This window comes from Pseudomonas sp. AK-TSAG1-1 (assembly GCF_056821665.1).
Genome location: NZ_CM165965.1, coordinates 4,543,411 through 4,600,399 on the forward strand (window position 1 = coordinate 4,543,411; position 56,989 = coordinate 4,600,399).

The 56,989-nt window shown below is 61.0% G+C and carries 51 protein-coding genes, 6 tRNA genes and 1 pseudogene (2 of these 58 running past the window's edge); 24 read left to right on the top strand and 34 right to left on the bottom strand.

Annotated features, from left to right (window positions below):
- Window positions 1-484, bottom strand: partial view of a glutathione S-transferase family protein gene (locus AC1UK9_RS20450; RefSeq protein WP_482578379.1) — the 5' portion only. Its footprint begins 140 nt before the window's first position; only the first 484 of its 624 coding nucleotides appear in the window; its start codon is at window positions 482-484; its stop codon lies beyond the left edge, outside the window.
- A 43-nt stretch (window positions 485-527) separates the two neighbouring features.
- Entirely contained in the window at window positions 528-1,187 is a 660-nt protein-coding gene (locus AC1UK9_RS20455) for a transglutaminase-like domain-containing protein (RefSeq protein WP_025112991.1), read from the bottom strand.
- Between the two features lie 248 nt (window positions 1,188-1,435).
- On the opposite strand from AC1UK9_RS20455, the gene AC1UK9_RS20460 reads away from it, so the two are divergent.
- Together AC1UK9_RS20460 and AC1UK9_RS20465 are read left to right on the top strand one after the other, a co-directional pair.
- Complete coding sequence (locus AC1UK9_RS20460) at window positions 1,436-3,883, top strand: acyl-CoA dehydrogenase (RefSeq protein ID WP_482578380.1); 2,448 nt, start codon at window positions 1,436-1,438, stop codon at window positions 3,881-3,883.
- A 74-nt stretch (window positions 3,884-3,957) separates the two neighbouring features.
- The gene (locus tag AC1UK9_RS20465; RefSeq protein ID WP_008087850.1) at window positions 3,958-4,365 is read left to right on the top strand and encodes a PA2817 family protein; all 408 of its coding nucleotides are present in this window, start codon (window positions 3,958-3,960) and stop codon (window positions 4,363-4,365) included.
- 64 nt (window positions 4,366-4,429) lie between these two features.
- On the opposite strand, the gene AC1UK9_RS20470 is transcribed toward AC1UK9_RS20465, so the two are convergent.
- Window positions 4,430-5,428, bottom strand: coding sequence for a LysR family transcriptional regulator (locus AC1UK9_RS20470; protein WP_482578381.1), 999 nt, complete (start codon window positions 5,426-5,428; stop codon window positions 4,430-4,432).
- Between the two features lie 90 nt (window positions 5,429-5,518).
- On the opposite strand from AC1UK9_RS20470, the gene AC1UK9_RS20475 reads away from it, so the two are divergent.
- From AC1UK9_RS20475 to AC1UK9_RS20490, 4 genes are all read left to right on the top strand, one after another.
- A complete protein-coding gene (locus AC1UK9_RS20475) occupies window positions 5,519-6,145 on the top strand; it encodes an alanyl-tRNA editing protein (protein WP_482578382.1) in 627 nt (208 codons plus the stop codon).
- A 90-nt stretch (window positions 6,146-6,235) separates the two neighbouring features.
- Complete coding sequence (locus AC1UK9_RS20480) at window positions 6,236-7,006, top strand: 2OG-Fe(II) oxygenase (RefSeq protein WP_025112987.1); 771 nt, start codon at window positions 6,236-6,238, stop codon at window positions 7,004-7,006.
- A gap of 1 nt (window position 7,007) precedes the next feature.
- Window positions 7,008-7,646 carry a LysE family translocator gene (locus AC1UK9_RS20485; RefSeq protein ID WP_482578383.1) on the top strand — a complete coding sequence of 213 codons (639 nt, stop codon included), beginning with the start codon at window positions 7,008-7,010 and terminating at the stop codon, window positions 7,644-7,646.
- Between the two features lie 200 nt (window positions 7,647-7,846).
- Window positions 7,847-9,586 carry a dipeptidase gene (locus tag AC1UK9_RS20490; protein WP_482578384.1) on the top strand — a complete coding sequence of 580 codons (1,740 nt, stop codon included), beginning with the start codon at window positions 7,847-7,849 and terminating at the stop codon, window positions 9,584-9,586.
- Between the two features lie 116 nt (window positions 9,587-9,702).
- Here the strand turns inward: AC1UK9_RS20490 and AC1UK9_RS20495 are convergent, their stop codons facing one another.
- The 7 genes from AC1UK9_RS20495 to AC1UK9_RS20525 form a co-directional block, all read right to left on the bottom strand.
- Entirely contained in the window at window positions 9,703-10,452 is a 750-nt protein-coding gene (locus tag AC1UK9_RS20495) for a hypothetical protein (protein ID WP_482578385.1), read from the bottom strand.
- A gap of 280 nt (window positions 10,453-10,732) precedes the next feature.
- Window positions 10,733-10,808 (bottom strand) — tRNA-Gly (locus AC1UK9_RS20500).
- Window positions 10,809-10,811: 3 nt separating this feature from the next.
- A tRNA-Glu gene (locus tag AC1UK9_RS20505) sits at window positions 10,812-10,887 on the bottom strand.
- Between the two features lie 148 nt (window positions 10,888-11,035).
- Window positions 11,036-11,111: transfer RNA gene (locus AC1UK9_RS20510), tRNA-Gly, on the bottom strand.
- A 3-nt stretch (window positions 11,112-11,114) separates the two neighbouring features.
- Window positions 11,115-11,190: transfer RNA gene (locus tag AC1UK9_RS20515), tRNA-Glu, on the bottom strand.
- Between the two features lie 104 nt (window positions 11,191-11,294).
- Window positions 11,295-11,370 (bottom strand) — tRNA-Gly (locus AC1UK9_RS20520).
- A 2-nt stretch (window positions 11,371-11,372) separates the two neighbouring features.
- Window positions 11,373-11,448: transfer RNA gene (locus AC1UK9_RS20525), tRNA-Glu, on the bottom strand.
- 385 nt (window positions 11,449-11,833) lie between these two features.
- On the opposite strand from AC1UK9_RS20525, the gene AC1UK9_RS20530 reads away from it, so the two are divergent.
- On the top strand, window positions 11,834-12,592 hold the full coding sequence (locus tag AC1UK9_RS20530) for a hypothetical protein (RefSeq protein WP_029977851.1): 759 nt from the start codon (window positions 11,834-11,836) through the stop codon (window positions 12,590-12,592).
- Between the two features lie 1,103 nt (window positions 12,593-13,695).
- Here AC1UK9_RS20530 and AC1UK9_RS20535 read toward each other — a convergent pair.
- From AC1UK9_RS20535 to AC1UK9_RS20550, 4 genes and pseudogenes are all read right to left on the bottom strand, one after another.
- Window positions 13,696-14,577 carry a methyl-accepting chemotaxis protein gene (locus tag AC1UK9_RS20535; protein WP_482580506.1) on the bottom strand — a complete coding sequence of 294 codons (882 nt, stop codon included), beginning with the start codon at window positions 14,575-14,577 and terminating at the stop codon, window positions 13,696-13,698.
- Window positions 14,557-15,663: pseudogene (locus AC1UK9_RS20540) on the bottom strand (HAMP domain-containing protein); the annotation flags it as partial. The pseudogene AC1UK9_RS20540 and the gene AC1UK9_RS20535, both read right to left, overlap by 21 nt.
- A 108-nt stretch (window positions 15,664-15,771) precedes the next feature.
- Window positions 15,772-17,142, bottom strand: a complete 1,371-nt coding sequence (locus AC1UK9_RS20545) for an aminotransferase-like domain-containing protein (protein ID WP_482578386.1) — start codon at window positions 17,140-17,142, stop codon at window positions 15,772-15,774.
- Window positions 17,143-17,334: 192 nt separating this feature from the next.
- On the bottom strand, window positions 17,335-18,096 hold the full coding sequence (locus AC1UK9_RS20550) for an SDR family oxidoreductase (RefSeq protein ID WP_482578387.1): 762 nt from the start codon (window positions 18,094-18,096) through the stop codon (window positions 17,335-17,337).
- Between the two features lie 238 nt (window positions 18,097-18,334).
- Between AC1UK9_RS20550 and AC1UK9_RS20555 the strand changes: the two genes are divergently transcribed.
- Window positions 18,335-19,339: an NADP-dependent oxidoreductase gene (locus tag AC1UK9_RS20555; protein WP_482578388.1), complete on the top strand. Its 1,005-nt coding sequence runs from the start codon at window positions 18,335-18,337 to the stop codon at window positions 19,337-19,339.
- 126 nt (window positions 19,340-19,465) lie between these two features.
- On the opposite strand, the gene pyrF is transcribed toward AC1UK9_RS20555, so the two are convergent.
- Window positions 19,466-20,164: an orotidine-5'-phosphate decarboxylase gene (pyrF, locus tag AC1UK9_RS20560; RefSeq protein ID WP_007968913.1), complete on the bottom strand. Its 699-nt coding sequence runs from the start codon at window positions 20,162-20,164 to the stop codon at window positions 19,466-19,468.
- A gap of 296 nt (window positions 20,165-20,460) precedes the next feature.
- Here pyrF and AC1UK9_RS20565 point away from each other — a divergent pair, with 296 nt between their 5' ends.
- From AC1UK9_RS20565 to xopAW, 3 genes are all read left to right on the top strand, one after another.
- Window positions 20,461-21,210, top strand: coding sequence for a response regulator (locus tag AC1UK9_RS20565; RefSeq protein ID WP_025112978.1), 750 nt, complete (start codon window positions 20,461-20,463; stop codon window positions 21,208-21,210).
- Window positions 21,210-22,259, top strand: coding sequence for a sensor histidine kinase (locus AC1UK9_RS20570; RefSeq protein WP_482578389.1), 1,050 nt, complete (start codon window positions 21,210-21,212; stop codon window positions 22,257-22,259). The genes AC1UK9_RS20565 and AC1UK9_RS20570 overlap by 1 nt, the downstream gene beginning before the upstream one ends.
- A gap of 233 nt (window positions 22,260-22,492) precedes the next feature.
- The gene (gene xopAW, locus AC1UK9_RS20575; protein ID WP_482578390.1) at window positions 22,493-23,344 is read left to right on the top strand and encodes a XopAW family type III secretion system calcium-binding effector; all 852 of its coding nucleotides are present in this window, start codon (window positions 22,493-22,495) and stop codon (window positions 23,342-23,344) included.
- A gap of 1,244 nt (window positions 23,345-24,588) precedes the next feature.
- Here xopAW and AC1UK9_RS20580 read toward each other — a convergent pair.
- The 9 genes from AC1UK9_RS20580 to AC1UK9_RS20620 form a co-directional block, all read right to left on the bottom strand.
- Complete coding sequence (locus tag AC1UK9_RS20580; protein WP_025112975.1) at window positions 24,589-25,629, bottom strand: AI-2E family transporter; 1,041 nt, start codon at window positions 25,627-25,629, stop codon at window positions 24,589-24,591.
- 69 nt (window positions 25,630-25,698) lie between these two features.
- Window positions 25,699-26,505, bottom strand: coding sequence for a DUF4892 domain-containing protein (locus AC1UK9_RS20585; RefSeq protein WP_025112974.1), 807 nt, complete (start codon window positions 26,503-26,505; stop codon window positions 25,699-25,701).
- A gap of 115 nt (window positions 26,506-26,620) precedes the next feature.
- Window positions 26,621-27,475 (bottom strand): alpha/beta hydrolase, encoded by an 855-nt coding sequence (locus AC1UK9_RS20590; RefSeq protein ID WP_025112973.1) that lies wholly within the window; start codon window positions 27,473-27,475, stop codon window positions 26,621-26,623.
- Window positions 27,472-28,278: an alpha/beta fold hydrolase gene (locus AC1UK9_RS20595; protein ID WP_025112972.1), complete on the bottom strand. Its 807-nt coding sequence runs from the start codon at window positions 28,276-28,278 to the stop codon at window positions 27,472-27,474. The genes AC1UK9_RS20590 and AC1UK9_RS20595 overlap by 4 nt, the downstream gene beginning before the upstream one ends.
- Window positions 28,279-28,397: 119 nt before the next feature.
- On the bottom strand, window positions 28,398-28,841 hold the full coding sequence (locus AC1UK9_RS20600; protein WP_025112971.1) for a hotdog fold thioesterase: 444 nt from the start codon (window positions 28,839-28,841) through the stop codon (window positions 28,398-28,400).
- A gap of 31 nt (window positions 28,842-28,872) precedes the next feature.
- Window positions 28,873-30,528, bottom strand: coding sequence for an AMP-binding protein (locus AC1UK9_RS20605; RefSeq protein WP_482578391.1), 1,656 nt, complete (start codon window positions 30,526-30,528; stop codon window positions 28,873-28,875).
- A gap of 202 nt (window positions 30,529-30,730) precedes the next feature.
- The gene (gene sixA, locus AC1UK9_RS20610) at window positions 30,731-31,183 is read right to left on the bottom strand and encodes a phosphohistidine phosphatase SixA (RefSeq protein ID WP_025112969.1); all 453 of its coding nucleotides are present in this window, start codon (window positions 31,181-31,183) and stop codon (window positions 30,731-30,733) included.
- The gene (locus AC1UK9_RS20615) at window positions 31,180-31,527 is read right to left on the bottom strand and encodes a DUF4389 domain-containing protein (protein WP_025112968.1); all 348 of its coding nucleotides are present in this window, start codon (window positions 31,525-31,527) and stop codon (window positions 31,180-31,182) included. Before AC1UK9_RS20615 ends, sixA begins: the two co-directional genes overlap by 4 nt.
- Window positions 31,528-31,545: 18 nt before the next feature.
- Window positions 31,546-32,571: an NAD(P)H-dependent glycerol-3-phosphate dehydrogenase gene (locus AC1UK9_RS20620; RefSeq protein WP_007968955.1), complete on the bottom strand. Its 1,026-nt coding sequence runs from the start codon at window positions 32,569-32,571 to the stop codon at window positions 31,546-31,548.
- A 196-nt stretch (window positions 32,572-32,767) separates the two neighbouring features.
- Here AC1UK9_RS20620 and AC1UK9_RS20625 point away from each other — a divergent pair, with 196 nt between their 5' ends.
- The 6 genes from AC1UK9_RS20625 to AC1UK9_RS20650 all read left to right on the top strand — a co-directional run bounded on the left by AC1UK9_RS20625 (window position 32,768) and on the right by AC1UK9_RS20650 (window position 40,302).
- Complete coding sequence (locus AC1UK9_RS20625; RefSeq protein WP_482578392.1) at window positions 32,768-34,891, top strand: TonB-dependent receptor plug domain-containing protein; 2,124 nt, start codon at window positions 32,768-32,770, stop codon at window positions 34,889-34,891.
- A 1-nt stretch (window position 34,892) separates the two neighbouring features.
- A complete protein-coding gene (locus AC1UK9_RS20630) occupies window positions 34,893-35,825 on the top strand; it encodes an ABC transporter substrate-binding protein (RefSeq protein ID WP_473013275.1) in 933 nt (310 codons plus the stop codon).
- Window positions 35,822-37,726: an ATP-binding protein gene (locus AC1UK9_RS20635; RefSeq protein WP_025112965.1), complete on the top strand. Its 1,905-nt coding sequence runs from the start codon at window positions 35,822-35,824 to the stop codon at window positions 37,724-37,726. The genes AC1UK9_RS20630 and AC1UK9_RS20635 overlap by 4 nt, the downstream gene beginning before the upstream one ends.
- A 247-nt stretch (window positions 37,727-37,973) precedes the next feature.
- Window positions 37,974-38,489 (top strand): 3-hydroxyacyl-[acyl-carrier-protein] dehydratase FabA, encoded by a 516-nt coding sequence (fabA, locus tag AC1UK9_RS20640; protein WP_003227150.1) that lies wholly within the window; start codon window positions 37,974-37,976, stop codon window positions 38,487-38,489.
- An 11-nt stretch (window positions 38,490-38,500) separates the two neighbouring features.
- Window positions 38,501-39,721, top strand: a complete 1,221-nt coding sequence (fabB, locus tag AC1UK9_RS20645; RefSeq protein ID WP_025112964.1) for a beta-ketoacyl-ACP synthase I — start codon at window positions 38,501-38,503, stop codon at window positions 39,719-39,721.
- A 392-nt stretch (window positions 39,722-40,113) separates the two neighbouring features.
- Window positions 40,114-40,302 (top strand): hypothetical protein, encoded by a 189-nt coding sequence (locus tag AC1UK9_RS20650; RefSeq protein WP_025112963.1) that lies wholly within the window; start codon window positions 40,114-40,116, stop codon window positions 40,300-40,302.
- A gap of 70 nt (window positions 40,303-40,372) precedes the next feature.
- Here AC1UK9_RS20650 and AC1UK9_RS20655 read toward each other — a convergent pair whose 3' ends face one another.
- The 7 genes from AC1UK9_RS20655 to AC1UK9_RS20685 all read right to left on the bottom strand — a co-directional run bounded on the left by AC1UK9_RS20655 (window position 40,373) and on the right by AC1UK9_RS20685 (window position 48,933).
- Window positions 40,373-40,915 carry a DUF2058 domain-containing protein gene (locus tag AC1UK9_RS20655; protein ID WP_025112962.1) on the bottom strand — a complete coding sequence of 181 codons (543 nt, stop codon included), beginning with the start codon at window positions 40,913-40,915 and terminating at the stop codon, window positions 40,373-40,375.
- Window positions 40,916-40,939: 24 nt separating this feature from the next.
- The gene (gene mazG, locus AC1UK9_RS20660) at window positions 40,940-41,773 is read right to left on the bottom strand and encodes a nucleoside triphosphate pyrophosphohydrolase (RefSeq protein ID WP_482580507.1); all 834 of its coding nucleotides are present in this window, start codon (window positions 41,771-41,773) and stop codon (window positions 40,940-40,942) included.
- 134 nt (window positions 41,774-41,907) lie between these two features.
- Entirely contained in the window at window positions 41,908-44,151 is a 2,244-nt protein-coding gene (gene relA / locus AC1UK9_RS20665) for a GTP diphosphokinase (RefSeq protein WP_025112960.1), read from the bottom strand.
- Between the two features lie 101 nt (window positions 44,152-44,252).
- Window positions 44,253-45,629 carry a 23S rRNA (uracil(1939)-C(5))-methyltransferase RlmD gene (rlmD, locus tag AC1UK9_RS20670; RefSeq protein ID WP_482578393.1) on the bottom strand — a complete coding sequence of 459 codons (1,377 nt, stop codon included), beginning with the start codon at window positions 45,627-45,629 and terminating at the stop codon, window positions 44,253-44,255.
- Entirely contained in the window at window positions 45,629-46,531 is a 903-nt protein-coding gene (gene cysM, locus AC1UK9_RS20675; protein WP_482580509.1) for a cysteine synthase CysM, read from the bottom strand. Before cysM ends, rlmD begins: the two co-directional genes overlap by 1 nt.
- Before the next feature lie 268 nt (window positions 46,532-46,799).
- Window positions 46,800-48,224: a histidine kinase sensor domain-containing protein gene (locus AC1UK9_RS20680; RefSeq protein ID WP_473013278.1), complete on the bottom strand. Its 1,425-nt coding sequence runs from the start codon at window positions 48,222-48,224 to the stop codon at window positions 46,800-46,802.
- A complete protein-coding gene (locus AC1UK9_RS20685; protein ID WP_025112956.1) occupies window positions 48,211-48,933 on the bottom strand; it encodes a response regulator transcription factor in 723 nt (240 codons plus the stop codon). Before AC1UK9_RS20685 ends, AC1UK9_RS20680 begins: the two co-directional genes overlap by 14 nt.
- 220 nt (window positions 48,934-49,153) lie before the next feature.
- Between AC1UK9_RS20685 and AC1UK9_RS20690 the strand changes: the two genes are divergently transcribed.
- Both AC1UK9_RS20690 and AC1UK9_RS20695 read left to right on the top strand, forming a co-directional pair.
- Entirely contained in the window at window positions 49,154-51,907 is a 2,754-nt protein-coding gene (locus tag AC1UK9_RS20690; RefSeq protein ID WP_473016021.1) for a response regulator, read from the top strand.
- 84 nt (window positions 51,908-51,991) lie between these two features.
- Complete coding sequence (locus tag AC1UK9_RS20695) at window positions 51,992-52,981, top strand: 2-hydroxyacid dehydrogenase (RefSeq protein WP_482578394.1); 990 nt, start codon at window positions 51,992-51,994, stop codon at window positions 52,979-52,981.
- An 11-nt stretch (window positions 52,982-52,992) separates the two neighbouring features.
- Here the strand turns inward: AC1UK9_RS20695 and AC1UK9_RS20700 are convergent, their stop codons facing one another.
- Window positions 52,993-53,451 (bottom strand): hypothetical protein, encoded by a 459-nt coding sequence (locus AC1UK9_RS20700; RefSeq protein ID WP_025112953.1) that lies wholly within the window; start codon window positions 53,449-53,451, stop codon window positions 52,993-52,995.
- A gap of 133 nt (window positions 53,452-53,584) precedes the next feature.
- Here AC1UK9_RS20700 and AC1UK9_RS20705 point away from each other — a divergent pair, with 133 nt between their 5' ends.
- Both AC1UK9_RS20705 and AC1UK9_RS20710 read left to right on the top strand, forming a co-directional pair.
- The gene (locus tag AC1UK9_RS20705) at window positions 53,585-54,019 is read left to right on the top strand and encodes a hypothetical protein (protein ID WP_025112952.1); all 435 of its coding nucleotides are present in this window, start codon (window positions 53,585-53,587) and stop codon (window positions 54,017-54,019) included.
- The gene (locus AC1UK9_RS20710) at window positions 54,019-54,423 is read left to right on the top strand and encodes an META domain-containing protein (RefSeq protein WP_007968709.1); all 405 of its coding nucleotides are present in this window, start codon (window positions 54,019-54,021) and stop codon (window positions 54,421-54,423) included. Before AC1UK9_RS20705 ends, AC1UK9_RS20710 begins: the two co-directional genes overlap by 1 nt.
- Before the next feature lie 66 nt (window positions 54,424-54,489).
- Here AC1UK9_RS20710 and AC1UK9_RS20715 read toward each other — a convergent pair whose 3' ends face one another.
- Window positions 54,490-54,957 (bottom strand): TlpA disulfide reductase family protein, encoded by a 468-nt coding sequence (locus AC1UK9_RS20715; RefSeq protein ID WP_025112951.1) that lies wholly within the window; start codon window positions 54,955-54,957, stop codon window positions 54,490-54,492.
- A 114-nt stretch (window positions 54,958-55,071) separates the two neighbouring features.
- Between AC1UK9_RS20715 and arsC the strand changes: the two genes are divergently transcribed.
- Genes arsC through AC1UK9_RS20730 form a run of 3 tightly spaced genes read left to right on the top strand, consistent with a single transcriptional unit; the run spans window position 55,072 to window position 56,447 of the window.
- Window positions 55,072-55,425 (top strand): arsenate reductase (glutaredoxin), encoded by a 354-nt coding sequence (arsC, locus tag AC1UK9_RS20720; RefSeq protein ID WP_025112950.1) that lies wholly within the window; start codon window positions 55,072-55,074, stop codon window positions 55,423-55,425.
- On the top strand, window positions 55,422-56,018 hold the full coding sequence (gene wrbA / locus AC1UK9_RS20725; protein ID WP_025112949.1) for an NAD(P)H:quinone oxidoreductase: 597 nt from the start codon (window positions 55,422-55,424) through the stop codon (window positions 56,016-56,018). Before arsC ends, wrbA begins: the two co-directional genes overlap by 4 nt.
- Before the next feature lie 3 nt (window positions 56,019-56,021).
- Complete coding sequence (locus AC1UK9_RS20730) at window positions 56,022-56,447, top strand: DUF2069 domain-containing protein (RefSeq protein ID WP_482578395.1); 426 nt, start codon at window positions 56,022-56,024, stop codon at window positions 56,445-56,447.
- Between the two features lie 90 nt (window positions 56,448-56,537).
- Here AC1UK9_RS20730 and AC1UK9_RS20735 read toward each other — a convergent pair whose 3' ends face one another.
- Window positions 56,538-56,989, bottom strand: partial view of a DNA-3-methyladenine glycosylase I gene (locus tag AC1UK9_RS20735; protein WP_473013282.1) — the 3' portion only. Its footprint extends 223 nt past the window's final position; the window shows 452 of its 675 coding nt (coding positions 224-675); its start codon lies beyond the right edge, outside the window — the gene reads right to left on this strand; the stop codon is at window positions 56,538-56,540.

A 56,989-nucleotide genomic window follows, 5' to 3' on the forward strand; every position in this document is an offset into this window, starting at 1 on the left:
CGCCCATGCCGATTTCGTTTCCGGACAAATACGGCTGGCCGGCAAGGGCTTGATCGGCCATGGCCAACAGCGCCGTGCACTCCTTGATCGCAGCGTTGATTGCCGGCCAGTCCTGCTGGTCTGCCGGCGTACGCAGCACACCCCAGAACACGGTGCGGAACGGCCCGGCGAAACTCGAGGTGGTCCAGTCCATCCATTTGTCAGCGATCGCCCGGGCTTGTGGATCTGCCGGGTACCACGCGCTGTTCGGCGCATGCCTGGCCAGCAGGTAACGCACGATGGCGTTGGATTCCCACAGCACGAAACCGTCATCTTCGATCACCGGCACTCGGCCGTTCGGATTCATCGCCCGATATTCAGGCGTATCAACCACCCCGAAGGCGCCACCGGCATCAATCGCCTCGTAGGCCAGGCCAAGTTCCTCGGCGGCCCACAGTGGCTTCCTGACATTCGATGAATTTTTCCGTCCCCAGATCTTCAGCATGACCGCCTCTTTTCAAATGCGTGGGCGAGCAGCATACGCCGGATCAGACACGGCTCAAATCACTCTGCATATCGCCCAGGGTCTTGGCCTGTTGTTCGCCGAACAGATGCGGGTAGCACTTTTCCAGGTGTTCGAAGAAGAAGGTTTCCGGCACATCGCTGAACTGCCCGTGATCAACCAGATACTCCATCAAATGCGCGCCATCGCGGTTGTACGGGTGGAAAACGCTGTCGTTGATCCCATCGAACTCCAGCGGCGCGACGTTGAACAATTCGCACAGTTGCTGGTTGAAGGCCGGCGTGGCCTTGACCCAGCGATCGTTAAGGAACAGCTCGGTGTAGCCGTGCATGGCGAACACGTCACTGCGCAGCAATTGCAGCAGACGCGGGGTCGACAGGTGATTCCTGACATCAGCCAGACCGATTCGCGCGGGAATGCCGCAATGCCGCGCGCACCCGGCCAGCAACGTGGCCTTGGGCACGCAATAGCTCTCCCCGGTTGCCAAGGCGTAGCTGCCACACAGGGTTTGCGGGTCGAGGCTGAAGGTATACGGGTTGTAGCGCACCGCTTCGCGCACGGCGTAATAAAGACTGATCGCCTGCGCGAGCGGGTCGCGGCTGACCCCACGGTGCTGTTCGGCGAACTCCACCACCGCCGGGTGGTCACTATCGATGAAGCGGCCGGGACTCAGATACTCGCGCATGACGATTTTCTCCTGGGTGAGCCCCGAGTCTAGCGACAGCTCAAGCACAGCGATAACGACGTTTCGGCCAAACATGCACGCAAAGACGCGGGAATAGCGAACGATTTCCCACGGGTGTTGCCCACCGAACCTACAAAAGTCATCCAGGGTTTCCCACGAGTTCAATCACCTTGTTCTGACCACCCCGTTTTACAGATGCCGTCTAAGCTCTGGAGGGTCGGTTTGCCTTGGTTCACGGAGGATTACATATGCTGTTGTTGTGGATACTGGTTCTGATCGTCGGTGTGGCGTACCTCGCCCATCGCCGCATCGCCCCGCTGCCCGCGTTGGGTATCGTCGCCATTTACCTTCTGGCGATGGGCATTTTCAGCCGCGCCCCGGGCTGGTTGCTGCTGGTGTTCTGGGTCGTGCTTGCGCTGGTTGCGGCGCCGTTGCTGCTGCCTGACCTGCGCCGCAAACACTTCACTGCGCCGCTGTTCAACTGGTTCCAGAAAACCCTGCCGCCGATGTCGCAGACCGAACGCGACGCCATCGATGCCGGCACGGTGTGGTGGGACGGTGAACTGTTCAGCGGCCGTCCGGACTGGGACAAGCTGCTGTCTTATCCCAAGGCGCAGTTGAGCGAGGAAGAACAGGCGTTCATCGACGGCCCGACCGAAGAGCTCTGCGCGATGGTCACTGACTGGCAGATCGGTCAGTCGATGGACCTGCCGCCCGAAGCCTGGAGCCACATCAAGGAGCACGGCTTCTTCGCCCTGATCATTCCCAAGGAATTCGGCGGCAAGGGCTTTTCCGCCTATGCCCACTCGCAAGTGGCGATGAAGCTCGCCACCCGCAGCGGCGACCTCGCCTCGACGGTGATGGTACCGAACTCACTCGGCCCCGCCGAACTGCTGCTGCATTACGGCACCGATGAACAACGCAATCACTACCTGCCGCGACTGGCCCGTGGCGACGACATTCCGTGCTTCGCCCTCACCGGCCCGCTGGCCGGCTCCGACGCCGGCGCGATGCCCGACACCGGGATCATCTGCAAGGGCGAATGGGAAGGTCAGGAAGTCCTCGGCCTGCGCCTGAACTGGGAAAAACGCTATATCACCCTGGGTCCGGTGGCCACCCTGCTCGGACTCGCCTTCAAGGCCTACGATCCGGATCACCTGCTGGGCGACAAGGACGACCTGGGGATCAGTCTGGCGCTGATCCCCACCGACACGCCGGGCGTGGAGATCGGCCGCCGTCACCTGCCGCTGGGCGCCGCGTTCATGAACGGCCCGAACTCGGGTAAAGACGTATTCATCCCGCTGGACTTCCTCATCGGCGGCCAGGAAATGCTCGGCAAGGGCTGGATGATGCTGATGAATTGCCTGTCGGTCGGGCGCTCGATTTCGCTGCCGGCCGTCGGCACCGGCGCGGCCAAGTTCACCAGTCTGGTGACCGGTCAGTACGCGCAGATTCGTGAACAGTTCAACGTACCGCTGTCGGCCTTCGAAGGCATTCAGGAGGCCATGGCGCGCATCGGCGGCAACGCCTGGATGATGGACGCGGCGCGCATGCTCACTGCTAACGCCGTGGATCTGGGCGAAAAACCGTCAGTACTGTCGGCGATCCTCAAGTACCACCTGACCGAACGCGGCCGCGAATGCATCAGCCACGCCATGGACGTGCACGGCGGCAAGGCCATCATCATGGGCCCGAACAACTATCTGGGGCGTAGCTGGAACGGTGCACCGATCTTCATCACCGTGGAAGGCGCGAACATCCTCTCGCGCAACCTGATGATCTTCGGTCAGGGTGCCATTCGCTGCCATCCGTTCGTCCTCAAGGAAATGGCCCTCGCCGGGCGCGAGGACAAGGAACAGGCACTGAAAGAGTTCGACGGCCTGCTGCTCAAGCACATCGGTTTCGCCGTGGGCAACGCCGCCAGCACCCTGGTGCTGAACCTGGGTTTCGGCCACTTCGAGCATGCACCCGGGGACAAGATCAGTCAGGGCTACTTCCGCGCGCTCAACCGCCAGGCGGCGGCATTCGCCATGCTGGCCGACTTCAGCATGATGTTGCTGGGCGGCGAGCTGAAACGCCGTGAACGCTTGTCGGCGCGTCTGGGCGATGTGTTGAGCAACCTGTATCTGGCCTCCGCCGCGCTCAAGCGTTATCACGATCTGGATTCGCCGGCGCACATGGAGCCGCTGTTCCGCTGGGCCATGGAAGAAAGCCTCGGCCAGTCGGAGCGAGCGCTGGACGAGTTGCTGAGCAACTTCCCGAACCGGGTGTTCGGCGGTCTGTTGCGAGTGATCGTGTTCCCGTTCGGTCGCCGCCACAAAGGGCCGTCGGACAAGCTCGGCGCCGAAGTGGCCGCGGTGATCGGCCGGGCCAAAGGCGATCCGACCCTCGAAGAGCTGCTCGCCGGCTGCTATCGCCCGCAGTCCGCCGACGATGCCGTCGGTGCCCTGCAACATGCCAGCGATCTGCTGAACGCCGCCCAACCGCTGCACAAGAAACTGCACACTTCGCTCAAGAGTGGTCAGGTCAAACCGGTGGCGGGCGAACACGCGATCGATGCCGCGCTGGAGGCCGGGGTGTTGCAAGCGGTGGAAGCGCAGACCCTGCGCGATGCCGAAGCGGCACGACGCAAGGTGATCGACGTCGATGACTTCGACAAGGAGGAGCTGAAACAGGCAGAGGGCAAAGTCCGCTGATCCTGACAACCATGTCCAAGCGAGCGCAGGAGCTTTATACTCCCGCGCCCGTTTTGCTCTTGAGGACTTATCTCGTGTCCAACGTCGTTGCCGATCATCTTGTGTTACTCGACCACCTGCGCAGTATTCTGGTCGCCGTAGGTGAGGCCGAACAGGTTCCCGAAGAAAGCCATGCCTTGTTTCTGGAGCGCTTCGATGAATTGCTGGCGTCCCTGCCGATCGATCCGATCGAAAGCCAGTATCTGGGCCAGGACATCCTGACCCAGGTGATTACCCGTTATCCGCAAATCGCCCATCTGATCCCACGGGACCTGCTGTGGTTCTTCGCGGGTGACTGCCTGCACTACCTGTCCGATGAAGAAATCGACATGTATCAGGCACTGGAAGAACGTCGCTACGAAGCCGAACAGAATGACGAACCGTTCGACTGGAACCAGGAAAAACAGCTGCTGGCGATGTCTGCACAAGACAGCAAGCACTGATTTTCTCCCGGCAATAAAAAGGCCCGCATGGAGATCCATGCGGGCCTTTTTTATTGTGCGGCGATTACAACAATCCTTCACTTTCAGGCAGCTCGTATGCCATCGCCAGGTTGTTCGGCGCGCCCGCCTTGCCCGGCTTGCTCAACGTCGGTTCCTTCTCCAGGCACTCCACCAGATAGTCGATGAACACCCGCAATTTCGGTGGCAGATAGCGCGTGGGTGAGTGCAGCAACCACAGTCCACCGTGGTACGAAGCCAGGAACGTCCACTCCGGCAACACCTGCACAATCAATTTCTGCTCGAGCGCGTAACGCGCGGTGAAGTACGGCAGGCTGCCGATACCGATGTGCTGCAACACCGCGCCCAATCGCACGCCGGTATGGTTGGCGGCATAGCGGCCACGCACGCCGACGGTCACTGCCTTGCTGCCCTTCTTGAATTTCCAGCGCGCATCGCTGGGAGTTTCCCCCAGATAGATGCAGCTGTGATTGAGCAGGTCATGCGGGTGCGTCGGCGTGCCATGTTCGGCCAGGTATTGCGGGGTGGCGCAGAGCAAATGGTCGATGGTCAGCAACTGACGCCCGACCAGTCCGGCAGGCGGACGGTCAGTGATACGAATCGCCAGATCCACATGATCGTCGATCAGATCAACCTGGCGATCCTCCAACAGCAACTCGACATCGACCTTGGGATAACGCCGCAAAAACTCGGGCATGTGCGGATGAATCACGAAACGCCCGACCGCTTTCGGCACGCTGACCCGCACCAGCCCTTCCGCCTCATGGGTGAACTGACCGCTGATCTCCATCACTGACTTGGCGGCGCTGACCATTTCCTGACAGCGTTTGAACACCTCTTCGCCACCGTCACTCAAGCGCAGTTTACGCGTGGTGCGCTGCAGCAAACGCGTGGCCAAGGCCTTTTCCAGGCGGGAAATGCTGCGACTGACGGCCGAGGGCGAAGAACCCAGTTGGCGAGCAGCCTCGGAGAAGCTGCCGGTCTCCACGACCTTGACGAAGATCGCCATTTCACCGAGCAGTGGCAGCGGGAGATTGATGCTCACAGCGCACAAGTCCTTTGATGTTTGAACGGATTATCACGTTATTGCACGATTCATATAATAAAAAAAGAAACTTTAATAAGGGCATGGAATATGACGCTTCGCCTCTTTTTCCATAGTGATGACCTCAAGGCTAATGTGGAAGTCCTCGACTGCACGCCCCACGAGAACGAATTTGCCGTGGTGCTGCGCGCCACCTTGTTTCATCCGCAGGGCGGTGGTCAGCCATGCGATACCGGCATGATCGGCGAAAGCCAGGTGTTACGCGTGGTGCAGGAACCGGATCGGATCGTCCATTACGTCGATCGCCCGGTAAAACTCGGCATGACCTGCATCCACGTCGATGAACAACGTCGCCGCTACAACACCCGCATGCATTCGGCCGGGCACTTGATCGGGCACTTCGTTCAGGCCATGGGCTGGACGCCGATCAAGGCGCACCACTGGCCAGACGAGGGCCGGGTGCAGTTCAAACCGGGCGATGCCGCACAGGACGTCGACGCACCCACCGTTCAATACGGTATCAGTCAGTGGATAGAGCACGATCTGCCACGCCTGACTTCGCTGCGTGAAGGCGCGCGGGAAATCGGCTTTGGCGAACTGCCCGCCTATGGCTGCGGTGGCACCCATGTACGAAGCCTGAAGGATTTGGGCACAGTCACGATCGCCTCCCTTTCGCAGAAGAAAGGCACGTTATCCGTCCACTACAGCGTGGATTGAGCATTTCGGACGCTGCATCGCGCAGCGTCCGACGCCGGGGGAACCGCACTCGCAGGTTCCGTTGACTATCGATAGATGGACCTAAAAACAATGATGCTAGACGTCGAGCGTCTCGATGAGACGTGCATAAAAAAACTGGCCAACGAAGAAGTCCTCGCTATCCGCGTCAAAGGCTTTTTGCCCGAGCCGCTGGCGATCCAGATTGGCGACAAGATTCTTGCTCCGGGATTCGAGGGCTACATCAACGCGCCAAGCATCGGTCGAATCGGCATGGCGTTCTACGAAGCGGAAAACCAGCCGTTGCTGATCGAGGATTACTTCGAGCGTGCTACCAGCAACATCGCCGAACTGCGCGAGCGTTGTGCGCCTTACTCCTCGCCGGTCGACACCCTGCGCTGCATGCTCGACGAATCATGGCCGGCCGGTGCGCATCTGGAAAACCTCTATGGCCGCAAGATGTATGTCGGCCTGTCGCGCGTGGTCAAGCCCGGCGTGTGCTTCCTCGCCCATCACGACATTTTCGCCAAGGATGCCCCGGACAGCTTTCAGGCCCGCAGCCTGGAGGCGCAGTTCGCCTGCAACGTGTACCTGAACATGCCGACCGAGGGTGGTGCGCTGCAGATGTGGGACGACGACATCACCCCGGATCAGTTCGACGAGATGCGTGGCGACAGCTACGGCATCGACCCGGCGTTGCTCGGCCCGCCAACCCTTGAAGTACGACCCGAGCCGGGCGATTTCATCATGTTCAATTCGCGCTGCATGCACTCGGTGACCCCGGGCGTGGCGGATCCGCGACTGAGCCTTTCCTTCTTTGTCGGCTATCGCGGCAATGCTTCACCCCTGACCTTCTGGAGCTGAGATGTTATCGAACTACCTGGGCGAGTTTCTGGCGCTGGCCACCATTCACTTTCTGGCCGTGGTTGCTCCCGGCCCGGATTTCTCCGTGACCATTCGCCAGAGCGTACGCTTCGGCCGACTGGTGGGCATCTGCACGGCACTGGGCATCGGTGCGGGCATTTCCGTGCATGTTCTCTACACATTGCTCGGCGTTGGCGCCCTGATGCACACCACGCCCTGGTTGCTGACGGTGGCCAAGGTCGTCGGCGGTGCCTACATCTTCTACCTCGGCATCAGCCTGATTCGCAGCAAGCCGAAAACCACGCTTGAGGGCGAGAAAAACACCGACCAACCGCTGGGCGAGCAGTCGCTGTTCAAGGCGTTCAGCACCGGGTTTCTGACCAATGCCACGAACCCCAAGGCCACGCTGTTTTTCCTGGCGATCTTCACCACGATCATCAGTGCCAGCACGCCGCTGAACATCCAGGCGCTGTACGGGGTGTGGATGTGCTTCGTCAACGCGCTGTGGTTCGTGATCGTCGCGCTGTTTTTCTCCAGCAGCCGGGTGCGCAACCTGTTCATGCGCATGGGCCACTGGTTCGAACGCAGCATGGGCGTGATCCTGATTCTGTTCGCTGGCAGGCTCGTGCTGTCGATGTAAACGCTGCGCTCAAACAAAAGACCCGATCAGTTGAACACCGGTCGGGCCTTTTTCGTTTGTGCGCCGCTTTTGCATTTCTGTGCGACGGATCCCACTTTCAGGACTCCCCTTCAACACCTTCGTGGTGTTAGTTTGGAAAAGATTTGTTTCAACTTTCAAACACTTCCCTTTCAACTGCCTGCAAAGGAATGCCCTTCACAATGAATTTTTCTCTCAAGCGCCTGGCCGCTACCAGCCTGATTCTGGCCAGCTTTTCTGCGTTCGCCCTGCCCGCACAAGCCAATATCACCCCGCAACAGAGTGCGGCCATTCTCAAGAGCTTCGATGATGCCAGCGTCACCGACTTCCGCCAGTTCCTGGGCGCCGTCGGCAAGAGCGACCTGGGTAAAACCGACAACCTCGGCCCGGCGATCAATGCCTTTCTCGACAACAAGACGCCGAGCGCTGAACAGCAGAACGAGATCTACCGCCTGCTGGGCATCTACACCCGCGTGAAGTACGGCAAGGCTGCGCTGGAAACCCTGCGTGAACTGGTGGAAATCCCGACCTTCCAGAAAGAAGGCGTGGCCCAGCACGACAATCCCGAGTTCATCAAGATCGCCGAAAAGATCAAGAACCTGGCCGACTCGTTCAACCTGAAGTTCCGCAACGTCGACAACCGCGTCTATGAAATCTCCCTCGACGGCAGCGGCGACGAAGTCGTGGGTATTCACGCGCATGCCGACGTGGTGCCGGTCACTCCGGAAAACTGGGTACTGAAAGACGGCACCAAACTCGATCCATTCAAAGTCACGCTGATCGGCGACCGCATGTACGGTCGCGGCACCGAAGACGACAAGAACGGTATCGTCGTTGCCATGTACGCGATGAAAGTCATCAAGGAAGAGAAGCTGCCACTGGCGCGCAACTTCAAACTGCTGGTGGACACCACCGAAGAAACCACCGGCGATGCGATCCCGTACTACTTCGAACACAACCCGACGCCGAACTACAACATGGCGCTGGATGGCGGCTACCCGGTGGTCATCGCCGAAAAAGGCTACGGCACGGTCATGGCCAACTTCCCGATGCGCAAGGCTGAAGGCAGTGGCGCAGAAATCATCTCGATGACTGGCGGCCTGGCCACCAACCAGATTCCATCGGTGTCGGTTGCCACCCTCGTCACCGACAAGCCTGAGCAACTGGCCGCGAGCCTGCAGAAAGCCGGCAGCGAATACGCGAAAAAACACGGCGGCGACTTCGAAGTGGCGGCCAAAGTTGACGGTAAAGACGTCAAACTGACCGTCACCGGTGTGTCTGCGCACTCCTCCGAGCCCGAGTCCGGCGTCAACCCGGTCGCACGGATGCTCGACTTCATCAACAGCCTCGACGGCAAGGTGGCGTTCAAGCACAACCAGATCACCGATGCTGCTCGCTATGCGTCCACCAACTGGGGCCTGGATTACCTGGGCAAAAAACTCGGTGTCGGCTTCTCCGATTCGTTCATGGGCCCGTTGACCACTTCGCTGACTTACGTGGGCGTAGACGACAAGGCCTTCAAACTGGCGGTCAACCTGCGCGTGCCGAAGGGTAAGTCCCCGGAAGTGCTGAAGAAGGAAATCGCTGACAAGCTCGCGGCCTGGAGCAAGAAATCCCACGTTGCCGTGAACTTCACCTACTCGATCGCCGAACCGATGTACCGCAATCCGGAAGGCGAATGGGTGAAAGCATTACTGGCGGTGGCCAGTGAGAACCTGGGCATGAAGCACGAATTCGGCACCTCGGCCGGCGCGACCTCGGTGCACGAACTGCCGAACGGCGTGCAATTCGGCCTGGCCCGACCTGAAGTCAAATACACCGGTCACACCGACGGCGAGTTCAAGACGGTTGACCAGTTTTTGCTGGACCTGCAGATCGTCACTGAAATGATGGGGCGTGTCGGGCAACTGCCGAAACTCTGAAGCGGCATGTGCCCGCTGATCCAGCGGGCCTGTCACTCAATGGCGCGAAAACAGAAAAGGACCCGAGGGTCCTTTTTTTGCATCTAACGTTGCGATACGCAAGTCTTCAACTGACCTCAACTAGCCGCTGTGTCCGTCTGACTCCTGCCATCGGATACAACCATAAAGAGTACAACGACCGCAAAAATCAGGAGCATCGCCAGTAAAATCAGAAGAGTTAACAACTCAGCGCTGTATTTCGCCACCTCAGCCTCAAGACCCGAGAACTCCTCAAATACCTCAATTTTTGCCACGCCATCGCTGTAGCCAATTCGCACTCCCTCTTTCTTGAGCGCCTTGAGGTCTCCATCAAAATAGACCCAGACCCTGTAGATGCCGTTCTGAACAAGCGATGGGATGATCACGCGACTGGTCGGCTCTTCCATTACCGTTTCGTTGCCTGAGTCATCCCTGATGCGGACCAGCCCCTTGGCAGGCAGCTTGATATGCACATCTTTAACCACCTTCTCACCGGTATTCGTCAGATAGATGTAGAGACCCGCCGGATAAACGTCTGGCCCTTTTTTGAAAGGACCATCGAAAATATGGAGATAAGGCGCCTGGCTCAGATTCACTATCTTGTCGATCTGTTCATGAGTGAGCGCATCGCTGGCGACACCCTTGATACCATCATAGAGATAGCCGTAATCGAGCTTGTCACTCGCTTTGTTTACGCGCTCGGAAAATTGACGGGGATAGGATTGATAATCGTAGCTGAGATAGGCCTCAAGCTTGGTATCGTCCTTGAGCACCGCATAGATAGCCACAATTGATCCAATGCAGCTAATCAAGGTCACCAGCGTTTTCCCGACTTTTTCCCAACTCAACGTCTTGCTTCCTTTTTATGTGGTTATGGCGATGCATGTTGTGCACTGCGCACTTTGCCCTCACCCATCTGCCCAACGAAATCATCCATGCTCCGTGAAGCTGGCAATGTCCTGACGGATTCTGATCCCGACAGGCAAACGAGACAATGGCACCATGGGCAACTAACGGCTCCAGATGAAATACCCTACAAAAAAAGGACCCGAAGGTCCTTTTTTGTTGCGCGACAAATACTGCAAAAACAAAAACGCCGATCATCACTGATCGGCGTTTTTGTGAAATTGGAGCGGGAAACGAGACTCGAACTCGCGACCCCGACCTTGGCAAGGTCGTGCTCTACCAACTGAGCTATTCCCGCAAATGGCGTCCCCTAGGGGACTCGAACCCCTGTTACCGCCGTGAAAGGGCGGTGTCCTAGGCCACTAGACGAAGGGGACACGCTGCCCGGAACACATGGTGTGTGTTTCGGTGCCCAGATCCGCGTCCGAAGACTGGGTTCTGGTTTCACTCAGCACCGCCCGAAAGCAGCGCTGTGAAGCCGGAAACAAAACGCCGCTCATCACTGAGCGGCGTTTTATTTGAATTTGGAGCGGGAAACGAGACTCGAACTCGCGACCCCGACCTTGGCAAGGTCGTGCTCTACCAACTGAGCTATTCCCGCAAATGGCGTCCCCTAGGGGACTCGAACCCCTGTTACCGCCGTGAAAGGGCGGTGTCCTAGGCCACTAGACGAAGGGGACACGCTACCCGGAACACATGGTGTGTGTTTCGGTGTCCAGATCCGCATCCGAAGACTGGGTTCTGGTTTCACTCAGCCCCGCCCGAAAGCAGTGCTGTTTAAAATTGGAGCGGGAAACGAGACTCGAACTCGCGACCCCGACCTTGGCAAGGTCGTGCTCTACCAACTGAGCTATTCCCGCATTGGCGTCCCCTAGGGGACTCGAACCCCTGTTACCGCCGTGAAAGGGCGGTGTCCTAGGCCACTAGACGAAGGGGACACACTACAACATTCACTCCCTGCCGCGCTTCGCTGTGTGCTTTACGCTGCAAGTGGCGCGCATTCTATGGATGGATTGAGAGGTCGTCAACCCCCTGATATAAATTTATTTAAATCAATGACTTCGACCTGCTTTGTGGAAGCAATCGGGGTTTTCCGTCGCCCGACGATTGACGCCTATATTCCGCCACTCGCCAAGACGTTATAGTCCGCAACACAGTGATGGCAATCTGCACATCAAGCGCCAGCATTCATGTAAGCCACATGCGGCCGATACAGATTGCACCTGCCGATCCAACTCGTCGAGCGGCGCTAGGCGCATAAATGCCCCAGCCACTACACTCGCATGCGAACCCTATAAAGAGGTCTTACCGGTGACACCACTCATGATCACCCTGCTAGTCATAGCCGGGATCGCAATTTTGATCGCCATTGGCTACATGAACCATGTGGTGGAAAACAACAAACTGGAGAAGGCCCGCACCAAAGTCGAACTCAACGACCGCTTGCGTCGCTGCGGCGAACTGACCGAGACCTTTCCGGGCCAGTTCATGACGCCGGCGCTCAAGCTGCTGCTGACCCGCCTGGAACTGAACGTCTGCCAGCGTCTGCTGAACCTGGAAAAAACCAGCGCCACGACCAAGGCACGCATCACCGAACTGAGCGCACTGGTCGCCCAGGGCGAATCAATCCCGGTCAACAACCCGCCGGCGCCGATCCTGACCGAAGCCAAGGCCAAAGACGTACGCTTCCTGCTCGAAGCCCTGCACGGCCAGATCACCCGCGCCGCCCATGACGGCTTCCTGCCACCGAACGAAGCCAAACACTGGATCAAGGAAGTCCGGCATATTCTGGTGTTGCTGCACATCGAGTTCTTCAACAACCTCGGCCAACAGTCCCTGCAACAAAACCAGCCCGGCCAGGCTCGCCTAGCGTTCGAACGCGGCGTGCAATACCTGCGCAAACAGCAGGATCCGAAGATGTATTCGGAACAGCTGCAATATCTGGAAAAGCTCCTGGCCCGCGCCAACGCCCAGGTCATGGACAAGATTGCACCGGTCGAAGGCGAAGTAAACCAGTTGACCGAAGGCCTCAAGGAAGTCGAAGCCGATGCGGACTGGAAAAAGAAGGTGATCTACGACTGATGGTCGACAGGTAGAGAGAAGCCACCGAGAGGTGGCTTTTTTGTTGGTGGTTGGCTCCCACAGCAAGGCATTGGGTGTAGTGGGTCAGATTCTGGTCGGCTCGTAGGCCGCCGTCGCGAGCAGGCTCACTCCTACAGTGGGGCTCGTTTTTAGCCTGTCAGATATAGGTCGGCTGTCAGGCCGCCTTCGTGAGCAGGCTCACTCCCACAATTGGATCGGGTGTAGTCGGTCAGATTCTGGTCGGCTCGTAGGCCGCCATCGCGAGCAGGCTCACTCCTACAGTGGGGCTCGTTTTTAGCCTGTCAGATATAGGTCGGCTGTCAGGCTGCCTTCGTGAGCAGGCTCGCTCACAATTGGATCGGGTGTAGTCGGTTAGATTTGGTCGGCTCGTAGGCCGCCTTCGTGAGCAGGCTCACTCCTACAGTGGGGCTCGTTTTTAGCCTGTCAGATATAGGTCGGCTGTCGGGCCGCCTTCGTGAGCAGGCTCACTCCTACAATTGGATCGGGTGTGGTCGGTTAGATTCTGGTCGGCTCGTAGGCCGCCATCGCGAGCAGGCTCACTCCTACAGTGGGGCTCGTTTTTAGCCTGTCAGATATAGGTCGGCTGTCAGGCCGCCTTCGTGAGCAGGCTCACTCCCACAATTGGATCGGGTGTAGTCGGTTAGATTCTGGTCGGCTCGTAGGCCGCCATCGCGAGCAGGCTCGCTCCTACAGAAAGAAAAAGCACACCGCATCCGCTTCTCACCACTCAACAGGATGAGCGTTAGCTCGGCTGCAGCTCTTGATCTGCTGGCCCCTTCGGCAGGCTGAGTGGAGGGATTCATCCGGGGGTGGGCGCGTAGCGCCGTTTGGCGAAGCCAAACACATCGAGAGGAGGTGCAGCGAAGCAAACCGTAGGCGATGCCCCCGGATGGATCCCGGAGCGAAGGAACCCGAGCCTAAGCGAGGGCCGAACGCCGGGGCTGAGCCTTTTGGTTACTTTTTGGCGTCTGAAAAAGTGACTCGCCGTAAGGGCGAAACCGCCATCAGCAACACCCCAAGCAACGGATATTCACCCCAAACCCAACAACCTGGTCGGCCCACAGGCCGCCAAGGCTCAAGGCTCAAAGCCGAAAGTGCCCAACCATTCCTTTAAGCTCACTCCCCAACCGCGCCAGCTCAATACTCGAAACCGTATTCCCCCGCATCGCGATCGAAGACTGATCCGCACTCGCACGAATACTCGTCACACTGCGATTAATCTCCTCAGCCACCGAACTCTGCTCCTCGGCCGCCGCCGCAATCTGCTGGTTCATCTGCTGAATCAACGACACCGCCACCGCAATACTCCCCAACGCACTCTCCGTCTGCAGCGCATCACTGACAGCAAGCTTCACCAGTTCACCACTGCTCTGAATCTGCTGCACCGACGAATGCGCCGCCGCCCGCAACGCACTGACCAACCGCTCGATTTCCTCGGTCGATTGCTGGGTACGCCGCGCCAACGCGCGAACCTCATCGGCCACCACCGCAAACCCCCTACCCTGCTCCCCGGCCCGCGCAGCCTCGATCGCCGCGTTGAGCGCCAGCAGATTGGTCTGCTCGGCAACGCTCTTGATCACCTCAAGCACCGTGCCGATATTCTGAATCTCGGCACTGAGGCTTTCGATACTGGAACTCGCCGAAGTCGCCGAATCCGCCAACTGCTCGATCCGCGCCATGCTCTGGCGCACCACCTGCTGTCCGCTCTCGACCTTGCCATCCGCGGTTTGTGCGGCCAGCGCGGCCTCTTCGGCATTACGTGCCACGTCGTGCACAGTGGCCGTCATCTGGTTCATGGCCGTGGCCACTTGCTCGGTTTCTTCCTTCTGGCTGCTGACTTCCAGATTGGTCTGCTCGGTCACCGCCGACAGCGATTGCGCAGAACTGGCAAGTTGTTCGATTCCTGCCTGCAAACCGCTGACGATCGTGCTCAGCCCGGAACCCATCTGCTGCATCGCCAGCATCAGCTGGCCGATTTCATCCTGGCGGGTGACTTCAACCCGCGCACTCAAATCTCCGGCGGCAATCTGCTGCGCCACCCGCATCACACTGCGCAGCGGCGCGACGATCAACCGGGTGATGACCCACGCGGCGATCAGCCCGACCAGCAATGCCAGCGCCGAAGAACCAATGATCAATACCGAGTTTTTCTTCAATTCCGCCTGCATCGCGCCGTCCTCGGCGACATACGCCTGATCGACGCGCTCCATCACCTGCGCCGCACGTTGGTGCAACTGTTCGTAGACGGTTTTTTCCTGGGCCAGCAGCCCGGTGTACTCGGCCAGTTTGTCGTTGAACCCGGCGATGTGCCCGGAGACTTCATTGAGGACCGTCAGATAGCCCTCATCCTTGACCGTGGTCTTCAACTGCTCGGCCTGAGCCTGGGCCTGAGCCGCCTGTTCAATGTTGCCCTTGCCGGCACTGTCGGCATCGCCCTTGCGGCTCTGGTCCAGACGCACCCGCGCCTCGTTCATCGCCTGCAGCATCAACCGCGACACCTGACTGACCTGACCGGCCTGCTCGATGAACTGCGCACCATCCTTGCCTTCGGTGTCCTTCAAGGTATACGCGCCATCATCGGCCAGTCCGGCTTGCAGCACATCCAGGTTGTTGGCCACGCTGGACACCGACCAACTGGCCATTTCCAGCGCCAGATCCTTGGCCTGGGTCAGCGAAACGAACTCGTCGAATGCCTTGCGATAGGCACCCAGTGACTGCTCGACATCGCCCATCACCACCACATTCGCCGGTGACTGCGCCTTGAGTTGCCCGGCCTGGGCCAGCAAGCCGTCCACGCCCTCGTGCAAGGCATCGACGGTTTTCGGGTTGCTGTGCAGCGCGTAGTCCTGCTCCAGCAGCCGTACCTTGAGCAAGGCGCTGTTAAGCGCCGACATCTGTTTCAGCCCGTCGAAACGCTGACTGATGGTCTGCAGGGACCAGACCCCGATGGCAGCCACCAACGCGGTCAATAGCAGCACCAGTACAAATCCGACACCCAGTTTTTTCGCCATACCGAGGTTGGCAAAACGTCCTTGCACGGCCGAAATCATTGCGCGTAGTCCCCTGCCAAAGTCTGTTGACGAAGATTCGCAACGGCCTTGGACCAGCACAAGTCTCTGGCGTCGGAATAATGGCAAAAAGCTACGCACGCGTCGTTTTCAGAACGCTTGAGGTCGATTCGCGCGAGTACTGTGAAAAAACCGCCGCGCCCGCGGATCGCAGGCATAGGCCACATTGATCCGCTGCCACTCACCCGCTTCGCCATTCGGACTGAAAGCCCCCGCAGAGCAAAGGTGCACGCCACAGCTCTGGGCCTGATGCTGCAATCGGGCCAAATCGCGCAGTGGTGAACGAGCCCAGATGAACAGCCCGCCACAGGGTTTGCCAAACACTTCCCAGTCAGCGTCTTCCAGCGCCTGCAACGCGGCAGCCCGATCGGTGTTGAGCCGCTGACGCTGGCGCTGGACCATTTTTCGATACGCGCCACTGGCCAGAAGGTTGGCCAGCACCGCCTCATTGAAACCTGACGCGCCCCTGCTGCTGATCATCTTGACCCGGGCCAGACGCGCAATCAGTGCAGGCCCGGCGCAGATGAAGCCGACGCGCAACGAACTGCTCAGAGTCTTGGAAAAGCTGCCGACGTAGATCACCCGCTCATCGAGTGCTGCCAAACGAATACCGTTGCCATTGTGCAGGTCGGCGTAGACATCGTCTTCGATCAGTTGAACATCGTTAGCGGTGCACAACTGCAGGATCTGTTGCGCCACGCCCGGTGTCAGGCAGGAACCGGTGGGATTGTGATGGTGACTGTTGATGAACATCGCGGCCGGCCGAAACTGCCGCAACAACGCCTCCAGCGCCTGGGGATCCGGGCCGCTCGGTGTACGGCGCACTTCAAGCAACTGCACACCGTGCAGACGCAGCAGTTCGAACAGCGGCGCATAACCCGGATTCTCCACCACCACACAATCGCCGGCCTTGAGCAGCGTGCGCACCAGCAGATCCAGCGCGTGGCTGGCACCGGCGGTGGTCAGCAGTTGCTCATCAGCGGCGCGGATGTCGAGCAGCCTGAGGCGTTTGCCGATCTGCTCGCGCAGCGCCGGCAGCCCCCGCGGGCTGCTGTAATTGAACAGACTTGCCATGTCGGCACGGGCGACCTGACGGATCGCGTAGCTCAGGTCATCGGACTCACGCCAGCTCTGCGGCAGACCGCCCTCGCCGAGTTGCAATCCACTCTCCACCTGCCCGCCGTCAATGGCCGCCGATCCCCTGCTGCACCCGGCGTTTGGCCGCGCCGCAGCCACCGTAAACCCTGCCCCCTGACGTGCGGACAGCAAGCCTTGCGCGACAAGCCGCTCACAGGCCTCGACCACACACGACTGGCTGAGCAGATTGGAGCGCGCAATTTGCCTGACGGAGGGCAGGCGTGTGCCTGGTGCTACGCCACTTCGCAAGATCCAGTCGGTCATTCCATCAACAATCTGCTGTACGACCGGCACCATTGCCTGTCGGTCAATTCTCAATTCCATGAGCAAGCAAACTCCTGTCCGTTTTGCTGGCGGCAGTAAATCACAGCCACGCCGTACAGACTGTGCGACAACGCCGTCAAAAGCTGCCGTTCTAATCCTTTGATACACATTGTTTAGCGGATTCACGGAACTGACAGCCCGCCATGAAAAAACCCGCACGAAGGCGGGTTTCTCATGCCATGCGATAGGGCGTCAGAAAGCGGTGACGCCGCCATCCACGGCCAGCGAGTGACCGGTAGTGAACGCCGCGCCATCGCTGCACAGATACAGCACCGCGCTGGCAATTTCTTCGACCTTGCCGATACGCCCCACCGGGTGCATCGCGTTGGCAAACTCGGCTTTTTTCGGGTCAGCTTCGTACGCGCGGCAGAACATGTCGGTGTCGATCACCGCCGGGCACACGGCGTTGACACGAATTTTCTTCTTCGCGTATTCGATCGCCGCCGATTTGGTCAGGCCGATCACCGCGTGCTTGGACGCCGCATAGATGCTCATCTTCGGCGCCGCCCCAAGCCCCGCCACCGAGGCGGTGTTGACGATTGCCCCGCCGCCCTGGGCGAGCAGCAACGGCAGCTGGTATTTCATGCACAGCCAGACGCCTTTGACGTTGACGCCCATGATCGCGTCAAACTCATCCATCGAGCCGTCGGCCAGCTTGCCTTGCTCGATTTCGATCCCGGCATTGTTGAAGGCGTAATCGAGACGACCGTAGGTATTGATCACCTCGTCCATCAGATTCTTCACTTCGCTTTCAACGGTAACGTTGCAGCACACGAAGGTCGCTTCGCCACCGGCTGTACGAATCAGCGCCACCGTACCTTCGCCCCCCGCCGCGTCCAGATCGGCCACCACCACTTTCAGGCCTTCGGCGGCGAACGCCTGGGCGGTCGCACGGCCAATGCCGTTGGCCGCGCCAGTGACTACGGCAACCTGACCGGAAAACGTCATGCTCATTGTTATGTCCTCGAAGGAGAGATGCAGGAGGGATTTGCAGAGTCGCAGCATAGCCACCGGGGCCCGCCCCGCGTCAGCACTATCAGAAGGCTGTTTATGCCTTCATCCGTCACAGTGATAAAACCCGCTGGGGGACTATCACTGCACTGGATCATTGCGCATTCGCCGCATCAGCCAACCTTGCAGCATTGGCTTCGAGGGTCTATCAACAAGGCTTCATTCAGTTCGAGTGCCTGCCATGACCACCCAGACCAATCGCCAGTTCCTGCTCGCCAAACGCCCGGTGGGCGCCGCCACCCGTGAGACCTTCACCTACCAGGAAGTACCGGTCGGCGAACCTGCGACAGGGCAGATCCTGGTCAAGAACGAGTACTTATCTCTCGACCCGGCCATGCGCGGCTGGATGAACGAGGGCAAGTCCTACATCCCGCCGGTAGAAATCGGTGAAGTCATGCGCGCCTTGGGCGTCGGCAAAGTCATCGCCTCGAACAACCCGGGTTTTGCCGTCGGCGACTACGTTAACGGCGCCTTGGGTGTGCAGGATTATTTCATCGGTGAGCCCCGAGGTTTCTACAAGGTCGATCCGAAACTGGCGCCGCTGCCGGTGTACCTGTCCGCGCTGGGCATGACCGGCATGACGGCTTACTTCGCCTTGCTCGACGTGGGCGCGCCGAAGGCTGGCGACACCGTGGTTCTTTCAGGAGCTGCCGGTGCGGTGGGCAGCATCGCCGGGCAGATCGCCAAAATCAAAGGCTGCCGGGTCGTCGGTATCGCCGGCGGTGCCGACAAGTGCAAATACCTGATCGATGAATTGGGCTTCGACGGCGCCATCGACTACAAGCACGAAGACGTGCTGGCCGGCCTCAAGCGGGAGTGCCCGAAAGGTGTCGACGTGTACTTCGACAACGTCGGCGGCGACATCCTCGACGCGGTACTCAGCCGCCTGGCGCCGAAAGCCCGGGTGGTGATCTGCGGCGCCATCAGCCAGTACAACAACAAGGAGGCGGTCAAAGGCCCGGCCAACTACCTGTCACTGCTGGTCAACCGTGCACGCATGGAAGGTTTTGTGGTGATGGACTACGCCGCCCAGTACGCCAGTGCGGCGCAGGAAATGGCCGGCTGGATGGCCAAGGGACAGCTCAAGAGCAAGGAAGACATCGTCGAAGGCCTGGAGACCTTTCCGGAGACGCTGATGAAATTGTTCAGCGGGGAGAATTTCGGCAAGTTGGTGCTGAAAATCTAAAACCACTCAGAAACCAATGTGGGAGCGAGCCTGCTCGCGAAAGCGGTGGATCAGTCGGCAATGATTTCGACTGACACGCCCTATTCGCGAGCAGGCTCGCTCCCACATTTGAATCTTCAGTGTTACTTAGGCGATTTCGGCTACAACCGACGCCAGGGCCTTGGCCGGATCCGCCGCCTGGCTGATCGGACGGCCGATCACCAGATAATCGGAACCGGCATCCAGCGCCTGACGCGGGGTCAGGATACGGCGTTGATCGTCCTGCGCACTGCCCGCCGGGCGAATCCCCGGGGTCACCAGTTGCAGCGACGGGTGCGCCGACTTCAGTGCGGTGGCTTCCAGCGCCGAGCACACCAGACCGTCCATCCCGGCCTTCTCGGCCAGCGCAGCCAGACGCAGTACCTGCTCCTGCGGCTCGATGTCCAGACCGATACCGGCCAGGTCCTCGCGCTCCATGCTGGTCAGCACGGTCACACCGATCAGCAACGGCTGCGGGCCGCTGCGCTTGGAAAGCTCTTCACGGCAGGCGGCCATCATGCGCAGGCCACCGGAGCAATGCACGTTGACCATCCACACACCCATCTCGGCAGCGGCTTTCACGGCCATCGCGGTGGTGTTGGGAATGTCATGGAATTTCAGGTCGAGGAACACCTCGAAGCCTTTGTCACGCAGGGTGCCGACGATTTCCGCGGCGCAACTGGTGAACAGTTCCTTGCCCACTTTCACCCGGCACAGTTTCGGGTCCAACTGGTCGGCCAGCTTCAGTGCGGCGTCACGGGTGGGAAAATCCAGGGCGACGATGATAGGAGTCTGGCAGGCGGACATGGATGGGCTCTCAGGCAAGTCGAAATCGGCGCGCATTGTAGCGGAAGCGACGGCGGCGCGGCACCCGATGATCGGTAAAATCGTCGCCGCAAACGTGATCAGCATAGCGCTCGCTGCTATTGTGTCGAACCCGATACACAACCGACACGCCGCCAACAAGCGCCCACGCTAGCCTCGCCAGCCGCAACACGTCCTTACATCAGCACTTCCCGCCTCACGGCAGGACGCCTATGCTGAAACCACCACCTCGCAGCCCATCTTTGTGGTTGGCGGCCTACTGGCAGATGAACAGCCTCATGCACAACACCCAAACGACCGTGACTGATGAGCATAAAGATGACAAGCGCTGGAGCATCCGCGCGCTGATCGTCGACGATGACGTGCCGATCCGCGAGCTGATGATCGACTATCTGGCCCGCTTCAACATCCACGCCAGCGGCGTCACCGACGGCGCGGCCATGCGTCAGGCGCTGCAGGCCGAGCATTTCGACGTGGTGGTCCTCGACCTGATGCTGCCCGGTGAAGACGGCCTGTCCCTGTGCCGCTGGCTGCGCGCCGAATCGGACATCCCGATCCTGATGCTCACCGCCCGCTGCGAACCGACCGACCGCATCATCGGCCTCGAACTGGGCGCCGACGACTACATGGCCAAACCGTTCGAGCCACGGGAACTGGTGGCGCGGATCCAGACCATTCTGCGCCGGGTGCGCGATGACCGCACCGAACAGCGCGCCAACATTCGCTTCGACAACTGGCGCCTGAACAGTGTCCTGCGCCAATTGATTGCCGACGATGGCCTGGTGGTGCCGTTGTCCAACGCCGAATTCCGCCTGCTCTGGGTCTTCATCGAACGCCCGCGCCGGGTGCTCAGCCGCGAACAACTGCTGGACGCCGCACGCGGCCGTTCTATCGAAGCCTTCGACCGCAGCATCGACTTGCTGGTGTCGCGCCTGCGACAAAAACTCGGTGACGACCCGAAAGCCCCGCAGTTGATCAAAACCGTGCGTGGCGAAGGTTACCTGTTCGACGCCCGAGACATCGGCTGATGCGAGCGCGCTTCGACACGCTGTTCGGCCGCCTGTTTGGCATGCTGTTCGTGGCGATCGTCCTGGCGCACTTGCTGGCCTTTGCCTGGTTTCACCACTACGGCCCGCCTCCACCGCCGCCCCCGCCGGAGTTTGCCGAGGGCATCGACGGCCAACGGCCACCGCCGGATCCTCGCTTTGCCCATCGTCCGCCACGGCCCTGGTTCGGCGGACCGCTGGTGCCGCTGACCTTCCAGTTCATCTCGCTGATGATCGCCGCCTGGTACGGCGCCAAACTGCTCAGCCGGCCGATCCAGCGCCTGAGCGACGCGGCAGAACGCCTGAGCGAAAACCTCGACAGCCCGCCACTGGACGAATCCGGCCCGCGTGAAGCGCGGCAGGCAGCGCACACTTTCAACCTGATGCAACAACGCATTCGCGAGCAGGTACAGCAACGGGCGCGCATGCTTGGCGCCGTCTCCCACGACCTGCGCACCCCGCTGTCGCGATTGAAACTGCGGCTGGAACAGATCGACGACGACAAACTGCAAGGCCAGATGCGCCAAGACCTCAACGACATGATCGACATGCTCGACGCCACCCTCACCTACCTGCACGAACAGCGCACCAGCGAAGTCCTGCAGTTGATGGACGTGCAGGCGCTGGTCGAATCGTTGTGCGAGAACGCTCAGGATCAAGGCGCGGACGTCCAGGTCAGCGGCCATTGCGCGCCGTTGCAGGTACAGCCTATGGCGCTGCGCTCCTGCATCAACAACCTGATGGACAACGCCCTGCGCTATGCCGGACAGGCGCGCATCGAACTGCAGGATCAACGCGAGCAACTGCTGATCCGTGTAATCGACCACGGCCCTGGCATTGCCGAAGACAAACGCGAGGCGGTGTTCGAACCGTTCTATCGCCTGGAAGGCTCACGCAACCGCAACTCCGGTGGCGTCGGCCTGGGCATGACCATCGCCCGCGAGGCGGCACAGCGGCTGGGCGGATACCTGAACCTGGAAGAAACACCCGGCGGCGGCCTGACCGCCGTCATCCGCCTGCCCCGCACCTGAGAAATAGACAATTCCCTGTGGGAGCGAGCCTGCTCGCGAAGGCGTCGGCTGATCCAACCTCTCTTTTGAATGTACCGGCCTCTTCGCGAGCAGGCTCGCTCCCACAGGTTTCGGTGGTGTTCATTCCATCGTGTGTACCCACCGGTACAAAGCCAAAATACCCAGGACAACTTGCCCCGTGAGTCTGCACAAGCCGGTACGCCCACCGGTTTTACAGTCCAAGGAGTGAGCCCATGATCGGTAGCGCCAGCAACTACACGAGCTATACCAGCACCAGCAGCACCTCAACCCAGAACGCCCGCAGCCAGCAACTGCAAAAGGAACTGTTCGCCAAACTCGACAGCAACGGCGACGGCGCGGTGGATCAGGACGAACTGAAAAGCGCCCTGTCGCAAAAGTCCGATGATGGCCTGCTGGTCAACCTGAGCAAGCAATTCGGTGACCTGGACAGCGACGACAGCGGCAGCCTCAGCGCCGAAGAAATGACTGCCATGGCGCCCCCACCGCCACCGCCGCAGGACCAGGCCCCGAACACCGACCTGGCCGACGCCCTGATCAGCGCCCTCGACGCCAATGGTGACGGCGCCATCAGCAGCGACGAACTCAGCAACGGCCTGACCAGCGCCGGCAGCAGCGCCGACAGCAACCAAATCTTCTCGGCCCTGGACAAGAACAAGGACGGCACCGTCAGCCAGGACGAACTCACCGCCAGCCTGACTCCACCGCCACCACCGCCGCAAACCTCCAGTGATGAACTGTTCAGCCAACTGGATGCCGACGGCGACGGCAGCATCAGCGCCACCGAACTGAGCAGCGCGCTACAGACCAGCGACAACACCTCAACGAACAGCACCGACACCAGCGCTGCACTGCTCAAAGTGCTGGACAGCGACAGCAGCGGCGGCGTGAGCAGCGACGAACTGAAAGCGGCGTTGCAAGCCGGACGGGAACGCCCACCTGAGGAAAAGACCGCCAGTACTCAGAGCACCACCGAGGCGCTGAACCGGATGATCGCCAACTTGAGCAAACAGTACTCACTCGACAATGCCGCGCCGGTGGGCAAATACCTGAATGTGGCGACTTGAGTTGATGTGGTGAAGGGTGATCGTTTCCATGGGGTGGTGTGGGAACGGTCATTTGAATGCATTCGCGAGAGAGTGGTTGGCTGAGAGGGCCTCTTCGCCAGCAGGCTGGCTCCTACAGTTGGATTTTTGGGGAGGCAGTTGGGATTGGTCGGCTGTTAGGCCGCCTTCGCGAGCAAGCCCGCTCCCACAGTTGGATTTTGGGGATTCAGTTGGAGGGTGGTCGGCTCGTAGGCCGCCATCGCGAGCAGGCTCGCTCCTACAGTTGGATTTGTGGGGAGGCAGTTGGGATTGGTCGGCTGTTAGGCCGTCTTCGCGAGCAGGCCCGCTCCCACAGTTGGATTTTGGGGATTCAGTTGGAGTGTGGTCGGCTCGTAGGCCACCATCGCGAGCAGGCTCGCTCCTACAGTTTGATTTGGGGGGAGGCAGTTGGGGATTGGTCGGCTGTTAGGCCATCTTCGCGAGCAAGCCCGCTCCCACAGTTGGATTTTGGGGATTCAGTTGGAGGGTGGTCGGCTCGTAGGCCGCCATCGCGAGCAGGCTCGCTCCTACAGTTTGATTTGTGGGGAGGCAGTTGGGATTGGTCGCTGTTAGGCCATCTTCGCGAGCAAGCCCGCTCCCACAGTTGGATTTTGGGGATTCAGTTGGAGGGTGGTCGGCTCGTAGGCCGCCATCGCGAGCAGGCTCGCTCCTACAGTTGGATTTGTGGGGAGGCAGTTGGGATTGGTCGGCTGTTAGGCCGTCTTCGCGAGCAGGCCCGCTCCCACAGTTGGATTTTGGAGATTCAGTTGGAGGGTGGTCGGCTCGTAGGCCGCCATCGCGAGCAGGCTCGCTCCTACAGGAAAGCAAAGCGGTGACGCCGCCGTGCGCTTCACCACTCAAATGGCCGAGTGTCAGCTCGCCGAAAGCTCTTGATCCACCGGCCCCGTCGGCAGGCTGAGTGGAGGGGTTTATCCGGGGGTGGGAGCGCAGCGACCGTTCGACGTAGTCGAACACATCGAGAGGAGGTGCAGCGAAGCAAACCGGAGGCGATGCCCCCGGATGAATCCCGTAACGAAGGAACCCGAGCCACGGCGAGGGCCGAACGCCGGGGCAAGCCCTTTTGGTTCCTTTTGAGGCGCTTGTCAAAAGGGACTCGCCGTAAGGGCGAAACCATAAGTAGCCATTACCGCAGCAACGGATATGCCCACAAAACCCAAGAACCTGGTCGGCCCAAAGGCCGCCAAGTCAAAGCATCCCAGCCAAACCTAAACCCGAGCCTGACTCTTGCTCCAATCCGTCAACAAACTATAAGCCACCGCCAACAAAGTAGGCCCAATAAACAACCCGATAAACCCAAAGGCAATCAACCCCCCAAACACCCCAAGCAACACAATCACCAACGGCAGATTCCCGCCACGGCTGATCAGATAAGGCTTCAACACGTTATCCACGCCACTGATGATGAACGTCCCCCAGATCCCGAGAAACACCGCCATCCCATACTCACCCTTCCACGCCAGCCAGGCCGTGGCCGGAATCCACACCAACGGCGGCCCCATCGGAATCAGACTGAGCAGGAACGTCACGATCCCCAGCACCAGCGCCCCCGGCACCCCGGCAATCAGAAACCCGATCAACGCCAGAATCGCCTGCGCCGCCGCCGTACCGATCACCCCGTTGACCACCCGTTGCACGGTGCCGGCCACCAGCTCGATGTAATACCCGGCCCGCTCACCGATCAGCCGTTCCAGCAGACTGTGCACAAACGCCGCCAGCCGCGGCCCGTCACGGTAGAAAAAGAACACGAAAACAATACTCAGGGTCAGCTCGAGAATCCCGCCGCCAATCTGCGCACTGCGCGCCAGCAGCCAGTTACCGACCTGCCCCAGATACGGCTTGATCGACACCATCAACGCCGCGCCTTGCTGATCGATGCTGTTCCAGACCCCGACCAGCCGTTCACCCACCAGCGGCACGGTGCCGAGCCAGACCGGCGCCTCCGGCAGACCGTCGACCTGCACATCCTTGATGAACGCCGTGGCATCACGCACGTGATCCGCCAGGTTGAACCCCAGCCACACCAGCGGCGCCGCCACCAGCAACATCCAGCCCAGGGTCAAGATAGCTGCAGCGAGTGACTCGCGGCCATTCAGCCAACGGGTCAGCAGGCGCATCAGCGGCCAACTGGCGAACGCCAGCACCGCGCCCCAGAACAGCGCCGACCAGAACGGCGCCATCACCCAGAAACTGGCACCAAACAGCACCAGCAGGAGGATTTGCACCAACAGCCGATCGTTATTGAGCATGTAGAGTCTCGAAAAAGTCAGTCAGCCAAAGAGTAGGCGAACACGCCACGCGTGCTCGCCCGATACAGCTTATCGCAACAGATCGATGCGCAGGCCCGCGCTGTCGGCACTCCCCGCCTCCATCCGTGCCGCACGCACACCCTGACTGATCAGCGCCTGACGCCAGGCCTCGGCCTTCGGCCCGGAAATCGTCACGCGCTGAGTGGTGTCGAGGTTCAAACCACGGGAAATCAGGCGCAGCCAGGTGTCATCCGGGTCGCCCACCAGTTTGGGCAGGTTCAGCTCGCCCGTGCTCTTGAGCTGGCGCAACAGCGTGGCCGAGGTCGGCAGCAACTCGCCCAGTGGCGCGCTCGCCTCGAACTGCTCGACATGCAGGTAGGCTTTGCGATTGCCGCGGGTGATGCTGTATAGCGCCACCAGGGTGTTGTCCTTCGGGGCTGCCAGGCGCAACAGCAGATAAGCCTGTTGCTCGTCCGCGCCGTACAGTTTGGAATTGCCGAACACCTCGTTGGCCCACAGGCTGCTTTCGCCGCAGTCGCGGGCCTGACACCAGAACAGCAACTCGGCGCCCTGCTTTTGCAGGGCTTCGCGGGCAGCGGTGAAGGCTTCGGTGGCAGCGTGTTCCGGTGGCAACTCGTAGGTCACCGAAGTGGTCTGGCCGCGTGCGGTGACCTGGCCGTCGAAGCGCAACTGGCCGCTGATCTTGCGGATCGACCCCAGCGGGTAGATCCGCTCGAGTTCCACAGGAGGGCGATAGTCGACGATCTGCGCATCGGCCAGACGCGGCACGATCTGCAGATCCTGGCTGCCAGGCACATCGGCAGCGAATAGAAAGGGACTGAAACAGCACAGCGCCAACAGACTGAGTGACCGCATAGTCAGGCTCATCGGATCGGCATGGCTTGGCGGGTCGGGGTCGCAGCAGTATAGAAATCCATCATGTTTGTCTCCCATTTCAACCCGCCCAGCCTCGACAGTTGCCCGGTGCAAGTCAAGGAATGGCGAAGAAGCGATTGAAACAGTCTGCGACAAGGTCGGCACCGGCCTCATCGTTGAGGTGCAAATGGTGCCCGCCCGCCAGCTGTTCCTGGCTAAAGGGTAGACGTTCCAGCAACTCGGGATGTTTGGCCAACATGCCGTCGGCGGCGACCACCAGTTGTGCCGGGCAGGTGATGCGCTGGACGAAGGCCATGGCCTGTTCCTGCGTCAGGCGCAGCGGCGATGGCAGGGTCAGGCGATTGTCGGTGCGCCAGGTATAACCACCGGGTACCGGCATCAAGCCGCGTTGCGCCAGCAGTTCGGCGGCTTCGCGACTGACCGCCACCAGGCCTTTCATCCGTGCTTCGATCGCGCGGTCGAGGGTGTTGTAGACCGGTTTGCGTTTCTCGCGCAGGTCCAGTTGCGCCTGCAGGGCCATGCCCATGCGCTCGGCCGCGTTTTCGCCTTTGTCCGTAGGCGGAATCACTCCATCAATCAACGCCAGATGGCTGATGCGTTCCGGTAACGAGCCCGCCAGCACCAGCGAAACGATAGCGCCCATCGAGTGCCCGAGCAGGCCGAAGCGCTTCCAGCCCAGTTGTTCGGCGACCTGCAACACGTCATGGGCATAGTCCCACAAGGCATAGCCGGCGCCGTTCGGGCGATGCCCGGAGTGACCGTGCCCGGCCATGTCCAGCGCGATGATGCGCAGGCCTTTGAGCTTGGGCGCCAGCCGCGCAAAGCTGTTGGCATTATCGAGCCAGCCATGCAGGGCAATCACCGGCAGGCCGTCCTCGGGACCGAACAAATGCGCCGCCAGTTCGATATGCGGCAGGCTCAGGCGCACTTCTTCGAAGGACGGGTTCATGCGCAGTCCTTGTCCTGACGACCTTCCCAGCGATTGAACAGATTCTTCAGCAGTCGTGCGGTGTCCTGCGGACGTTCCAGCGGAAACATATGCCCGCCGGGCATGCTCAGTAATTCACCCTGCGGCAGGCGCGAAACGAAACTGCCGTGATGACGCATCACCACGCGACTCTTATGCCCGCGTACCACCGCCAGCGGCACTTTCAGTTGCCGGGTGCGGCCCGGACTGGTGTGCGGCACGCCGCGATAGATGCTGATTTCGGTGGCCGGATCGAAGCGCAGGCGCAACTTGTCGCCGACCTGGTGCAAACCGTGTTGCAGGTAGGCATCGAAGCACTCCGGATCAAAACCGCGGAACAGGGTTTTACCCGCAAAGTAGCTGCGTGCACTGGCGAGGTCGGCAAACTCTTCGCGGCGGCCAAGTGTGCGGCCGGCGGGGGTCAGTTTGTCGATGAAACCGAAGCGCTTGGCGGCGCGGATCACCCATTGGTCGGTGCGGGTCAGCACCGGCGAATCGAGCATCACCACGCCCCGATACAGCTCAGGGCAACGCAGCGCCGCGTGCAGGTGCAACACGCCGCCAAAGGAATGACCGACGCCCCACACCGGTTGATCCTGTTGCTGCAAATGGTGGATCAGTTCGTCAACCAGGTTGTACCAGTTGTCGTCCGCCGGGAAACGCGGGTCATGAGCATGCAGTTCCAGATGCGCGACCCGATACTCGGGCGCCAGCGCCGCGAACAACTTGCCATAGGTGCCCGAGGGAAACCCGTTGGCGTGGGTGAAAAAGATCGGCTGCGACATGCTGGTAAATCCATGAGCGGAAACATGCCGCTGATTGTCCGCAAGAGCGCGCCCCTGAGCAATGACCGTAACTGCCAGGAATGATGACAGTCCGGTCACGGCTATGGATGCATCGGACTTCAACGTGCCGGCGGCTGCTCGCCCAGCGGCACCACCGCCATGGTCAGGCGTGAGACACAGCTGGCCTTGCCTTCATCGCTGGTCAGGCGGATGTCCCAGACATGCGTGGTGCGGCCGATATGAATCGGCCTGGCCACCGCCGTCACTCGCCCACTGCGCAAGCCGCGCAAGTGGTTGGCGTTGATCTCCAGGCCCACGCAATAGAACTTGCTGGCATCGATGCACAGGTAACTGGCCATCGAGCCAACGGTTTCCGCCAGCACCACCGAGGCGCCGCCATGCAGCAGACCGTAAGGCTGGTGAGTGCGATGATCGATAACCATGCTCGCCGTCAGCGATTCTTCGTCGAAAGACTCAAAACGGATATCCAGCACTTCGCCGATGGTGTTTTTCTGGATTGCGTTCAACTGCTCGATGTTCGGAGTGGTGCGCCACAAGGTCATCGCAGGCTTCCTTTGTTGTTTTGATCGTTACTCAATCCTGCCACAGCACCGCCTCGCTGCGCTCGCTCCATTCTGCAAACTGCGCACCGTAGGTGTCTTCGATGACATTGCGCTTGATCTTCAACGTCGGCGTGAGAAAGCCGTTTTCCACCGCCCAGCTGTCCTTGACCACCACCAGTCGCCGCAGCCGCTCATGCTTGTCGAGCACGGCGTTGACCTCCTCCAGCAGTTTCTCCAGGCTCGAATGCAGACTCGCCCGGCCCTCTTCCTGATGGACCGTCGAGAGTACGCACAAGCCCAGCGGCGCACTCAGACCATCGCCCACCACGCAGACCTGCTCGATTCGCGAGTGCACCGCCAGACGGTTCTCAATCGGCGCCGGGGCCACGTATTTGCCTTTGCTGGTCTTGAAGATCTCCTTGAGCCGCCCGGTCAGGCGCAGGCGCCCCTCGGCGTCCTGCTCGCCCTTGTCACCAGTACGCAGGAAGCCGTCCTCGGTGAGGGTTTCGGCGGTTTTCTGCGGCTCCTTGAAATAACCGAGCATGTTCGCCTGACTGCGCACCTGCACCTCGCCGGACTCGTCGATACGCACTTCGACCTCCGGACACGGCCTGCCAATCCAGCCTTGTTTGTACTGGCCCGGCAGGCAGATATGCGAGTAGCCGCAACTCTCGGTCATGCCATAGACCTCCAGCACATCAAGGCCAAGCTTCTGATACCAGGTGAGCAAGGTCTGTGGCACCGGCGCCGCACCGGACAGGGCGACGCGTAATGCGTCGAGCCCCAACCCGGCCAACACCTTGTGCCCTACCCGCTTGCCAATCAACGGCAGGCCCAGCAGGAAATCCAGGCGTTTGGCCGGGATTTTGCCGTACACGCCCATCTGGAACCTGGTCCAGATCCGCGGCACGCCGAACATTGCCGTCGGCCGCGCCCGCTGCAGATCGGTGATAAAGGTGTCGAGGCTTTCAGCAAAAAACACGGTTTGCCCGGTGTAGATCGAGGCCAGCTCGACGAACATCCGTTCGGCGACATGGCACAGCGGCAGGTACGACAGCAGCCGGTCGTTCTCGTTGAGGCCGAACAGCTGCGTGCCACGAGTGGTGGCAAACCCCAGATTGGCAAAACTGTGCATCACGCCCTTGGGCAGCCCGGTGGTACCGGAGGTATAGATGATGGTTGCCAGTTGGTCGGCCGCCGGGCGCGGATCGTCCTGGATCGGCGAGCGCTTCAGCAACTCGTCCCAACTGAAATCGAACGTGCCGGGCGGATGCAGCGGCAGGCTGATGGTTGGCAGCCCCGACGCAATCCCTTTGGACATCCCGGGCCAGTCATCGAGTTTGCCGATGAACGCCAGCACACTCTCCGAATGCGTGAGGACCTGAGCCACGGAGTCTGCTGTGAGGTTGGGATACAGCGGCACCGAGACGTGCCCGGCCATCCAGATCGCCAGATCGGCAATGATCCAGTGCGCGCAGTTTTTCGAGATCAGCGCGATGTGGCTGCCTTGCGGCAATTCCCGGGCGCGCAGCCAGTGCGCGGCGCAACGGGCCTGATGGCCGACATCGGCCCAGGTCAGGGTCTCGACCTGCCCGCCGCCGATGGGCTGCACGAGAAAACGCTGGCGCGGGTGCCGGGCCTCACGTTCGTAAAACACGTCCAGCGGCAAACGGAATGCGGCAGACATGCGACTCGCTCCTGTTTTTAGGTCTGGAGCAAGCGTAGTCAACCAAGCAAGTGCTTGGTTGGAAAATTCAAACAAATAATTTCAACTGACTATGAGGTCACCTGTGGGAGCGGGCTTGCTCGCGAATGCGGTGTATCAGTGACATTTACAGTGGCTGACACACCGCATTCGCGAGCAAGCCCACTCCCACAAGGGATCAGCGTCAGGGGTGCTTGAGGCTGTTAAGCGTCATCGAGCCGATCAGCAGTTCAGGGCTTTCCAGCTCAGCCAGGCCAGCGGTGCTGACCTTCTCCGGCGGATACCCGGCGCCATGCTGCAGATAGCTGAGCAGATTGCCCACCAGCGGGTTGTGGCTGACCAGCAGCACATTGCTCACCGAGACCAGTTGATCGGTGACCTTGTCCGGGTCGGTCTCCGGCGTCAGCCACTCGACAGTGCGAATCTCCGGCTCGAAACCCAGCGCCTCGCGGACAATCTGCGCGGTCTGCTGCGCACGCAGATAAGGGCTGGCGTAGATCGCGGTCAGCGGCTGGCCGATCAACCGGGCCGCACTGCTCAAGGCTTCCTTGCGACCGTGCTCGGTCAGCTCCCGCTCGGAGTCGGGTCGCGAGCCATAAGGCTCGGCCTCACCGTGACGCAATACCCAGAGTTTCATAGCTTGGGTTCCTCATCTCGGGCCGGATGCGGTGCTGGCGGCACGGCGTGCGGCGCTTCACCTTCCGGGGCGCGCGGGGTTGGCCAGTCGGCGAACGGCCACGGTTTCTGGTCGCTGTGAAAGCTGCCGAAGCGGCCGATCTGCGCCAGAAACTGGCTCAGGCTGTCGCCAAAATTCATCAGGCCGGCGCTCGGCGCGCCATAAATCAAACGATAGATCAGTTGCACCAGCACCACCGCGCCGAGGATGAACTGCGCCACTTGCCAGACCAGCACGTAGACGATCATCCACAGCACCCGCAGGAGGATGGATTCGTACTTGGCTTCGGTTTTCGGATCGTTCATGGCTCGCTTCCTGTTGAATCAGTTGAAACCGCTGGTGGAAATAAAGTCGACATCGGTTTTCGGCTCGGCACGCATCAGTAGACCGATCACCTGTTCCAGCGTGCGTCCTTCAAACAGGATCGCATGCAGCCCGGCGACCAGCGGCATGTACACGCCAACTTCTTGGGACTTGGCCTTGAGCACTTTCAGGGTGTTCACGCCTTCGGCGACTTCGCCCAGGCGCGACACCGCTTCATCAAGGCTCAAGCCCTGACCGAGGGCAAACCCGACCTGATAGTTACGGCTCTTGGGCGACGAGCAGGTGACGATCAAGTCACCGACCCCGGCCAGCCCGAGGAAGGTCATCGGGTTCGCGCCCTGATTCACCGCAAACCGGGTCATCTCGGCCAAGGCGCGAGTGATCAGCATGCTCTTGGTGTTCTCGCCCATCTCCAGCGCTACCGCCATGCCGGCGATGATTGCATAGACGTTTTTCAACGCGCCGCCCAGCTCAACACCGAAGCGGTCGGCACTGGCGTAAACGCGAAAAGTGCGACCATGCAGCGCGGCCTGCACCTGTTTGCACAGTTCTTCGTCTTCACTGGCGACCACGGTGGCGGTCAGCGCGTGCTCGGCGATCTCACGCGCCAGGTTCGGCCCGGACAACACGCCGATACGCGCCTGCGGGGCGATCTCTTCGAGGATCTGGCTCATCAGTTTGAACGTGTGGGCTTCGATGCCCTTGGTCAGGCTGACCAGCATCTTGCCGCTCAAGCGCTCGGCATGGGCGGCCAGCACCGTGCGCAGCGCGCTTGATGGCAGCGCGACGAAGCACAGTTCGCAGGCGTCGAGGGTTGCCTGCAGGTCAGTGACGGCGGTCACTCCCGGCAGAATCTTGATGCCTTTGAGGTAACGCGGGTTTTCGCGATTGACCCGGATGGCCTCGGCCTGCTCGGGGTCACGCATCCACTGCCGGACTTGATGGCCGTTCTCGGCCAAAAGATTGGCCACGGCGGTACCAAAACTTCCGCCTCCCAGGACCGCAATCGGGCGCTGTTCAGTCATATGCAATCCGTTAATCCATACCAGTGGCGATGCCGGCATTATACGGGGCGACCGGGTCGCGGCCAGCCCCTGCGTCAATTACCGGCACTTGTAGGAAGAAGACCAATAAAACCGAGGAAAATGCCCGCATCGTGACTGGAAAACTCGCTGCCCTCGGTTAACATGCGCGCCAATTCATTGTGATCAAGGCTGTGTCGTGTCTTTTGGCTCTCACCCTTCGCGTTCGTCCCTGTTACTGGCGCTGTTGTTCAGCCCGGTATTGCAGGCGGACGACCTGTTTGTCGACAGCGAAACGCTGCCGCAGGTGCTGACGGCCACGCGCCTGAAACAGACGCCAGCGGAAGTGCCGGGGAGCATGACCGTCATCGACAGTGAATTGATCAACGCCAGCGGCGCCCGCGACATCAGCGAACTGCTGCGCCTGGTGCCGGGGATGATGGTCGGCAACATCAGCGGCAATCAGGCGGCGGTCAATTATCACGGGACCAATGCCAGTGAAGCGCGACGCATGCAGGTGTTGATCGATGGCCGCTCGGTGTACCGCGCGGGCCTCGCCACGGTGGACTGGAGCGACATTCCGGTGGCCATGGAAGACATCGAGCGCATCGAGGTTTTCCGTGGGCCGAACACCGTCAGCTATGGCGCCAACGCGCTGATGGCGGTGGTCAACATCATCACCCGCAACCCGGCGGACAGCCACGGCACGCGACTGAAGTACACCCGCGGCCAGCGCGGCATCAACGATTTCTATGCCAGCCAGGGCACCGGCTGGAATGGCGGCGATCTGCGTCTGTCGCTGTCCGGCCAGGAAGACGACGGCTTCGACAGCGACCGCACTGGTGCCGATTATCGTGACAGCCGTCGCTTGAACCGCTTCAGCCTCGCCGTCAGCCATACCCTGAGTGACAACCAGAGCCTCGACTGGCAGGTCAACGCGAAGGATGGCACCAATCAGCGACCTTACACCTACCGCCCGGTGTTCTCGGGGATTACCGCTGCCGGGAACAATTCTGACGTGGTGGCCAAGGATTACGCCGGCTCGGTGCGCTGGAATCTCGACATCAATCCGCAACACAGCCTTTATATACAAGGTTCGGCCCAGCACTGGGATCGCCAGCAAGTGTGGCGCGCCTGCGATGCCGAAGTGTCGTTCAGCCCGCAGCTGACGCAGTTGTGGCAGCTGAACCCGAACTACACCGAACGCCTGGCGCGCAACATCACCCGCTTCACCGGCCCCGGCCCGGAGGCTGGCACCCCACAGGAAATGGCCCTGGCCAATCAAGTGCTGGATCAGTGGCGCAACGGTGCCAGCCAGACCCTGTGCGGCGACATCGACCAAAGCGCCCGGGAGTCGCGCTACGACCTCGAATTGCAGGACACCCTCAGCCTGTCCGACAGTCTGCGACTGGTCAGCGGCATGAACTATCGTTACGACCGGGCCGATTCCGAGACCTACTTCAACGGCACGCTGGACGACACCACTTGGCGAGTGTTCGGCCAACTGGAATGGCGCGCCAGCGAACACTGGCTGTTGCAGGGCGGCGCAATGTTCGAAAACACCCAACTGATCGGCAGTTCGCTGACGCCCCGGTTCGCGGTCAATTACCTGATCAATCCGCGCCATGGCCTGCGCGCGGTGTACTCGGAGGCGATCCGCTCGCCGGACATGTTCGAGAACAACGTCAACTGGAGCTATCAGGTGAGCAACCTGCGGCCCTCGGCCTACGGTCAGTCTTCAGCCCGCTACTTCGTCAAGACACGCGGCCCGGGCGATCTCGATCAGGAGCACATGCGCTCGCGCGAGCTGGGCTACAACGGCTATTTCGCCGAGCTGGGGCTGGCGGTCGATGTGAAGCTGTTCTACGACGAAATCACCGGGATGATCAGCGAGCCGCTGCGCAATAACCAGTACATCGCCAGCAACGCCAACAGCTCACGTTTTCGCGGCACTGAAACCCAGCTCGACTGGCGTCTGAGCATGATCGATCGCCTGCGCTTCACGTACGCTTTCGTCGATGCCGAGGCAAGCAATCCACTGGATCAGCAATTCACCTCACGCAACAGCGGCTCCGCCGGTTGGTTGCGCGATTGGGGGCACGGCTGGAACAGCGCCCTCTTCTATTACGGCGACAACGCGCTCAACGGCTACCGCTTCGAGCGAGTCGACACGCGCATCGCCAAACGCATCGCTTTGGGCAAGGCTCAATTGCAACTGGCCGGCGTCCTGCAACAGCGGCTCGATAACGAGCCGACCACCTTCGTCGACAACAATTACGACGAGCGCCGGGTGATGTATTTCAGCGCCGAGCTGGAGTTCTAAGGTGCGCTACGGCACGGCAAACAAGACGCCAACCCTTGGCCACTGGCTGGCCGGTGCCTGTCTGTTTTTGACCGCGTGGCTGCACGGCGTGGCGGTGCAAGCGGCCGATATTCTGCTGACCGGCGCCGAAGAAAGTCCTGGCGTGCAGGCCTTCGTCCAGGCCTTGAGCGAGCTGCGCCCCACCGATAACGTGCGGTTCCAGCCATTGGCCAGCCTGCCGGCGCCGGGCAAGTTGCCGAACAACCTGCGGATGATTCTGCTCGACCTGCCCAGCCTCGATTGGCGTCTTAAAGAGCCTCAGGGACCGGCGACGCTGGTGTTGCGCATCAGCCGCCTGCAAGCCCGGCAGCGCTTGGGGGGCGCGCAACCGGCGCACTTGAGCCTGCTGTGGAGCGATCCACCGCTGGGCCGGCAACTGCAATTGATCCAGCGGATTCTGCCGCAGGCGCGGCGGGTCGGCGTGCTGTTCGACCAACACAGCGAATTCCTGCTCAAGGAGCTGCGCCAGGCCGCCGTTCCGCTCAATCTGCAGATCGTCAGCCAGCGCTGGGACAACACTCAGGACAGCCGCCCGTTGCAGACAGTGCTGAAAAACAGTGACGTGCTGCTGGGCCTCGACGACCCGGACCTGTACAACCCGAAAACCGCGAAAAACCTGCTGCTCAGCAGCTACTCGCGGCAAATCGCCCTGGTCGGGCCAAACGCGGCGTTTGTCCGTGCCGGCAGCCTGGCCAGCACGTACAGCGATCAGCCCGATTGGCTGGCGATCCTCGACGAGTTGCTCGACCGCCCTCCGGCCACGTGGCCGCGAACCCTGTATCCGCAACGTTTTAAAGTTTCAAGTAATGCGCAGGTCGCTCGTTCCCTGGGTATCGAGCCAATCGATGAAGCGTCTGTTGCCCGCCAGTTGGCTGAAGGAGAAAGCCACCCATGAATCTGCGTCGCCGCTGGGACATCAACACCCGCACGCAACTGATCAGCCTGGGCCCTGCGCTGCTGCTCACGCTGTTGCTGATCAGTTTCTTTACCTTCGTGCGCATCCAGGATTTGCGTCAGGAGCTCAATCACACCGGGCAACTGATCGCCAATCAACTGGCCCCCGCCACCGAGTACGGGGTGATTTCCGGCAACAACGAAGTGCTGGAAAGCCTGCTCAAAGCGACACTGGCTACACCGAACGTTCGCTTCATCGAGGTGCAGGACAGCGCCAACCGGATTCTGGCCTACGTTGAACAAGCCTCTGACACACACAACCGACCGCATCAGGTCGAAGTGTTCCAGGCACCGGTGCGTCTGCAACGGATCGCCTTGAACAGCGATTTTTTCCACGACGCCAAAGCCAGCATCAACGTGACCAGCGAGGATTATCTGGGCCGGGTGATCGTCGGCCTGTCCAACGATGCCTTCAGTCAGCGCCAACAGGAAATCCTGCTCAAGGCAGGGATACTGGCGTTGTTCGCCCTGCTCTTCACTTTTGTTCTGGCGCGGCGTCTGGCCGGCAGCCTGTCGGCGCCGATTCGCGATATCGGCAACGCGGTCAAGGCGATTCAACAGGGTGACTACAAAACCCCGCTGCCGATTGTCGATGACACCGAACTAGGCGCCCTGTCGCAGCACATCAACAACCTCGCCCAGGCACTGGAGCAGGCCAGCCGCGAACAGCATCAGGCGATGGCGCAACTGATCCAGACCCGCGAAGAAGCGGAAAAAGCCAACAACGCCAAATCCGATTTCCTGGCGATGATGAGCCACGAACTGCGCACGCCCATGAACGGGGTGCTGGGCATGTTGCAGTTGCTGGAAACCACGGACATGACCGAGGAGCAGATCGAGTATGCAGCGCTCGCTTCGGAGTCCACCGAGCATCTGCTGAAAGTCATCAACGACATTCTCGACTTCTCGCGGATCGAACGCTCGGAGCTGGAGCTTGAGCACATCCCGTTCAACCTCGCCGACCTGATCGGCGCTTGCGCCCAGTCGTTCCAGCACAGCGCAGCCCAGCGGGGCCTGGACCTGAACCTGCGGATTCCCGAGGACATGCGCGACTTGCAGGTGCAGGGTGACCCGACGCGGATCCGGCAGATTCTGGTCAATCTGGTGGGCAACGCCTTGAAGTTCACCGAGCGCGGCCGGGTCAGCATCGAAGCGCAGTGGCAGTCGCTGGATCACGAACTGCTGTGGTTCACCTGTTCGGTGCGCGACAGCGGCATCGGGATCTCCTCGCAAAGCCTGGAGTTGATGTTCGACGCGTTCCAGCAAGCCGACAGTTCGATTTCGCGGCGTTATGGCGGTACCGGACTCGGCTTGCCGATCGCCCGTACCCTGGCCGAACGCATGGGTGGGACGTTGCGTGCGCAAAGTGAAGAAGGCCGGGGCTCGGTGTTCACCCTGGAAATCCCGCTGGCCTTATATAAGCAGACGTTGCCGCAACTGGCGGCACCGCGTGCGGCCAATGGCAACGGGCACGGTGAGGGGCGCAATGTGTTGCTGGTGGAGGACAATCCGGTCAACCAGACCGTCATCGAGGCAATGTTGCGCAGCCTGGGCTTTACTGTGAGCGTCGCCACCGACGGCGCGCAGGCGGTACGCAGCGCCGAAGGCAATGATTTTGAAGTGATTCTGATGGATTGCCGTCTGCCGATCATCGACGGGTATGAGGCTACCCGGCAGATCCGTCTGCTGCCCGGACGCAGTGACGTGCCAATCATCGCGCTGACCGCCAACGCGTTGCAGGGGGACCGCGAAACCTGCCTGTCGGCGGGCATGAACGATTATCTGGCGAAGCCGTTCAAACGCAATGACCTACAACAGATTCTGCAGCGCTGGGTGCAGTAGTGACGGTTTTTCGACCATCTGCGACTGGCGTGAAAAGCGAAAGTGCGGCAGTCTTAGGCACCCGAACGAGCCTCAAAAGGGGCTTGAATAAAAATTTCAGTGCACAAGTGTACATTCATGTCCTTGGTGCTGTGACTTTCACCACAACGCAATAGTCTATGAGTAGGCTGCCGGTACGAGGCATGAACGCGTCGATCGGCCGGGAAGATTTGCCCCACCTGCCGCATGGGATTATTGAGGAGCTCGCATGACCAAACAAAACGCCTTTACTCGGGAAGATCTGCTGCGCTGCAGTCGCGGTGAGCTGTTCGGCCCGGGTAACGCGCAACTGCCCGCCCCGAACATGCTGATGGTGGATCGCATCACCCTGATCAGCGAAGAAGGCGGCAAGTACGGCAAAGGTGAATTGGTCGCCGAGCTGGATATCAACCCTGACCTGTGGTTCTTCGCGTGCCACTTCGAAGGCGATCCGGTGATGCCGGGCTGCCTGGGTCTGGACGCCATGTGGCAACTGGTCGGCTTCTTCCTGGGCTGGCAAGGCCTGCCGGGCCGCGGCCGTGCGCTGGGTTCGGGCGAAGTGAAATTCTTCGGCCAGGTGCTGCCGACCGCCAAGAAAGTCACCTACAACATTCATATCAAACGCGTCCTCAAGGGCAAGCTGAACCTGGCCATCGCCGATGGTTCGGTGACTGTCGACGGTCGCGAAATCTACACCGCCGAAGGCCTTCGCGTCGGCGTGTTCACCTCCACTGACAACTTCTAAGGGTTATTCGCATGCGCCGCGTCGTTATCACTGGTCTGGGCATTGTTTCGTGCCTGGGCAATGACAAAGAGACCGTCTCCGCTAACCTGCGTGCAAGCCGCCCTGGCATCCGGTTCAACCCGGAATATGCTGAAATGGGTCTGCGTAGCCAGGTTTCCGGCTCCATCGACCTCAACCTTGAAGAACTGATCGATCGCAAGATCTATCGTTTCGTCGGCCACGCAGCGGCTTATGCCTACCTGGCCATGAAAGACGCCATCGCTGACTCCGGCCTGACCGAAGAGCAAGTGTCCAACCCGCGTACCGGCCTGATCGCCGGCTCCGGCGGCGCGTCGACCCTGAACCAGATGGAAGCGCTGGACATCCTGCGCGAAAAAGGCGTGAAACGCGTTGGTCCATACCGTGTAACGCGGACCATGAGCAGCACCGTTTCCGCGTGCCTGGCCACACCGTTCAAGATCAAGGGCCTGAACTACTCCATCGCATCTGCCTGCGCCACCAGTGCTCACTGCATCGGTACCGCCATGGAACAGATCCAGATGGGCAAGCAGGACATCGTCTTCGCCGGTGGCGGTGAAGAAGAGCACTGGAGCCAGTCGTTCCTGTTCGACGCCATGGGCGCCCTGTCCAGCAAGCGCAACGACACCCCGCAACAGGCATCCCGTGCCTACGACGCCGACCGTGACGGTTTCGTCATCGCTGGCGGTGGCGGTATGGTCGTGGTTGAAGAGCTGGAACACGCTCTGGCCCGTGGCGCCAAGATCTACGCTGAAATCGTTGGCTACGGTGCAACGTCCGACGGCTACGACATGGTTGCCCCAAGTGGCGAAGGCGCGATCCGCTGCATGCAGATGGCAATGTCCACCGTCGACACCCCGATCGACTACCTGAACACCCACGGCACCTCGACTCCGGTCGGTGACGTCGCGGAAATGAAAGGTGTGCGTGAAGTGTTCGGCGACAAGGCTCCAGCGATCAGCTCGACCAAGAGCCTGTCCGGTCACTCCCTGGGCGCCGCCGGCGTTCACGAAGCGATCTACTGCATGCTGATGATGGAAGGCAACTTCATTGCCGGTTCCGCCAACATCGACGAGCTGGACCCTGAAGTGGCCGATCTGCCGGTGCTGACCAAGACCCGCGAAAACGCCACCATCAACACCGTGATGAGCAACAGCTTCGGCTTCGGCGGCACCAACGCCACGCTGGTACTGAAGCGCTGGGAAGGCAAGTAATTCCTCCCGCTTGAGCCACACATGAAAACGCCCCGACTGGTTCGGGGCGTTTTTTTTGGTCTGCAGAAAGTAGCAGCCACACAGCAATACCCTGTGGGAGCGGGCTTGCTCGCGAATGCGTTTTTTCAGTAAACATCTTCACTCCTGATCCGCCGCATTCGCGAGCAAGCCCGCTCCCGCAGGGGATTTTTAGTGCGTCTGGAGATGAAACTTCTGTCATGAAACCTTGCGCCATGCGACCGAATGTCGCGGATTTAGCGGGCTGTAGCACTGTTGCGGTTTTCGCAAGAATACATTGCACAAATCAGCCGTTTACTTAGCAAGCTAACAAATCATATAAAAGAGTCCTGCACACGCCTTGATGCAGATAACTTGAGATTTGGAGCTAGCAGATGACTGTAAAAGTAACTGAACGCGACGATTCACACATGTCCCATGAAGGCGTAGCCGCCGGCGTACGAATCTGGGATGTGCATCAACAAGACTTGCTGGTCGGCATGTTCCACAACGAGATCGATGCCCACAACTACAAGGCCGAACTGGAAGTGCTGGAGCAACAACGCGAAGCCCGCTCCTCCTGAATCAACCACAGCATTGAAAACGACAAACCCCGCCATGAGCGGGGTTTGTCGTTGTTACAGCTTTATCGATTTACCACATCAGGTCATCAGGGATCTGATAGGCCGCGTACGGATCATCCTCGGCATTGACCTCTTCGGTCTGCACGTTGAGCTGGACGATGCGCTGCGGGTCGCGCTCCTGGATCTTCAGGGCCGCTTCACGGGGGATCACTTCGTAGCCACCGGCATGGTGCACGATTGCCAGCGAGCCGCTGCTGAGCTTGTTGCGCATCAGCGTATTGACCGAGATGCGCTTGACCTTCTTGTCATCGACAAAGTTGTAGTAGTCCTCGGTGGTCAGCTTCGGCAGACGCGAGACTTCGATCAACTGCTTGACCTGCGCGGCACGGGCCTTGGCCTCGGCTTTCTCTTGCTGCTGACGGTTCAGCTCCTGGTCGCGCTTGACCTTCTCGGCCATGGCTTCCTGGGCGGCGCGTTGCTGCGAATCATCCAGCTCGGCCTGCCCCTTGTGGGCCAGACGCTGTTGCTTCTGTTTGTCTTTGCTGACCTGCTTGGCCTGCTTTTGGTTGACCAGGCCTGCTTTGAGCAACTGGTCGCGAAGGGAAATACTCATGGGCTTACTCACTTGGGCAGTTGCTCAGCCGCAGCTGGGCGCATTCTTTTCCTGACGTTTGGCTTCACCCCACAGGGCGTCCAACTCTTCGAGGGTGCAATCTTCCATGGGACGATGGGTGTCGCGCAATGCCTGTTCGATAAATCGGAAACGTCTTTCGAACTTGCCGTTGGCGCCCCGCAGCGCGGTTTCCGGATCGACCTTCAGATGCCGGGCCAGGTTGACCACGGAAAACAGCAGGTCACCGATCTCGTCAGCCACGGCGACGGGATCGTTTTCGGACATGGCTTCGAGGACCTCATCGAGTTCTTCACGCACCTTGTCCAGCACCGGCAGCGCATCCGGCCAATCGAAACCGACCTGTCCGGCGCGTTTTTGCAACTTGGCCGAACGGGACAGCGCCGGCAACGTTGCAGGCACGTCATCAAGCAGTGACAGTTGCTCGGGCGCGGCGGATTTCTCGGCGCGCTCTTCGGCCTTGATCTCTTCCCAACGCTGCTTGACCTGCGCCTCGCTCAGACGCGGCACGTCCAGCGGCGCATACAGATCGCCGGTCGGGAATACATGCGGATGACGACGGATCAGCTTGCGGGTGATGCTGTCGACCACCCCGGCAAATTCGAAGCGCCCTTCTTCCCGGGCCAACTGACTGTAATAGACGACCTGAAACAGCAGATCGCCCAACTCGCCCTGCAAATGATCGAAGTCGCCACGCTCGATGGCATCGGCCACTTCGTAGGCTTCTTCAAGGGTGTGCGGGACGATGGTCGCGTAGGTCTGCTTGATGTCCCACGGGCAACCGAACTGCGGGTCGCGCAGACGGTTCATCAGGTGGAGCAGGTCTTCAAGGCTATAGATCATTTTTCTGTCTCACCACAAAACCATTGTGGGAGCGAACCTGCTCGCGAAAGCGCTGTGCCTGCAACAATGATGTCGACTGACACACCCTCTTCGCGAGCAAGCCCGCTCCCACAGTTGATCAGCGCCGGTCTTCAAGGGGTACGGTTACGCCGCGTCTCGATGATGTTCGGCAACTGCGAAATCCGCCCCAGCAAGCGTCCCAGCGCATCCAGTCCGGGAATCTCGATGGTCAGGGACATCAGCGCCGTGTTGTCTTCCTTGTTCGAGCGGGTGTTGACCGCCAGCACGTTGATGCGCTCGTTGAGCAGCACCTGCGAGACGTCACGCAGCAGACCGGAACGGTCGTAAGCACGGATGACGATGTCCACCGGATAGGTGAGCACCGGCACCGGGCCCCAGCTGACCTGAATGATCCGCTCCGGCTCACGCCCGGCCAGTTGCAGCACCGAGGCGCAGTCCTGACGGTGAATGCTCACACCACGGCCCTGGGTGATGTAGCCGACGATCGCGTCGCCCGGTAGCGGCTGGCAGCAGCCGGCCATCTGCGTCATCAGGTTGCCGACGCCCTGGATCTGAATGTCGCCGCGCTTGCCCGGTTTGTAGCCGGTGGCTTTGCGCGGAATCAGCTCCAGCTGTTCGTTGCCGCGCTCCGGCTCGACCAGTTGCTGCGCCAGATTGACCAGTTGCGCCAGGCGCAAGTCGCCAGCGCCGAGGGCGGCGAACATGTCTTCGGCGGTTTTCATGTTGGCCTTGTCGGCCAGCTTGTCGAAATCCACCGCCGGCAGGCCGAGACGCGTCAGTTCGCGTTCGATCAGGGTTTTACCGGCCGCAACGTTCTGATCGCGAGCCTGCAACTTGAACCAGTGAACGATCTTCGCCCGCGCCCGCGAGGTGGTGACGTACCCGAGGTTGGAGTTCAGCCAGTCGCGGCTCGGCGTACCGTGCTTGCTGGTGATGATCTCGACCTGCTCACCGGTCTGCAGGCTGTAGTTGAGCGGCACGATGCGCCCGTTGATCTTCGCACCACGGCAGTTGTGGCCGATTTCGGTGTGCACACGGTAGGCGAAGTCCAGCGGCGTCGCGCCCTTCGGCAAATCGATGGCGTGACCGTCGGGGGTGAAGATGTAGACCCGATCCGGTTCGATGTCGACCCGCAGCTGTTCGGCCAGACCACCGATGTCGCCCAGTTCTTCGTGCCACTCGAGGACCTGACGCAGCCAGGAGATTTTCTCTTCGTAGTGGTTGGAGCCGGATTTGACGTCGGTGCCCTTGTAGCGCCAGTGCGCGCACACACCAAGTTCGGCCTCTTCGTGCATCGAGTGCGTACGGATCTGCACTTCAAGCACTTTGCCCTCAGGGCCGATCACTGCGGTGTGCAGCGAGCGGTAGCCGTTCTCTTTCGGGTTGGCGATGTAGTCGTCGAACTCTTTCGGGATGTGCCGCCACAGGGTGTGGACGATACCGAGCGCGGTGTAGCAGTCGCGCATTTCCGGCACCAGCACGCGCACTGCACGCACGTCGTAGATCTGGCTGAACTCCAGACCCTTGCGCTGCATTTTGCGCCAGATCGAATAGATATGTTTGGCCCGGCCGCTGATGTCGGCGTCGACGCCGGTGGCCTGCAATTCGTCCTTGAGCTGGGTCATCACGTCGGCGATGAAACGCTCACGATCCAGCCGCCGCTCGTGGAGCAACTTGGCGATCTGTTTGTATTGATCCGGTTCCAAGTAGCGGAAGGACAAGTCCTCCAATTCCCATTTGATATGACCGATGCCGAGGCGGTGCGCGAGCGGCGCATAGATGTCGAAGACTTCCCGGGCGACCCGGTTGCGTTTTTCGTCGTCGGCGGTTTTCACCGCGCGGATCGCACAAGTGCGCTCGGCGAGCTTGATCAGTGCGACGCGCACGTCGTCGACCATTGCCACCAGCATCTTGCGCAGGTTTTCCACCTGGCCCTGAGTGCCCATCACCATCGACTGGCGCGGGCTGAGGCTGGCACTGATCGCCGCCATGCGCTGCACGCCGTCGATCAGCTTGGCCACCACCGGGCCGAAGCGCTGGCTGACCGCCGCAAGTTCGATCTGGCCTTCACGGACGCCACGGTACAGCACCGCCGCAACCAGCGAGTCCTGATCGAGCTTGAGGTCGGCGAGAATCTCGGCGATCTCAAGACCGGTGCTGAAACTGCCGCTGCCCTCGGCCCACAGATTCTTTGCGGCGTTGGACTGCTGCTCGGCCTCGCGAGCGAACTCGCAGGCCTCTTTCAAGGCTTCGCGATCCAGTGCCATGTCGACACTGACCGCGTGATCGAGCCAAGCCTCGAGATTGATACTGCCGTCGGTGTTGATCGGCTGGTGTGCTCTCACCTGTACCATCTTGCTTTACCTTCCCTACGACGCAGATTCAATGCGTCAAATCGCTGATCCTCATTGTCCGTTTGCGCTCGCGGGGCCAAAGCGAGCGCTGCGCGGACAGATCAGACAGATTCAGACGAGCCATCCTGGCTCGCTTCAAATAACGCCATGGCCTCGACATGCGCCGTCTGAGGAAACATATCGAGAATCCCGGCACGTTTTAACCGGTAGCCCTGCTTGATCAATTCGACCGTATCGCGCGCCAGAGTTGCAGGGTTGCACGACACATACACCAACCGCTCGGCACCCAGGGTCGCGAGCTTGCGCACCACCTCGAAAGCACCGTCACGCGGTGGGTCCAAGAGTACCGCAGAAAAGCCGTTTCCGATCCACTGGGCATCGGTCAAAGGCTGGGATAAATCGGCTTGAAAAAACTTTGTGTTATGCAAATTGTTGCTAGCGGCGTTCGCGGCGGCGCGGTCGACCATGGTCTGCACGCCTTCCACCGCCACCACTTCGCGCACGCTTTTGGCCAGCGGCAAGGCGAAATTGCCCAGACCGCAGAACAGGTCCAGCACGCGCTCGTCGCCGCGTGGTTTCAGCCAGTCCAGCGCCTGCGCCACCATCGCCTCGTTGACTCCGGCGTTGACCTGGATGAAGTCTCCCGGCCGCCAGGCCAGGTCCAGATCCCACTGTTCCAGACGATAGCCCAGCGACTGGGTAGCATCGACCGGTTGCGGCTCGCCCTCACCATGCAGCCACAACTGCGCTTCATGGAACTGGCAGAATTCCTTGAGAATCGTCAGGTCCGCTTCGGACAACGGAGCCATGTGCCGCAGCAGCACGGCCAGCGATGAACCGCTGAACAACTCGACATGCCCCAATGCTTGCGGCTTGCTCAAACGACGGAGCATCTGTGGCAAACGGGTCATGATCGGTTGCAAGGGCTGTACCAGCACCGGGCACTCGCTGATCGCGACGATGTCCTGGCTGCCGGCGGCGCGAAAACCGACTTCGAGTTGCTTCGCCTTCATGTCCCAACGCACGGCGATCCGCGCGCGACGACGATAGCCGAACTCCGGGCCACTCAATGGCGCGGCCCATTCATCAGGCGCGACGCCGGCGACCTTCGACAACTGCTCGGCGAGCATGCGCTGTTTCAGGGCAAGCTGTTCGTCGTGGGGCAAGTGTTGAACACTGCAACCGCCGCAGCGGCCGGCGTGCTGACAAGCGGCCGGACGGCGCAATTCGCTGGCCTTGAACACGCGTTCGGTACGCGCTTCGACCACTTTGCCGTGGGCGCCAAGCACCCGCGCTTCGACTTCTTCACCCGCCAGGGCGCCAAGAACGAACCAGGTGCGGCCTTCGAAAAACGCGATACCGCGACCGTCATTGGCCAGGCGCTCGATAGTCAAGCGCTGTTTTTTGCCGGTCGGAATTTGCGGGGCCTTGCTGCCACCGGTGGGCTGAAAGCGCAGGCCTCTCTCGTGCTTGGCCATCAGTTGGGCGCGTCGAAAATGCCGGTCGACAGGTAACGGTCGCCACGGTCACAGATGATCGCGACGATCACCGCGTTTTCAACTTCTTGGGACAGGCGCAGCATCGCTGCCACCGCACCGCCCGAGGACACACCACAGAAGATGCCTTCTTCGCGGGCCAGACGGCGGGTGACGTCCTCGGCTTCGCTTTGCGCCATGTCGACGATGCGGTCGACACGATCAGCCTGGTAGATCTTCGGCAGGTATTCCTGCGGCCAGCGACGGATGCCGGGAATGGCCGAGCCTTCCATCGGTTGCAGACCCACGATCTGCACGCTGTCGCTCTGCTCTTTGAGGTAGCGCGAGACGCCCATGATGGTCCCGGTGGTGCCCATCGAACTGACGAAATGGGTAATGGTGCCCTGAGTCTGGCGCCAGATTTCCGGGCCGGTGGTGGTGTAGTGGGCTTCAGGATTATCGCCATTGGCGAACTGGTCCAGCACTTTGCCACGACCCTCGGCTTCCATCCGCTGAGCGAGATCGCGAGCGCCTTCCATGCCCTCTTCCTGGCTGACCAGGATCAGCTCGGCGCCATAGGCGGTCATGGCGGCCTTGCGCTCGGCGCTGGAATTGTCCGGCATGATCAGGATCATTTTGTAACCCTTGATCGCGGCGGCCATGGCCAGTGCAATGCCGGTGTTGCCCGAGGTCGCCTCGATCAGCGTGTCGCCGACGTGGATCTGCCCGCGCAGTTCGGCACGGGTGATCATCGACAGCGCCGGACGGTCCTTGACCGAACCCGCCGGGTTGTTCCCTTCGAGCTTGAGCAATAGGGTGTTGCTGGTGGCACCGGGCAGGCGCTGCAAACGCACCAGCGGAGTGTTGCCGACGCAATCGGCGATGGTTGGGTACTGCAGGGTCATGGCGTATTCGCAATCCAGACGTGCGGGGGCGCCTATCATACCGGCAAACCCGCGCAGGCCATATCACGCAAAGTGCGGTGCTTATGGTTTATGGGAATAAGCAGAGTCCAGCGGTGAATCGAAGGGCCTCTTCGCGAGCAAGCCCGCTCCCACAGGGGGCCGCGGCCTTCACACAATCTGCGGACGACACACATCCACTGTGGGAGCGGGCTTACTCGCGAAGGCGTCCGTACCGACAACACTGCTATCTCACAGGGGGCCGGGGCCTTCACACAATCTGCGGACGACACACATCCACTGTGGGAGCGGGCTTGCTCGCGAAGGCGTCAGTGCTGATGACGCTGGTATCAGCCACCAGCCGCAGATTCAGACGCAACCCGGATCCGGCATTCTGCGCCCACAACATCCCGCCCTGCCTCTGCACCGCGTTCCTCGCAATGCTCAACCCCAGACCAAACCCGCCATCCCCCGGGCGCGAGCCGTCAAGGCGGGTGAAGGGCGAGAAGATCCGCTGCAGATCACCCTCGGCCACGCCACCGCCCTGATCCTCCAGCCACAAATGCCAGTAGTCACCCTCACGCCGCCCCTCCAGCCGAACGATGCCTCCCTCCGGCGAATGACGAATGGCATTGCGCAGAATGTTCTCCAGCGCCTGCGCCAAAGTGTTGAGGTGGCCGCGCACCCAGCACGACGACGGCACCGCGCACTGCAATTGCAGGCTCGGCCAGCCGCTTTCGTAACAGGCGTTGTCGGTGAGCATCTCCCACAGCGCCTGAATCTGGATCGCTTCGTCAGGCAGGGGCGCACGTTCGGTGTCGAGCCAGGCCAATTGCAGGGTGTCCTCGACCAGCCGCTGCATGCCATCGACTTCACGGCCAATGCGTTCGCGCAGTTGCAGCAGATCCTGTTCGCTCTCGCTGGCCACCCGCAGCCGGCTCAGCGGCGTGCGCAGTTCATGGGACAAGTCGCGCAGCAACTGCTGTTGCAGGGTGACGGTGGATTGCAGGCGTTCGGACATCGAGTCGAAGGCCCGCGCCAGTTCGCCGAGCTCGTCCGGGCGCTGGGTGATGCCGCTCGACAGGCGCACATTCAATTGATCGGCGCGCCAGGCGTTGGCCTGCTCGCGCAAGTTGTTCAGCGGCACCACCAGCAAGCGGTACAGGCCGATACACAGCAACAAGGTGAACAGCCCGGGAATCACCCCGTTGGTGATCACCCGCCAGAACACCCGGTACTTCCCCGGCAGGAAACGCTCGGGCAACTCGATCACCAGACTGCCGGCGGACGGGTCCTTGGGAAACGGCACGCGCAGCCACGGCCGCCCCTGTTTGTGGATCGGCCAATCGAGCCCGCGCAAGAAGGTCAGGTGCTGGATTTCCTGTTCATTCAGCGGATCGCTGCTCAACGACTGCAGGTTGCGGTCGATCACCCCGACCCAGCCCGCCTCGCGCAGCTCCATGCTCTGCAACCAGTTATCGATTGCGTCACGCTCGCCGCGCTGCCACGCCCCTTCCGCCTCGGCGGCATATCGGCTCAGCGTGCCGCGGGCCTCGTCGGAGAGGAACTGGTTGCGCTCCTCCATGTAACGGCCCCAGGACCAGCTCAACCAGATCATCAGCAGACAGAACGCCACCAGCAGACACGCCAGTTTCCAGAACAGCGAATGCCGCCCCGGCAGATCAGAGACTTTCATCGGACGCACTCAGCACATAGCCCTTGCCCCACACCGTACGCACTTCCCGCTCGGTGTAGCCGATGGCCTTGAGTTTGCGGCGGATCTGGCTGATGTGCATGTCGAGGCTGCGGTCGTGGGCCGCATAGCCGCGCTGCAACACATGCTGATAGAGGAAAGCCTTGCTCAGCACCTCTTCATCGTTGCGATTGAGGGTTTCCAGCAACCGGTATTCGCTGCGGGTCAGGCCGGCTGCCTGTTCGTTATGGAAGACTTCGCACTGTTCATCGTCGAAACGCAGCGCGCCGCTGACCGTGGCTGGCGCAATGGCTGCCGGGCGCCGATCGAGTGCCACCCGCCGCAGGATCGCCTCGATCCGCACATGCAGCTCGGCCATGCTGAACGGCTTGGGCAGGTAATCGTCGGCCCCCAGGCGAAAACCGCTGATGCGATCGGCCTCGGCGCCCAGGGCCGACATCAGCAGCACCGGCGTGGAATGGCTCTGGCGCAATTGTGTCAGCACCTTCAAACCATCGAGTCCCGGCAGCAGAATGTCCATCAGCACCACATCGAACGGCTGGTGGCGGGCGATGTTCAGGCCGTCCTGACCGTTCTGGCACCAGGTCACCGCAAAGCCGCTGCGGCCCAGATGTTCGTGGACATAGGCACCGAGCACCGGATCGTCCTCGATGGAAAGTATGCGTGGCTGGCCAGTGGAAACAGGAGTCATGAGTATCTGCAAGTAATTCTCAGTTGAGAGTGATTATTCAAGATTGCCGGCCATCGGGCAACCCAAGCTTGACCGGCCGGACAAACGCGCCTGTCTCGGGCCGACCGATGCCGAGATGATTTTTCCGAAGATTGCCTGCCTGCAAATCGCTACACTGCGCCCATGCCGCGTGCCGGACGCACGTGCGAGTCAACAGTTCAGCGGGATGCAGGAGATGGGTGTGCTCAAGAAACTGGGAATCAAAGGTCGCGTATTGTTGCTGACCCTGTTGCCAACCAGCCTGATGGCGTTGGTGCTCGGTGGCTATTTCACCTGGATGCAACAGTCCGACCTGCAGACCCAATTGATGCAGCGCGGCGAGATGATCGCCGAACAACTGGCCCCTCTGGTCGCGCCCGCCATGGGTCACGGCAACACCGACCTGCTGGAACGCATCGCCACGCAGTCCCTCGAGCAGCCCGACGTGCGCGCCGTCACCTTCCTCGCCCCCGACCGCACACCGCTGGCGCACGCCGGCCCGACCATGCTCAATCAGGCGCCCAGCGGTGACAGTGCACAACTGCAACGGCGCAGTGGCAATGACGCCACCCGTTACCTGATGCCGGTGTTCGGCAAGCATCGCAACCTTGCCGGCGACCTGATCCCGGAAGAATCCGAGCGCCTGCTCGGCTGGGTCGAACTGGAGTTGTCGCACAACGGCATGCTGTTGCGCGGTTACCGCAGCCTGTTTGCCAGCCTGCTGCTGATTGCCGCTGGCCTTGCCGGCGCAGCCCTGCTCGCGTTGCGCATGGGCCGCACCATCAACCGCCCGCTGAGCCAGATCAAACACGCGGTCGCCCAGCTCAAGGACGGTCATCTGGAAACCCGTCTGCCGCCGCTCGGCAGTCAGGAGCTGGACGAGCTGGCCTCGGGCATCAACCGCATGGCCGGGACCCTGCAGAATGCTCGCGAAGAGCTGCAGCACAGCGTCGATCAGGCCACCGAAGACGTGCGCCAGAACCTGGAAACCATCGAGATCCAGAACATCGAACTGGACCTGGCGCGCAAAGAGGCGCTGGAGGCGAGCCGGATCAAATCCGAGTTCCTCGCCAACATGAGCCACGAGATCCGCACGCCGCTCAACGGCATTCTCGGTTTCACTCACCTGTTGCAGAAAAGCGAACTGACCCCGCGCCAGCTCGACTATCTGGGCACCATCGAAAAGTCCGCCGACAGCCTGCTGGGGATCATCAACGAGATCCTCGATTTCTCGAAGATCGAGGCCGGCAAACTGGTGCTCGACCATATTCCGTTCAACTTGCGTGACCTGTTGCAGGACACCCTGACGATTCTTGCGCCGGCAGCCCACGCCAAACAGCTTGAACTGGTCAGTCTGGTGTACCGCGACACGCCGCTGTCGCTGGTCGGCGATCCGCTGCGCCTGAAGCAGATCCTTACCAACCTGGTCAGCAACGCAATCAAGTTCACTCGCGAAGGCACCATTGTCGCCCGCGCCATGCTCGAAGAAGAGCATGAAGACAGCGTGCAACTGCGCATCAGCATTCAGGACACCGGCATCGGCCTGTCGAGTCAGGACGTGCGCGCGTTGTTCCAGGCCTTCAGCCAGGCCGACAACTCGTTGTCGCGCCAGCCCGGTGGCACCGGCCTTGGCCTGGTGATTTCCAAGCGCCTGATCGAACAGATGGGCGGCGAAATCGGCGTCGACAGCACCCCGGGTGAAGGCTCGGAATTCTGGATCAGCCTGAGCCTGCCAAAAACCCGCGACGACACCGACGACCTTCCCGCCCCGCCGCTGCTCGGGCGCCGGGTGGCAGTGCTGGAAAATCACGAACTGGCGCGTCAGGCCCTGCAGCATCAACTGGAAGACTGTGGCCTCGACGTCACGCCATTCAACACCCTGGAAAGCCTGACCAATGGCGTCACCGGCGCCCACCAGACCGATCAGGCGATCGACCTCGCCGTGCTCGGCATCACCAGCAACGACATGCTCCCGGAGCGCCTGAACCAGCACATCTGGGATCTCGAACACCTGGGATGCAAAGTGCTGGTGCTGTGCCCAACCACCGAGCAGACGCTGTTCCACCTGTCGGTGCCCAACCCGCACAGTCAACTGCAGGCCAAGCCGGCCTGCACGCGCAAACTGCGCCGGGCGCTGGCGGATCTGGCCAACCCGCGCCAGCCGCGCAACGAACCGGGCGAACCGCTGTCGAGCCGTGCGCCGAAAGTGCTGTGCGTCGACGACAACCCGGCCAACCTGTTGCTGGTGCAGACCCTGCTCGAAGACATGGGGGCCAAAGTGCTCGCCGTCGAAAGCGGTTACGCCGCCGTCAAAGCCGTGCAAACCGAATCCTTTGATCTGGTGCTGATGGACGTACAGATGCCGGGCATGGACGGGCGTCAGACCACTGAAACCATCCGCCAGTGGGAAAGCGAACGGCATTGCACGCCGCTGCCGATCGTCGCCCTCACTGCCCATGCCATGGCCAACGAGAAACGCGCCTTGCTGCAAAGCGGCATGGACGATTACCTGACCAAACCCATCAGCGAGCGGCAACTGGCGCAAGTGGTGCTGAAGTGGACCGGTCTGGCCTTGCGCAATCAGGGACCGGAGCGGGTCAGCGACAGTGCAGCGGGCAGCCACGAACTGCCGGTGCTCGACCACGAGGAAGGCCTGCGCCTGGCCGCTGGCAAGGCCGATCTGGCCGCAGACATGCTGGCGATGCTGCTCGCTTCGCTGGAAGCCGACCGTGAAGCGATTCGCACCGCCAGCGAAGCCCGTGACCAGAACGCGCTGATCGAACGCGTGCATCGCCTGCACGGTGCAACCCGGTATTGCGGCGTACCGCAGTTGCGCGCGGCCTGTCAGCGCAGTGAAACTCTGCTCAAACAGGGCGACCCCAAAGCCGTGGCGGCGCTGGAAGAACTGGAGCGGGCGATCAATCGCCTCGCGGCGCAAGCCAGGATCAGCGCCTGATCCACGGCAATGTCGCCCGCGCTATCGCACGCTAAAGTGAGAGCGAGTCAACGCTGACTCGCCACCCCGCTCCAGGAGGAATGCATGCGCACGATCGTTTTCAGCAGCCAGACCTACGACCGCGACAGTTTCCTCGCTGCTGACTGCCCGGCCGGTATCGAGCTGCAGTTTCAGCCGGCCCGGCTCAGTCTCGACACGGCAGCCCTGGCCGAGCAGCACGCCGTGGTCTGCGCGTTCATCAATGATGACCTCAGTGCACCGGTGCTCGAGCGCCTGGCCGCCGGCGGCACACGGCTGATCGCCCTGCGCTCGGCGGGTTACAACCATGTCGATCTGGTCGCGGCGAAACGCCTCGGGCTGGCCGTGGTGCGGGTGCCGGCCTACTCGCCGCATGCGGTGGCCGAACATGCCGTGGCGCTGATTCTGGCGCTCAACCGGCGCCTGCACCGCGCCTACAACCGCACCCGCGAAGGTGATTTCAGCCTGCATGGCCTGACCGGTTTCGATCTGGTGGGCAAGACCGTCGGGATTGTCGGCACCGGGCAGATCGGCGCCACGTTCGCGAAAATCATGCACGGTTTCGGTTGTGAGTTGTTGGCCTATGACCCGTACCCCAACCCTGAGGTTGTGGCATTGGGCGCGCGTTATCTGAGCCTGCCGGAACTGCTGGCGCAGTCGAGGATCATCAGCCTGCACTGCCCGCTCAACGCGCAGAGCAAACACCTGATCAACCGCGAGTCACTGGCGCACCTGCAACCCGGAGCAATGCTGATCAACACCGGGCGCGGCGGGCTGGTCGACACACCGGCGCTGATCGACGCCTTGAAGGACGGCCAACTGGGGTATCTGGGTCTGGATGTCTATGAAGAAGAGGCGCAGCTGTTTTTCGAGGATCGCTCCGACCTGCCGTTGCAGGACGATGTGCTGGCGCGGTTGCTGACGTTTCCAAACGTGATCATCACCGCGCATCAGGCGTTTCTGACCCATGAAGCTCTGGGCGCGATTGCCGCGACCACTCTGCACAACATCGCGACCTGGGCCGCAGGCGCGCCGCAGAACCAGGTCGAAGGCTGAAGGCTTGTCGACTATTTGGGCGACAGCGACGAGGCCAGGATCAGCAGCGCCAGCCAGCCAAACCCGAAAAAGCGCTGCTTCATCGAGTGACCGTTACGCAGCAGGAACCAGACAAAGACCATCGGCAGCAGAAACACCATGATCTTCAACCAGCCTTCCACCGGACGCGAACCGTCGGCGTTGGCCTGAAGTTGAGGGACTGGTGCTGATTCCGATTGCCGACGGCGGCGACCGACCGCAGCGGGTGTCGCTCTCGGCGCGGGCTCGGGGGCTGGCGGCGGGACAAACGCCTCGGGCACGGATTTATTGCGCGGCAGGCTGCCAAATGAAATGGTCGCTGTTGCGGCGGCTGCCGCTGTTTGCGCCGGAGTGCGCTCGTGCTGCTGCGCCCTCGGAGCACCACAATGAATGCACGCCTTCGCTTCAGAGCTGATACTCCGCTTGCATTCATAACATTCGATCAGCGCCATGTTCCGTTCCCTCAGAGTGAAGGGCGGCAGTTTGCCATGAGCGTCAACCAATTTGAACCGGATCGAAGGTCGCACGCGTACGCCATCCTGCAATCAAGCCCGTGCTAGCATGTCGCGCATATTTGGAGGACCCATGGTCGAACACGATTTCCGCTACACCCTGATGAACCCGCAACACACCCTCACCGAATGCCGCGCCCTCGTACCGGGCCGCTATCAGGTCACCGGCAATGGTGGCTCGATCCGCAACGGTGACGTCCTGTTGGTCACCCTCAAAGGCAGCAAGGACTTGTCCATGCGCCTGACCGTCGACACCGTGCGCCACCTGATCAATCCGCCGGGCCAATGGACCGCGATGACCACCGGCCCGGTATTCGGCGAACTGGCGATCCACACCTGGCAGGTCAACTGCGACAGCTGCGCCAAAGAGCTGAACTTCGAGTTCGCGGTCGACGCCAAGCTGGGCAAGACCGCCGAGAAACCGGCTGCCACCGCGCGCATCGCCGAGCTGGGCTGGAAAGCCGTCGGCGACAAGCACCTCTGCCCGAAATGCCAGGAGCCTGCGTGATGAAACGCCTTGCCCTGCCCTTGCTGGTCGGTGCCGCTCTGGTGGGCTGTGCCGCAGAGCCTGTGCAATTGCAGCAGAACCGCAGCTACATTCTGGAATGGATTGGCGAGCGGCCATTGATGGATTACAGCCATCTGACCGTGACCCTCGGCGACGATGGCCGCGCGTATGGCAACGGCGGCTGCAACCACTGGTTCGCGCCGTACACCCTCGATGGCGACAAGCTGAGCTTCGGCCCGATCGGCAAGACCCGCAAACTCTGCGCGCCAGCGCTGATGGAGCAGGAACAACGCTTCCTGCAGGCCCTGCAAGGTGTCGAGCGCTGGGACATCTCGCCGATCGAACAGATGCGCTTCTGGCCGGCTGAAGGCAAGCCGTTGCGCTGGTGGCTGGAAGAGGGTTAATCCTCAGCTGCTGAGACTACCCTGTGGCGAGGGGATTTATCCCCTCACCACAAAACCTCACGTGTTCTACTTGGCAGCCTGCAACGCCTCCAGCTTGGCCAAAACTCCCGCCGCCGTCTGTTCCCCCATCAACTGCTCACGCACCTTGCCCTTGTTGTCGATGATGTAAGTCACCGGCAAGGCCTCGCTGCGCGGAAGGTCGAACAGGTCCGCCGGATCCTGCGCCAGCACGGTGAACTTGATGCCCAGCTTCTCGCTGGCAGACTTCAGATCCTCGCCTTGCACGTTGTCGAAGTTGACCCCGAACACGCCGATGTTCTTGCCTTTCAACTCGTCTGCCAAATGATTGAGTTCGGGAATTTCCGTGCGGCACGGGCCGCACCATTCGGCCCAGTAATTGAGCACGACCCATTGCTTGTCCAGACGTTCTGACGCCACCTTCTGTCCATTCTGGTCAGTGCCGTAGTCGTTCCCGCAGCCCCCCAGCATCAACGCCCCGATCATCGTCAATGCCGCTGCCAATCGCCGTGTCATGTCGTGTTCCCTGGTCAAAAATTGAATGCGCCTGCGACCCATCGCCTCTGAAGGTTCTGGATTGCGCGCTGCACAGTTAGAATAGCCGCCACTTTACGCCAGAAGCGACCCGCCATGACCGATCTGACGCTTTATCACAATCCGCGCTGCTCGAAATCCCGCGGTGCGCTCGAACTTCTTGAGGCCCGTGGCCTGGCCCCGAACGTGGTGCGCTACCTGGAAACCCCGCTGGACGCCGCGCAAATCAAGGCCTTGCTCGGCAAGCTGAACATCAGCGCGCGGCAACTGCTGCGCACTGGAGAAGATGAATACAAAATGCTACAGCTGGCCGACGCCAGCCTCAGCGAGGCGCAATTGATCGCCGCCATCGCCGCGCACCCGAAACTGATGGAACGGCCGATTCTCGAAGTCGGCGACAAGGCCGTGATCGGCCGTCCACCGGAGCAGATTCTGGAGTTGCTGCCGTGAGCGCGCCGTACATTCTGGTGCTGTATTACAGCCGCAGCGGCTCGACCAACGAGATGGCCCGGCAGATTGCCCGCGGCGTCGAACAGGCCGGCCTCGAAGCACGCCTGCGTACCGTGCCGGCGATTTCCACCGAGTGTGAAGCGGTGGCCCCGGACATCCCCGAGGAAGGCGCGCTCTACGCTACCCTCGATGACCTGAAGAACTGTGCCGGCCTCGCCCTTGGCAGCCCGACCCGCTTCGGCAACATGGCCGCGCCGCTCAAGTACTTCCTCGACGGCACCAGCAACCTGTGGCTGACCGGCGCCCTGGTCGGCAAACCGGCCGGCGTGTTCACCTCCACTGCCAGCCTGCACGGCGGCCAGGAAACCACCCTGCTGTCGATGATGCTGCCGCTGTTGCACCACGGCATGCTGATCACCGGCCTGCCGTACAGTGAGTCGGCACTGCTGGAAACCCAGGGCGGCGGCACGCCGTATGGCGCCAGCCATCATGCCGGGGCTGACGGTAAAAGCGGCCTGGATGCCCACGAGGTGGCGCTGTGTCGCGCACTGGGTCTGCGTCTGGCCAAGACCGCGCAAAAACTGGAGGGCTGAGGGGTGGCGAAGAAGCCGAAAATCCTGCCCTCCATCGAGTGGCTCGAACCCCGCGTCAAGGCGATGCGGCTCATCAGCCTGCTGTGCTTCTTCGGCCTCGCCGGGCTGCTTGCCGCTTACTATCTGGTGTTCGCCGACCTGCACGGCGCGCGGCCGTGGGTGATATTGCTGGTCGAACTGATCCCGTGGATCGTCCTTGCGCCCGCGATGATCATGGGCAGCGCTCGTGGGCATTCGTGGATGTGCTTTGTGGTGAATCTGTATTTCATCAAGGGCGCGTTGGCGGCCTATGACCCGAGCCGACAGCTGTTCGGGGTGCTGGAGATGGTCGCGAGCCTGGCGCTGTTCTGCTCGGCGCTGCTGTATGTGCGGTGGCGGTATCAGTTGAATCGCAAGTTGGCTGGCGAAGGCGAAGTCTCCGTCGCCTGAGCGGACGCCTTCGCGAGCAGGCTCGCTCCCACAGGGGAATGCATTCCAAAATGTGGGAGCGAGCCTGCTCGCGAATGGGACGATGCGGTATCAATGGTTGACGGTGTAGGCCAGCATCATCGAAATCTGGCTCATCGGCCGCCCGCCACTCTCTTCATGCCACTGGTTGAACGCATTCTGCACAATCGCCAGATCACGCAAACTGGTCGGCACCTTGTCGACGATCTTCTGCGCATTCAGCGCCGCGACCACGTCATAACTCGGCACGAACGTGTCCTTGCCCACCATGCGCAGGAAGCGTGGCGCGGACAAGCCGCCCAGTTGATGACCGTGCTTTTTCAGGTAAGTCCACAGACCGACGATATCGGTCACCGGCCAGTCGGCGATCAACGCACCAAAACTACCCTTCTCTTTCTCGACATCGAGGATGAACTGCGCATTGCGTGGCACGCTCTTGAGCTTGCCCAGGTGACGGATGATCCGCGCGTCCTGCATCAGGCGCTCAAGGTGCTCGGCGCTCATCAGCACGACTTTTTCCGGGT

Coding starts and splice junctions, on each gene's coding strand:
- AC1UK9_RS20455 (WP_025112991.1), bottom strand. CDS start 1,187: ATGCGCGAGTATCTGAGTCCCGGCCGCTTCATCGATAGTGACCACCCG.
- AC1UK9_RS20460 (WP_482578380.1), top strand. CDS start 1,436: ATGCTGTTGTTGTGGATACTGGTTCTGATCGTCGGTGTGGCGTACCTC.
- AC1UK9_RS20475 (WP_482578382.1), top strand. CDS start 5,519: ATGACGCTTCGCCTCTTTTTCCATAGTGATGACCTCAAGGCTAATGTG.
- AC1UK9_RS20480 (WP_025112987.1), top strand. CDS start 6,236: ATGATGCTAGACGTCGAGCGTCTCGATGAGACGTGCATAAAAAAACTG.
- AC1UK9_RS20485 (WP_482578383.1), top strand. CDS start 7,008: ATGTTATCGAACTACCTGGGCGAGTTTCTGGCGCTGGCCACCATTCAC.
- AC1UK9_RS20490 (WP_482578384.1), top strand. CDS start 7,847: ATGAATTTTTCTCTCAAGCGCCTGGCCGCTACCAGCCTGATTCTGGCC.
- AC1UK9_RS20530 (WP_029977851.1), top strand. CDS start 11,834: ATGATCACCCTGCTAGTCATAGCCGGGATCGCAATTTTGATCGCCATT.
- AC1UK9_RS20535 (WP_482580506.1), bottom strand. CDS start 14,577: ATGCTGGCGATGCAGCAGATGGGTTCCGGGCTGAGCACGATCGTCAGC.
- AC1UK9_RS20545 (WP_482578386.1), bottom strand. CDS start 17,142: ATGGAATTGAGAATTGACCGACAGGCAATGGTGCCGGTCGTACAGCAG.
- AC1UK9_RS20550 (WP_482578387.1), bottom strand. CDS start 18,096: ATGAGCATGACGTTTTCCGGTCAGGTTGCCGTAGTCACTGGCGCGGCC.
- AC1UK9_RS20555 (WP_482578388.1), top strand. CDS start 18,335: ATGACCACCCAGACCAATCGCCAGTTCCTGCTCGCCAAACGCCCGGTG.
- pyrF (WP_007968913.1), bottom strand. CDS start 20,164: ATGTCCGCCTGCCAGACTCCTATCATCGTCGCCCTGGATTTTCCCACC.
- AC1UK9_RS20565 (WP_025112978.1), top strand. CDS start 20,461: ATGCACAACACCCAAACGACCGTGACTGATGAGCATAAAGATGACAAG.
- AC1UK9_RS20570 (WP_482578389.1), top strand. CDS start 21,210: ATGCGAGCGCGCTTCGACACGCTGTTCGGCCGCCTGTTTGGCATGCTG.
- xopAW (WP_482578390.1), top strand. CDS start 22,493: ATGATCGGTAGCGCCAGCAACTACACGAGCTATACCAGCACCAGCAGC.
- AC1UK9_RS20580 (WP_025112975.1), bottom strand. CDS start 25,629: ATGCTCAATAACGATCGGCTGTTGGTGCAAATCCTCCTGCTGGTGCTG.
- AC1UK9_RS20585 (WP_025112974.1), bottom strand. CDS start 26,505: ATGCGGTCACTCAGTCTGTTGGCGCTGTGCTGTTTCAGTCCCTTTCTA.
- AC1UK9_RS20590 (WP_025112973.1), bottom strand. CDS start 27,475: ATGAACCCGTCCTTCGAAGAAGTGCGCCTGAGCCTGCCGCATATCGAA.
- AC1UK9_RS20595 (WP_025112972.1), bottom strand. CDS start 28,278: ATGTCGCAGCCGATCTTTTTCACCCACGCCAACGGGTTTCCCTCGGGC.
- AC1UK9_RS20600 (WP_025112971.1), bottom strand. CDS start 28,841: ATGACCTTGTGGCGCACCACTCCGAACATCGAGCAGTTGAACGCAATC.
- AC1UK9_RS20605 (WP_482578391.1), bottom strand. CDS start 30,528: ATGTCTGCCGCATTCCGTTTGCCGCTGGACGTGTTTTACGAACGTGAG.
- sixA (WP_025112969.1), bottom strand. CDS start 31,183: ATGAAACTCTGGGTATTGCGTCACGGTGAGGCCGAGCCTTATGGCTCG.
- AC1UK9_RS20615 (WP_025112968.1), bottom strand. CDS start 31,527: ATGAACGATCCGAAAACCGAAGCCAAGTACGAATCCATCCTCCTGCGG.
- AC1UK9_RS20620 (WP_007968955.1), bottom strand. CDS start 32,571: ATGACTGAACAGCGCCCGATTGCGGTCCTGGGAGGCGGAAGTTTTGGT.
- AC1UK9_RS20635 (WP_025112965.1), top strand. CDS start 35,822: ATGAATCTGCGTCGCCGCTGGGACATCAACACCCGCACGCAACTGATC.
- fabA (WP_003227150.1), top strand. CDS start 37,974: ATGACCAAACAAAACGCCTTTACTCGGGAAGATCTGCTGCGCTGCAGT.
- fabB (WP_025112964.1), top strand. CDS start 38,501: ATGCGCCGCGTCGTTATCACTGGTCTGGGCATTGTTTCGTGCCTGGGC.
- AC1UK9_RS20650 (WP_025112963.1), top strand. CDS start 40,114: ATGACTGTAAAAGTAACTGAACGCGACGATTCACACATGTCCCATGAA.
- AC1UK9_RS20655 (WP_025112962.1), bottom strand. CDS start 40,915: ATGAGTATTTCCCTTCGCGACCAGTTGCTCAAAGCAGGCCTGGTCAAC.
- relA (WP_025112960.1), bottom strand. CDS start 44,151: ATGGTACAGGTGAGAGCACACCAGCCGATCAACACCGACGGCAGTATC.
- rlmD (WP_482578393.1), bottom strand. CDS start 45,629: ATGGCCAAGCACGAGAGAGGCCTGCGCTTTCAGCCCACCGGTGGCAGC.
- cysM (WP_482580509.1), bottom strand. CDS start 46,531: ATGACCCTGCAGTACCCAACCATCGCCGATTGCGTCGGCAACACTCCG.
- AC1UK9_RS20680 (WP_473013278.1), bottom strand. CDS start 48,224: ATGAAAGTCTCTGATCTGCCGGGGCGGCATTCGCTGTTCTGGAAACTG.
- AC1UK9_RS20685 (WP_025112956.1), bottom strand. CDS start 48,933: ATGACTCCTGTTTCCACTGGCCAGCCACGCATACTTTCCATCGAGGAC.
- AC1UK9_RS20695 (WP_482578394.1), top strand. CDS start 51,992: ATGCGCACGATCGTTTTCAGCAGCCAGACCTACGACCGCGACAGTTTC.
- AC1UK9_RS20700 (WP_025112953.1), bottom strand. CDS start 53,451: ATGGCGCTGATCGAATGTTATGAATGCAAGCGGAGTATCAGCTCTGAA.
- AC1UK9_RS20705 (WP_025112952.1), top strand. CDS start 53,585: ATGGTCGAACACGATTTCCGCTACACCCTGATGAACCCGCAACACACC.
- AC1UK9_RS20710 (WP_007968709.1), top strand. CDS start 54,019: ATGAAACGCCTTGCCCTGCCCTTGCTGGTCGGTGCCGCTCTGGTGGGC.
- AC1UK9_RS20715 (WP_025112951.1), bottom strand. CDS start 54,957: ATGACACGGCGATTGGCAGCGGCATTGACGATGATCGGGGCGTTGATG.
- arsC (WP_025112950.1), top strand. CDS start 55,072: ATGACCGATCTGACGCTTTATCACAATCCGCGCTGCTCGAAATCCCGC.